Source organism: Rhodococcus opacus, assembly GCF_012396235.1.
Lineage (GTDB): Bacteria > Actinomycetota > Actinomycetes > Mycobacteriales > Mycobacteriaceae > Rhodococcus_F > Rhodococcus_F opacus.
The window spans coordinates 57,672-115,342 of record NZ_JAAXPA010000017.1 but is presented as its reverse complement, the minus strand read 5'-3'; the positions used below and the strand labels follow the sequence as shown (position 1 = coordinate 115,342).

52 protein-coding genes (2 of these 52 cut by a window edge) are annotated in these 57,671 nt (G+C 68.8%); 29 read left to right on the top strand and 23 right to left on the bottom strand.

What is annotated here, in order from left to right; translation table 11 throughout:
- The 4 genes from HGB39_RS22535 to HGB39_RS22520 form a co-directional block, all read right to left on the bottom strand.
- Positions 1-658, bottom strand: the 5' portion of a protein-coding gene (locus HGB39_RS22535) for a FecCD family ABC transporter permease (protein WP_005256362.1). 416 nt of this gene lie to the left of the window's left edge; 658 of the gene's 1,074 nt are visible here — the first part of the coding sequence; the start codon lies at positions 656-658; its stop codon lies beyond the left edge, outside the window.
- Entirely contained in the window at positions 655-1,695 is a 1,041-nt protein-coding gene (locus tag HGB39_RS22530) for a heme/hemin ABC transporter substrate-binding protein (RefSeq protein ID WP_005563228.1), read from the bottom strand. The genes HGB39_RS22535 and HGB39_RS22530 overlap by 4 nt, the downstream gene beginning before the upstream one ends.
- Positions 1,692-2,378 (bottom strand): biliverdin-producing heme oxygenase, encoded by a 687-nt coding sequence (locus tag HGB39_RS22525; protein ID WP_005563229.1) that lies wholly within the window; start codon positions 2,376-2,378, stop codon positions 1,692-1,694. The genes HGB39_RS22530 and HGB39_RS22525 overlap by 4 nt, the downstream gene beginning before the upstream one ends.
- Positions 2,379-2,476: 98 nt before the next feature.
- The gene (locus HGB39_RS22520) at positions 2,477-3,406 is read right to left on the bottom strand and encodes an aldo/keto reductase (RefSeq protein WP_064080987.1); all 930 of its coding nucleotides are present in this window, start codon (positions 3,404-3,406) and stop codon (positions 2,477-2,479) included.
- A 235-nt stretch (positions 3,407-3,641) separates the two neighbouring features.
- Here HGB39_RS22520 and HGB39_RS22515 point away from each other — a divergent pair, with 235 nt between their 5' ends.
- The 5 genes from HGB39_RS22515 to mshC all read left to right on the top strand — a co-directional run bounded on the left by HGB39_RS22515 (position 3,642) and on the right by mshC (position 8,099).
- On the top strand, positions 3,642-4,487 hold the full coding sequence (locus HGB39_RS22515; RefSeq protein ID WP_043788485.1) for an undecaprenyl-diphosphate phosphatase: 846 nt from the start codon (positions 3,642-3,644) through the stop codon (positions 4,485-4,487).
- A gap of 40 nt (positions 4,488-4,527) precedes the next feature.
- Positions 4,528-5,226, top strand: a complete 699-nt coding sequence (locus tag HGB39_RS22510; RefSeq protein WP_005564195.1) for a histidine phosphatase family protein — start codon at positions 4,528-4,530, stop codon at positions 5,224-5,226.
- Between the two features lie 152 nt (positions 5,227-5,378).
- Positions 5,379-5,972: an Rv2134c family protein gene (locus HGB39_RS22505; RefSeq protein WP_005256347.1), complete on the top strand. Its 594-nt coding sequence runs from the start codon at positions 5,379-5,381 to the stop codon at positions 5,970-5,972.
- Between the two features lie 3 nt (positions 5,973-5,975).
- Complete coding sequence (locus tag HGB39_RS22500) at positions 5,976-6,779, top strand: Rv2133c family protein (protein ID WP_005564197.1); 804 nt, start codon at positions 5,976-5,978, stop codon at positions 6,777-6,779.
- A 72-nt stretch (positions 6,780-6,851) separates the two neighbouring features.
- On the top strand, positions 6,852-8,099 hold the full coding sequence (mshC, locus tag HGB39_RS22495) for a cysteine--1-D-myo-inosityl 2-amino-2-deoxy-alpha-D-glucopyranoside ligase (RefSeq protein ID WP_005564198.1): 1,248 nt from the start codon (positions 6,852-6,854) through the stop codon (positions 8,097-8,099).
- A 39-nt stretch (positions 8,100-8,138) separates the two neighbouring features.
- Here the strand turns inward: mshC and HGB39_RS22490 are convergent, their stop codons facing one another.
- The 6 genes from HGB39_RS22490 to HGB39_RS22465 form a co-directional block, all read right to left on the bottom strand.
- Positions 8,139-12,296 (bottom strand): TIGR02680 family protein, encoded by a 4,158-nt coding sequence (locus HGB39_RS22490; RefSeq protein WP_064080988.1) that lies wholly within the window; start codon positions 12,294-12,296, stop codon positions 8,139-8,141.
- Positions 12,293-13,687 carry a TIGR02678 family protein gene (locus tag HGB39_RS22485; RefSeq protein ID WP_064080989.1) on the bottom strand — a complete coding sequence of 465 codons (1,395 nt, stop codon included), beginning with the start codon at positions 13,685-13,687 and terminating at the stop codon, positions 12,293-12,295. The genes HGB39_RS22490 and HGB39_RS22485 overlap by 4 nt, the downstream gene beginning before the upstream one ends.
- The gene (locus tag HGB39_RS22480) at positions 13,684-15,135 is read right to left on the bottom strand and encodes a TIGR02677 family protein (RefSeq protein WP_007299036.1); all 1,452 of its coding nucleotides are present in this window, start codon (positions 15,133-15,135) and stop codon (positions 13,684-13,686) included. The genes HGB39_RS22485 and HGB39_RS22480 overlap by 4 nt, the downstream gene beginning before the upstream one ends.
- Before the next feature lie 308 nt (positions 15,136-15,443).
- Entirely contained in the window at positions 15,444-16,607 is a 1,164-nt protein-coding gene (locus HGB39_RS22475; protein WP_037203530.1) for a hypothetical protein, read from the bottom strand.
- A gap of 183 nt (positions 16,608-16,790) precedes the next feature.
- Positions 16,791-17,912 carry a helix-turn-helix domain-containing protein gene (locus HGB39_RS22470; protein ID WP_168442943.1) on the bottom strand — a complete coding sequence of 374 codons (1,122 nt, stop codon included), beginning with the start codon at positions 17,910-17,912 and terminating at the stop codon, positions 16,791-16,793.
- Positions 17,913-18,084: 172 nt separating this feature from the next.
- Positions 18,085-18,936: a class I SAM-dependent methyltransferase gene (locus HGB39_RS22465; protein WP_064080439.1), complete on the bottom strand. Its 852-nt coding sequence runs from the start codon at positions 18,934-18,936 to the stop codon at positions 18,085-18,087.
- Between the two features lie 47 nt (positions 18,937-18,983).
- Here HGB39_RS22465 and HGB39_RS22460 point away from each other — a divergent pair, with 47 nt between their 5' ends.
- Positions 18,984-19,565 (top strand): helix-turn-helix domain-containing protein, encoded by a 582-nt coding sequence (locus HGB39_RS22460; protein ID WP_007299039.1) that lies wholly within the window; start codon positions 18,984-18,986, stop codon positions 19,563-19,565.
- A gap of 11 nt (positions 19,566-19,576) precedes the next feature.
- Positions 19,577-19,789, top strand: a complete 213-nt coding sequence (locus HGB39_RS22455; protein WP_054246584.1) for a helix-hairpin-helix domain-containing protein — start codon at positions 19,577-19,579, stop codon at positions 19,787-19,789.
- Positions 19,790-19,805: 16 nt separating this feature from the next.
- Here the strand turns inward: HGB39_RS22455 and HGB39_RS22450 are convergent, their stop codons facing one another.
- A complete protein-coding gene (locus HGB39_RS22450; protein WP_064080440.1) occupies positions 19,806-20,606 on the bottom strand; it encodes a helix-turn-helix domain-containing protein in 801 nt (266 codons plus the stop codon).
- Positions 20,607-20,671: 65 nt separating this feature from the next.
- Between HGB39_RS22450 and HGB39_RS22445 the strand changes: the two genes are divergently transcribed.
- On the top strand, positions 20,672-21,112 hold the full coding sequence (locus HGB39_RS22445; RefSeq protein WP_064080441.1) for a DUF3224 domain-containing protein: 441 nt from the start codon (positions 20,672-20,674) through the stop codon (positions 21,110-21,112).
- A 38-nt stretch (positions 21,113-21,150) separates the two neighbouring features.
- Here the strand turns inward: HGB39_RS22445 and HGB39_RS22440 are convergent, their stop codons facing one another.
- From HGB39_RS22440 to HGB39_RS22415, 6 genes are all read right to left on the bottom strand, one after another.
- Entirely contained in the window at positions 21,151-21,729 is a 579-nt protein-coding gene (locus tag HGB39_RS22440; RefSeq protein ID WP_005256327.1) for a carboxymuconolactone decarboxylase family protein, read from the bottom strand.
- A gap of 99 nt (positions 21,730-21,828) precedes the next feature.
- A complete protein-coding gene (locus HGB39_RS22435) occupies positions 21,829-24,015 on the bottom strand; it encodes an acyltransferase family protein (RefSeq protein WP_064080442.1) in 2,187 nt (728 codons plus the stop codon).
- A 124-nt stretch (positions 24,016-24,139) separates the two neighbouring features.
- Positions 24,140-24,466: a Rieske 2Fe-2S domain-containing protein gene (locus HGB39_RS22430; RefSeq protein ID WP_005562918.1), complete on the bottom strand. Its 327-nt coding sequence runs from the start codon at positions 24,464-24,466 to the stop codon at positions 24,140-24,142.
- Positions 24,463-26,958 carry a nitrite reductase large subunit NirB gene (gene nirB / locus HGB39_RS22425; RefSeq protein ID WP_064080443.1) on the bottom strand — a complete coding sequence of 832 codons (2,496 nt, stop codon included), beginning with the start codon at positions 26,956-26,958 and terminating at the stop codon, positions 24,463-24,465. Before nirB ends, HGB39_RS22430 begins: the two co-directional genes overlap by 4 nt.
- Positions 26,959-27,048: 90 nt before the next feature.
- On the bottom strand, positions 27,049-28,200 hold the full coding sequence (locus tag HGB39_RS22420) for an MFS transporter (protein ID WP_005562921.1): 1,152 nt from the start codon (positions 28,198-28,200) through the stop codon (positions 27,049-27,051).
- Entirely contained in the window at positions 28,197-29,138 is a 942-nt protein-coding gene (locus HGB39_RS22415; RefSeq protein WP_005256316.1) for a PAC2 family protein, read from the bottom strand. Before HGB39_RS22415 ends, HGB39_RS22420 begins: the two co-directional genes overlap by 4 nt.
- Before the next feature lie 51 nt (positions 29,139-29,189).
- Here HGB39_RS22415 and metH point away from each other — a divergent pair, with 51 nt between their 5' ends.
- Genes metH through hisG form a run of 6 tightly spaced genes read left to right on the top strand, consistent with a single transcriptional unit; the run spans position 29,190 to position 36,418 of the window.
- On the top strand, positions 29,190-32,759 hold the full coding sequence (metH, locus tag HGB39_RS22410; protein ID WP_005562922.1) for a methionine synthase: 3,570 nt from the start codon (positions 29,190-29,192) through the stop codon (positions 32,757-32,759).
- Complete coding sequence (locus tag HGB39_RS22405; RefSeq protein ID WP_005243022.1) at positions 32,752-33,444, top strand: HAD family hydrolase; 693 nt, start codon at positions 32,752-32,754, stop codon at positions 33,442-33,444. Before metH ends, HGB39_RS22405 begins: the two co-directional genes overlap by 8 nt.
- Positions 33,445-33,459: 15 nt before the next feature.
- On the top strand, positions 33,460-34,317 hold the full coding sequence (trhO, locus tag HGB39_RS22400; RefSeq protein ID WP_064080444.1) for an oxygen-dependent tRNA uridine(34) hydroxylase TrhO: 858 nt from the start codon (positions 33,460-33,462) through the stop codon (positions 34,315-34,317).
- A gap of 1 nt (position 34,318) precedes the next feature.
- Positions 34,319-35,212: a pseudouridine synthase gene (locus tag HGB39_RS22395; RefSeq protein ID WP_005562925.1), complete on the top strand. Its 894-nt coding sequence runs from the start codon at positions 34,319-34,321 to the stop codon at positions 35,210-35,212.
- 25 nt (positions 35,213-35,237) lie between these two features.
- Positions 35,238-35,519 carry a phosphoribosyl-ATP diphosphatase gene (locus HGB39_RS22390; protein WP_009473527.1) on the top strand — a complete coding sequence of 94 codons (282 nt, stop codon included), beginning with the start codon at positions 35,238-35,240 and terminating at the stop codon, positions 35,517-35,519.
- A 47-nt stretch (positions 35,520-35,566) separates the two neighbouring features.
- Entirely contained in the window at positions 35,567-36,418 is an 852-nt protein-coding gene (hisG, locus tag HGB39_RS22385; RefSeq protein ID WP_005562927.1) for an ATP phosphoribosyltransferase, read from the top strand.
- Between the two features lie 64 nt (positions 36,419-36,482).
- Here the strand turns inward: hisG and HGB39_RS22380 are convergent, their stop codons facing one another.
- Together HGB39_RS22380 and HGB39_RS22375 are read right to left on the bottom strand one after the other, a co-directional pair.
- Positions 36,483-37,319: a thioesterase family protein gene (locus HGB39_RS22380; RefSeq protein ID WP_054246576.1), complete on the bottom strand. Its 837-nt coding sequence runs from the start codon at positions 37,317-37,319 to the stop codon at positions 36,483-36,485.
- Complete coding sequence (locus HGB39_RS22375; protein WP_005573973.1) at positions 37,316-38,221, bottom strand: RecB family exonuclease; 906 nt, start codon at positions 38,219-38,221, stop codon at positions 37,316-37,318. The genes HGB39_RS22380 and HGB39_RS22375 overlap by 4 nt, the downstream gene beginning before the upstream one ends.
- 94 nt (positions 38,222-38,315) lie before the next feature.
- On the opposite strand from HGB39_RS22375, the gene HGB39_RS22370 reads away from it, so the two are divergent.
- Positions 38,316-39,170 (top strand): tRNA (adenine-N1)-methyltransferase, encoded by an 855-nt coding sequence (locus HGB39_RS22370; RefSeq protein WP_043793627.1) that lies wholly within the window; start codon positions 38,316-38,318, stop codon positions 39,168-39,170.
- A 49-nt stretch (positions 39,171-39,219) separates the two neighbouring features.
- Here the strand turns inward: HGB39_RS22370 and HGB39_RS22365 are convergent, their stop codons facing one another.
- A complete protein-coding gene (locus tag HGB39_RS22365) occupies positions 39,220-39,720 on the bottom strand; it encodes a WKL family lipoprotein (RefSeq protein WP_064080445.1) in 501 nt (166 codons plus the stop codon).
- A gap of 182 nt (positions 39,721-39,902) precedes the next feature.
- Between HGB39_RS22365 and arc the strand changes: the two genes are divergently transcribed.
- The gene (gene arc, locus HGB39_RS22360) at positions 39,903-41,678 is read left to right on the top strand and encodes a proteasome ATPase (protein ID WP_005256296.1); all 1,776 of its coding nucleotides are present in this window, start codon (positions 39,903-39,905) and stop codon (positions 41,676-41,678) included.
- 65 nt (positions 41,679-41,743) lie between these two features.
- On the opposite strand, the gene HGB39_RS22355 is transcribed toward arc, so the two are convergent.
- Entirely contained in the window at positions 41,744-42,292 is a 549-nt protein-coding gene (locus HGB39_RS22355; protein ID WP_005573976.1) for an NUDIX domain-containing protein, read from the bottom strand.
- A gap of 82 nt (positions 42,293-42,374) precedes the next feature.
- Between HGB39_RS22355 and HGB39_RS22350 the strand changes: the two genes are divergently transcribed.
- The 5 genes from HGB39_RS22350 (at position 42,375) to prcA (ending at position 46,347) form a co-directional block, all read left to right on the top strand.
- Positions 42,375-42,752 carry a nitroreductase family deazaflavin-dependent oxidoreductase gene (locus HGB39_RS22350; RefSeq protein WP_005573978.1) on the top strand — a complete coding sequence of 126 codons (378 nt, stop codon included), beginning with the start codon at positions 42,375-42,377 and terminating at the stop codon, positions 42,750-42,752.
- 74 nt (positions 42,753-42,826) lie between these two features.
- On the top strand, positions 42,827-44,326 hold the full coding sequence (gene dop / locus HGB39_RS22345; RefSeq protein ID WP_005242993.1) for a depupylase/deamidase Dop: 1,500 nt from the start codon (positions 42,827-42,829) through the stop codon (positions 44,324-44,326).
- Between the two features lie 169 nt (positions 44,327-44,495).
- The gene (locus HGB39_RS22340) at positions 44,496-44,690 is read left to right on the top strand and encodes a ubiquitin-like protein Pup (RefSeq protein WP_005242990.1); all 195 of its coding nucleotides are present in this window, start codon (positions 44,496-44,498) and stop codon (positions 44,688-44,690) included.
- Positions 44,687-45,571 (top strand): proteasome subunit beta, encoded by an 885-nt coding sequence (prcB, locus tag HGB39_RS22335; protein WP_005256288.1) that lies wholly within the window; start codon positions 44,687-44,689, stop codon positions 45,569-45,571. The genes HGB39_RS22340 and prcB overlap by 4 nt, the downstream gene beginning before the upstream one ends.
- On the top strand, positions 45,568-46,347 hold the full coding sequence (gene prcA, locus HGB39_RS22330; RefSeq protein ID WP_005256287.1) for a proteasome subunit alpha: 780 nt from the start codon (positions 45,568-45,570) through the stop codon (positions 46,345-46,347). Before prcB ends, prcA begins: the two co-directional genes overlap by 4 nt.
- Here the strand turns inward: prcA and HGB39_RS22325 are convergent.
- Positions 46,338-47,804 carry a phosphatase PAP2 family protein gene (locus HGB39_RS22325; protein ID WP_054246573.1) on the bottom strand — a complete coding sequence of 489 codons (1,467 nt, stop codon included), beginning with the start codon at positions 47,802-47,804 and terminating at the stop codon, positions 46,338-46,340. The two genes, prcA and HGB39_RS22325, sit on opposite strands and share 10 nt — an antisense overlap.
- A gap of 73 nt (positions 47,805-47,877) precedes the next feature.
- Between HGB39_RS22325 and pafA the strand changes: the two genes are divergently transcribed.
- From pafA to HGB39_RS22285, 8 genes are all read left to right on the top strand, one after another.
- Positions 47,878-49,236 (top strand): Pup--protein ligase, encoded by a 1,359-nt coding sequence (pafA, locus tag HGB39_RS22320; protein WP_005256282.1) that lies wholly within the window; start codon positions 47,878-47,880, stop codon positions 49,234-49,236.
- Positions 49,237-49,283: 47 nt separating this feature from the next.
- Entirely contained in the window at positions 49,284-50,276 is a 993-nt protein-coding gene (locus tag HGB39_RS22315; RefSeq protein ID WP_085990310.1) for a helix-turn-helix transcriptional regulator, read from the top strand.
- Positions 50,273-51,253, top strand: a complete 981-nt coding sequence (locus HGB39_RS22310; RefSeq protein ID WP_005563472.1) for a helix-turn-helix transcriptional regulator — start codon at positions 50,273-50,275, stop codon at positions 51,251-51,253. The genes HGB39_RS22315 and HGB39_RS22310 overlap by 4 nt, the downstream gene beginning before the upstream one ends.
- Entirely contained in the window at positions 51,250-52,314 is a 1,065-nt protein-coding gene (locus HGB39_RS22305; RefSeq protein WP_005563471.1) for a 2-dehydropantoate 2-reductase, read from the top strand. The genes HGB39_RS22310 and HGB39_RS22305 overlap by 4 nt, the downstream gene beginning before the upstream one ends.
- A 72-nt stretch (positions 52,315-52,386) precedes the next feature.
- Entirely contained in the window at positions 52,387-52,662 is a 276-nt protein-coding gene (gene tatA, locus HGB39_RS22300; RefSeq protein WP_005563470.1) for a Sec-independent protein translocase subunit TatA, read from the top strand.
- Between the two features lie 71 nt (positions 52,663-52,733).
- Positions 52,734-53,774, top strand: a complete 1,041-nt coding sequence (gene tatC, locus HGB39_RS22295) for a twin-arginine translocase subunit TatC (RefSeq protein WP_005256277.1) — start codon at positions 52,734-52,736, stop codon at positions 53,772-53,774.
- Positions 53,775-53,792: 18 nt separating this feature from the next.
- Positions 53,793-56,522, top strand: a complete 2,730-nt coding sequence (locus HGB39_RS22290) for a DEAD/DEAH box helicase (RefSeq protein ID WP_043788208.1) — start codon at positions 53,793-53,795, stop codon at positions 56,520-56,522.
- Between the two features lie 102 nt (positions 56,523-56,624).
- Positions 56,625-57,314, top strand: coding sequence for a DUF4333 domain-containing protein (locus HGB39_RS22285; protein WP_081276434.1), 690 nt, complete (start codon positions 56,625-56,627; stop codon positions 57,312-57,314).
- A 24-nt stretch (positions 57,315-57,338) separates the two neighbouring features.
- On the opposite strand, the gene HGB39_RS22280 is transcribed toward HGB39_RS22285, so the two are convergent.
- Positions 57,339-57,671, bottom strand: the end of a protein-coding gene (locus tag HGB39_RS22280; RefSeq protein WP_005564283.1) for a 5'-3' exonuclease. The gene runs 624 nt beyond the window's last position; only the last 333 of its 957 coding nucleotides appear in the window; its start codon lies beyond the right edge, outside the window — the gene reads right to left on this strand; the stop codon is at positions 57,339-57,341.

The window sequence follows — 57,671 nt, the reverse complement described above, 5'->3', positions numbered from 1 at the left end:
GCGCCACCACCGCGACCGCGTTCCAGGTGGCCCCGTTGAGGCTGCCGAGTTGCCAGAAGACGATCTGATCGCGCGCCGCAGGGGACGCGACGAACGTGAAGAAGGCGATGAGGCCGCCGGCGAACGCGTTGACCGCCACACCGGTGAGGACGAGGGTCACCACCTCGGTGCGGCCCTCGTGCCGGGCGAGGACGTAGACGGCGACGGTGGTGATCAGTCCGGCGACGAAGGCGGCCGCGGCCACCGTCCACCCGGCCGCGAACGCGCCGCCGACCACGATGGCGGCGCTGGCGCCGACCGCAGCGCCGGCCGACACCCCGATGACACCCGGTTCGGCGAGCGGGTTGGCGAACACACCCTGCAGCAGCGCACCCGCGCATCCGAGCGCCGCCCCGACCAGGATGGCGAGGACCACCCGCGGGAACCGAACCTCCCACAGCGTCACCTCACCGCTGGGGTGCGCGGGCATCGGTCCGAGATCCAGGCCGATGCGGTGCAGGATGCTGCCGAGAACCTCTCCGGGTCCGGTCGGAACCTGTCCGATGCAGGCCGAGAACACGGCGGCGACAACGAGGGCGATCAGCAGGCCGCCGAGGACGGCACCGGTTCGAGTACGTGAGGAAGGCTTACCCGGAGCGCGGAGGTCTTCGACGGTCATGGATTGGCGGTCGGGTAGACGGCGTCGGCCAACGCGCCGAGAACACGGCCCGTGTTGGGGCCGAAGCTGAGCAGCACCCCGTCCTGCATGTCCACGACGCGCTGGTTCTTGCCCGCCGGAGTCTGCGCCACGCCGGGGATCTTCTCGAGTCCCTCGATGCCGCCGATCGATTCGAGCCCGCCCGTCATCATCAGGAGGACGTCGGGGGCGGCGGCGATCAGGGCCTCGCTGGTGATCGGCGCGAACTGCTGCGTGATGCCCGAGGCGGTGCCCGCGTCGACGGCGCCGAGTGCGTCGATCAGCGAGTCGGCGCCCGAGCCCGGGCCGCCGATCATGGTGATCGCGGTGCCGCGCAGATAGAGGAACGCGATCTTCAGCGGCTCGTCGCCCTGCGGGGCGCGACTCCGGGCGGCCGTGATCTCACTCTCGGTGCGGGCCGCGAGTTCGCGGCCCTGCTCGGGCACACCGAGCGCATTCGCCACCGCCGTGATCTGGCCGGGCACACCCTCGAGGGTCCGCGTCGGATCGAAGAAGACGACCGGAACACCGGCGGCCCGCAGCTGATCCTGCACGGCCTGCGGTCCGATGCTGGTGTCGGTGAGGATCACCGTCGGAGCCAGGTCGAGGATGGCCTCGGCGTTGAGGGACTGCCCGCCGGGGGTCACCACCGGCACGTCCTGTGCGGCCGGGAACTCGGAGGCGATGTCCCGGCCCACCACGTTGTCGCCGAGTCCGAGCGCGAAGACCGTCTCGGTGAGCGTTCCGTAGCGGTCCGCGGTCACGATCCGGCTCGCGTCCGTGATCGTCACGTCCACCCCGTCGAAACTGCGGACCGTGACGGGCAGCACCGGCGTGGCGGGGGACGCGAGAGGTTCGGGATTCAGGTCGTCGAGGACCGCCGTGCGCGCACCGCCGGTGCCGCCGGCGCTGTCACCGGCGCCGGAAGCGCACGCCGACACCCCCACCGCGGACACGAGAAGCAGGACGAGAACGGCGAACAGCAACCTGTCCGTGCGGGTCCGGAACACCGATCTCATCGTGCGAGGTACCGGTCGATGTCCGCTTCGAGGGCGGCGAACAGGTCGCCGTTGAGACGGTAGGCGAAGTTGACCTCGTCGATCACCCGTTGCTGGTCCTCCGGAGTCAGGGGCGCGGCGTCGAGTTTCGCGCGGAAGGTGTCCTTGAACACCTTCGGTTTCGGGATGTCGTCGAAGATGTAGAACTGCAGGCCGTCGGTGGTGTACCCGTAGGCGCGTTCGAGCATGCGCCGGATGATCTGCCCACCGGACAGGTCTCCCATGTACCGGATGTAGTGGTGCGCAACGAAACCGGCGGGCCACTCGTACGCCACCTCGCGGAGCCGCTCCACGTAGCGGGTGGTGGCGGGCAGCGCGGACACGGTCTCGCGCCACGACGACCCGCGCAGGAACTCGAGATCCGCTTCCAACGACGGGACCCGCAGCAGTTCGTCGTGGAGAAACGGCGACGCGACGGGGTTGCCGGTGTGGGTGCGCCCGGCGTCCTCGAGTTCGCGGTAGACGAGGTACGTCTGTGCGAGCAGTTCGGCGTAGCCGTCCGAGGTGAGTTCACCGGCGAGGAGGGCTCCGACGAACCGGGACTGCTCGGTCTCCCGGTGAGCGGCGTCCGTCCCGGCCTTGATGCGCTCGGCGAAGCCGACGGTTCGGCGGTCGGCCGCGTCGGCCTCGTTCAGCGTGGTCATGGACTCTCCTGCAGATCTACGGGCGTCGGCCGGTGGGCACCAGGTTAGCCTGCCCTGCACGTGAACTGCAGGTGCACGTCTGCCGGCTCCTGCACACGCTAGGCGCTGACGTCGTCGAGCGCCGCCGAGATCGCGGCGGGCAACTCCAGTTCCTCGGCGACGAGCACACCGGTCAGCTGTGCGATGTCCCTGGCCCCGACGACCGCGCTCGCGACACCCGGACGGTCGCGCGCCCACGCGAGCGCGACGGCCAGCGGGGAGGTGCCGAGCCCGTCGGCCGCGGTCACGACCGCGTCGACCACCCGGACGGAGGAGTCGGTGAGGTAACTCTGGACGTCCTGCGCGTGCGCGTCGTCGGCACCGCGTGAATCGACGGGGATGCCGTTGCGGTATTTGCCGGTCAGGACCCCGCGGGCGAGCGGAACGGCCGCGAACACCCCGATGCCGTGATGCGCCGCGGCCGGAACGAGCTCCTCCTCGACGCCCCGGGCGAGCAGCGAGTACTCCACCTGGGTGGCGACGAGCGTGGTGCCGCGGGACGCGCCTGCCGCAGTGGCCAGTTGCCACCCGAGGTAACCCCGCGCCCCGACGTACCGGACCCGGCCGCTCGCCACCGCGAAATCGAGAGTGGCGGCGACCTCGTCGACCGGCGTGAACGGATCCCACGTGGCGACCTGCCACATGTCCAGGTAGTCGGTGCCGAGCTCGCGCAGGGTGGCGTCGAGCTGGGCGACGAGACCCCGTCGCGAGCAGTCGATCCGCGAGGGACCCGACGGGTTGATCCCGGAACTCGAGCTCAGGACGAGTTCCGTGCGCGGCACCACGTCGTCGAGCAGTTCCGCCAGGATCCGCTGCGCCACACCGTCGCCGTACGCGGGCGAGGTGTCGACGAGCGTTCCGCCCGCATCGACGAACGCCGCGATCTGCGCCGCCGCCTCGTCGCCGTCCGTGTCCCGACCCCACGTGAGCGTGCCCAGGCCGAGCCGTGACACTCGTAACCCGCTTGCTCCGACCGATCTCTGTTCCATAACCGCCTGCGTCTCGTACCGTAGCTGCAATCCCGGCGTCGCCCCCGAAGATGCTGGTGCCCCCCGGAACCGGCCACCACAGGTGCAGAGTAGTGGGGTATCGCGTGGCAGGGGTCCTGCCACGCCGGATTCTGCCGGAGGTCGCCCTCCCCGGTACCGTGGCGCCGGTGAATTACGAACGCGACATGGGAAATTGGCGTCAGAGCGGCACATTCGACCTCGGGACCGGTGAGTGATGGGCGAGGCGATGTCCTGGCTCCAGGCGATTGTCCTCGGTGCGGTCCAGGGATTGACCGAGTTCCTGCCGATCTCCTCGTCCGGCCATCTCCGGATCGTGTCGGAGATCTTCTTCGGTGACGACGCCGGTGCGTCCTTCACCGCAGTCACCCAGCTCGGCACGGAAGCCGCGGTGCTCATCTACTTCGCCCGCGACATCGGACGGATCATCGCCGGATGGTTCCGGGGACTGTTCCATCCCGAGCATCGCAGTGATCTCGATTACCGGATGGGCTGGTATGTGATCATCGGCACGATCCCGGTGGGTGTGCTCGGCTTCCTCTTCAAGGACCAGATCCGCACCGGTGCCCGCAACCTGTGGCTGATCGCCACCATGCTGATCGTGTTCGCGTTGGTCATCGCGGCGGCCGAGTACTACGGGCGGAAGGTGCGTCCCGTCGAGGACCTGCGTGCCAAGGACGGCATCATCATGGGTTCGGCCCAAGCGCTCGCCCTGATCCCGGGCGTCTCGCGCTCGGGCGGCACGATCAGCGCCGGCCTCTTCCTCGGACTCACCCGTGAAGCCGCGGCGCGCTACTCCTTCCTCCTCGCGATCCCCGCGGTTGTCGCGTCCGGGCTGTTCAGCCTGCCGGACGCGTTCGAACCGGCCGGTGAAGGTCTCAACGCGAGCGGCCCGCAGCTCCTCGTCGCGACCGCGATCGCGTTCGCCATCGGCTACGCGTCGATCGCGTGGCTGCTCCGTTTCGTCGTCGACCACTCGATGTACTGGTTCGTCGGCTACCGCATCATCCTCGGCGTGATCGTCCTGTCGCTTCTCGCGACCGGCGTCGTGTCGGCCACCTGAGATCGGGCGGCCAGGGAGTGCACGACACTAGGCTGGTCCAATGACAGTTGTGCTGCTGCGCCACGGGCGGTCGACCTCGAACACTGCACACACGCTTGCCGGCCGGTCGCCGGGAGTCGAACTCGACGACCGCGGCCGCGAGCAGGCTCAGGCCGTCGTGTCCCGGCTCGCCGACGTGGCGATCGAGGAGATCGTGCATTCGCCCCTCGTGCGGTGCGAGCAGACCGTGGAACCGCTCGCCCGGGCCCGGGGCCTGACCCCCGTGGTGGAACATCGGCTGGTCGAGGTCGACTACGGCGAGTGGACGGGTCGCGAGCTGAAGGTCCTGCTCGAGGAACCGCTGTGGAAGATCGTGCAGCAGCACGCGTCCGCCGCGGTGTTCCCGGGAGGAGAAGGTCTGGCGCAGGTCCAGGCCCGGGCCGTCGCCGCGGTCCGCGAGCACGACGCCCGGCTCGCGGAACTGCACGGCCGCGACGTCGTGTGGGTGGCGTGCTCGCACGGCGACGTCATCAAGTCGGTCCTCGCGGACGCCCTCGGCGCGCACCTCGACGGATTCCAGCGGATCGTCGCCGAGCCGGCCTCGATCAGCGTCGTCCGGTACACCTCCACCCGTCCGTACGTGCTGAAGATGAACGACACCGGGGCCGATCTGTCCGGAGTGAACACGCCACCGGTGTCCGGAGACGGCGCCCGCGCCGAAGTATCCGGATCGGTGCCCGGCGGGGAGGTCCGGCTGTGAGTATTAGGCGGACCTCGCCGGTGACGATTAGGCGGACCCCGCCGGTCACGATTGACGGATAATGAACGCAACATGCTGCGAGGAACAGTCCGAGACGGAACAACGAGTGGGCAGCGCCGCAGTAGGGCCCGGCTCCAGCCGAAGGAGGTGCAATGTCACGCGCAATTCACGTATTCCGCACTCCTGACCGATTCATTGCCGGGACGGTGGGTGAACCCGGTGACAGGTCGTTCTATCTCCAGGCAGTACACGAGGCGCGAGTGATCAGCGTCCTGCTGGAGAAACAGCAGGTCCAGGTACTGGCCGACCGGATGGGACTCCTCCTCGAGGAAGTGCACCGCCGGTTCGGGACGGAGGTTCCCCCGCAGGGGGCCGAACTCGACGACGCGAGCCCCCTCGTCACCCCGATCGACGCCGAGTTCCGGGTCGGCACGATGGGCCTGGGCTGGGACGCGGACGCCGGAGCCGTCGTGGTGGAACTGCTCGCCGTCAGCGAAACGGAGTTCGACGAGTCCGTCGTTCTCGACGACTCCGAGGACGGACCGGACGCCGTGCGTGTGTTCCTCACCCCGTTGCAGGCGCGGGACTTCTCGTTGCGGTCCGAGCGGGTCATCGCCGCCGGGCGCGCGCCGTGCCCGCTGTGCGGTGAGCCGCTGGCCCCGGAGGGGCACATCTGCATCCGGACCAACGGGTACCGCCGTGGCCAGAGCTTCGGTCTCACCCCGGAGATGGACGAGGAGGACTGACGGTTGCCTGCCGAGGAGTCTGATCCTCTGGAGTCCGGCGAGCTGACCCTCATCGGCCAGATCACCCACGCCAGTAACGCCACCCTGGTGTGCGACGCGGTCGAGGGCGAGACCACCGTCCGCTGCGTGTACAAGCCGGTCCGCGGGGAGCGTCCGTTGTGGGACTTCCCGGACGGCACGCTCGCCGGCCGTGAATACGCGTCGTACCTCGTGTCCGAGCAACTCGGATGGGGTGTGATTCCCCGCACTCTCCTGCGGGACGGTCCGTTCGGCCCGGGGATGGTGCAGCGGTGGGTCGACACCCCCGACCGGCACGCCGACGACCCCGGCGGTCTCGACCTCGTCGACATCTGCGCCCCCGACGCCGTCCCCGAGGGCTGGTTCGAGATCCTGCGCGCCACCGACATGGACGGCGAACCGGTCGCGCTCATCCACGCCGACGACCCGCGGCTGCAGCGGATGGCGGTCCTCGACGTGCTGATCAACAATGCCGACCGCAAGGGCGGCCACGCACTCGAGGGGCTCGACGGTTCCGTCTACGGCGTCGACCACGGCATCTGCCTGCACACGCAGAACAAACTGCGGACCGTGTTGTGGGGGTGGGCCGGGACGGAGGTGCCGGGCGCCCTCGTCGTCGACATCGCCGAATTGATCTCCGCGCTCGAGGGCGACTTCGGTGCGCGCCTGGGTGAGCACATCACGTCCAACGAGGTCGCCGCCCTGTACGAACGTGCCGTGGACCTCCTCGCGGCGCCGGTGATGCCCCGGCCGAACGGTCACCGGCCCATCCCGTGGCCCGCGTTCTGACGAACCCGATCAGCGGCCTGCGGGCGGCGGCTCCCTCCGAGGCGGAAACGCGGGTCCACTAGGCTCGCTGTCATGCAGTCTTGGTCCGAAACCGCTGTCCCGTCCGTTCCAGGCCAGGGGCCTCCGCTGCGGTTGTTCGACACCGCTGACCGGCAGGTTCGTCCCGTCACTCCCGGGCGCACGGCCACGATGTACGTGTGCGGTATCACCCCCTACGACGCCACCCACCTCGGTCACGCGGCCACATACCTGACGTTCGATCTGGTGAACCGGATCTGGCGTGACGCCGGGCACGACGTGCACTACGTCCAGAACGTCACCGACGTCGACGACCCGCTGTTCGAGCGCGCCAACCGCGACGGCGAGGACTGGGTCGTCCTCGGCATGCGCGAGACGGCGCTGTTCCGCGAAGACATGGAAGCCCTCCGGGTACTGCCCCCGCGCGACTACGTCGGCGCGGTGGAGTCGATCGGCGAAGTGATCGAGATGGTCGAGAAGTTCGTCGCGTCCGGCGCCGCCTACGTCGTCGACGACCCCGAGTTCCCCGACGTGTACTTCCGCGCCAAAGCGACGGAGCAGTTCGGGTACGAGTCCGGATACGACCGCGAGACGATGGACAAGTTCTTCGCCGAGCGCGGCGGCGACCCCGACCGCCCCGGCAAGGAAGATCCCCTCGACGCGCTGGTGTGGCGTGCGGTGCGCCCGGGCGAGCCGTCCTGGCCGTCGCCGTTCGGTCCCGGGCGTCCCGGCTGGCACATCGAGTGTTCGGCCATCGCCCTCAACCGCATCGGCTCGGGTTTCGACGTGCAGGGCGGCGGCAGCGACCTGATCTTCCCGCACCACGAGTACTCCGCGGCGCACGCCGAGTCGGCCACGGGCGACCGTCGCTTCGCCCGCCACTACGTGCACACCGGCATGATCGGTCTCGACGGCGAGAAGATGTCGAAGAGCCGCGGCAACCTCGTGTTCGTGTCGAAGCTGCGCGGCGAGGGGGTCGACCCGGCCGCCATCCGCCTCGGACTGCTGTCCGGGCACTACCGGCAGGACCGTCCGTGGACCGAGCAGGTTCTCGCCGACGCCCACACCCGGCTGAAGCTCTGGAAGGACGCCGCGGCACTCGAGTCCGCGCAGTCGGCCACCGACACGATCGCCCGGCTGCGCCAGCATCTCGCGGACGATCTCGACACCCCGAAGGCGCTCGACGCCCTCGACGGCTGGGCCCGTCGCGCCCTCGACAACGGTGGCTCGGACGCGAACGCGCCGGGCGAATTCGCTGCCGCCGTGGACGCTCTCCTCGGTGTGCGCCTCCGGCGCCCGTGAGTACTTCTTAACCGCCCGCGGTTAAGAAGTACTCACGGGTCAGGCGAACTCGAAGGCACCCTCCGCGGGCGTCGGGACGCGCCGGCGGAGGGGCGAACCGAGCGCCTGCGCCAGGTCGGTGCCGTCGTGTTCGGCGAGCAGTTCGCCATCCGACCACACGAGCAGCGTGGCGCTGACACTGTGCTCGGCCGTCGAGTGCGCCAGATCGTAGTGCGCGCACCCCGGGACGCCGCCGTACGTGATCCACAGGTCGAACCCGGTCATGAACAGGTCGAGGTCGAATTGCACGCTGAGGCCGAGCAGTTCGGCCCGGCCGTTGTCGTCGACGCCGGCGAACGCCTCGTCCAGCGCCAGCAGTCGCGGTGCATGGGGGTCGGCCGAATCGAGCATGACGTGTGCCGCGGCGAACAACGGCAGGTGCAGCGAGACGGACTGCTCGCCGCCGGAGAGTGCGCTGTGCCGGGCGACCGTCAGCCGGTCCTCGTTGCCGTTGCCGCTGATCAGGGTGAACGAGAACACCCGCCACCGCCGGTAGTCGAGGGCTGATGCCAGGATCTCCGGGTACGAACGCTCCGGGTGGGCGGCGCGGGCGGTTCTGATCTGGTGGGCGAAGTGGGCGCGCATCGTGGCGAGCTCGTCCGGCCCCAGCGCCGAGGTGTCGCGCTCGAGCAGTTTGGAGATCGCCTTCGCGCTGTCGTCGAGGTTGTCGGCGAGCACCCAGTGGACGCCGATGGTGTTGCCGGACGACATCCGCCGCTCCCGCATCTCGGTGCCCATCCGGGCGATGAGTTCGCGGGCGTCGACGGTCCGTTCGTGGATCTGCTGTGCGAGACCCGTGAGCAGCGCGTCCTCCAGGATGCGACGTTCGGATTCGGTGAGCAGCAATTCCTGATCGGAGCGAGCGGACGCGATGCGGGCGGCGAACTCGCCGATCGACGAGTATCCCTCGTCGTCCTGCACCTGCACCACGGTCACGCCGTCCGGGGCGTCCCACTGCAATCGGTAGTCCTGGCCGGCGGCCGCCAACTGTGCGTCGAAGTCCTGCAGGGCGGTGGTGAGCGCGGTGCGCGTCGATTTGCGCGCCGAGTCACTGACCCGCACCGATTCGGTGGCGCCGTCCAGTGCGTGGAACAGCGCATCCACTTCGGGCGGCAGGATCGGGGTGTCGCCTTCGGCGTTCTGGATGCGGTACACCAGCTGTTCGGCACTCATCCACGCCGCCGAGCTCGCCGGCCAGGTGTGGCCGCCGTCGACGCCGAGGAGTTCGAGCAGGTCGCGCCGGGCATACGGGGCGAGGCGGGCGGCGTCGGCGTGCGTTTCCGTGAGCGCCAGCCGGAGCGTCTGGACAGCGGTGTTGTACGCGCCCTCGGCTTTACCGATCGCCTCACCCGCGTCCTTGTCCGCCTTGCGGGCGTCGCGCTGCTCCTTCTTGCACGCCTCGATCCGCGCGTGCGCCTCCTCGAGCTGCCGGTCGAGCTGCTCGGCCCCCGCTCCCAGCGTGTCGCGAAGCGTCTCGAGACGTTGGATCTGTTGCGCGAGAACCTCTTCGGCGATGGCCGCCTCTTCCGCGAACTCCTCTGCGTTGCCGCGCGCCTCGTGCAGTCGGTCCTCGGACTCGCGAGTATGCTCCACCTCCTTGGCGTGTTCGCGCCTGCACCGCTGCACCATCTCGCCCTGCTTCTCGAAGTGCCGGACGGCCGCGGCGAGCGAGTCGATCTCGCGGGCGACGTGGGGAGTCCGATGTGTGGACGCGGTGGCCCGGAGCTGCTTCTCCTTCGCGGACAGGTCGGCGATGGCCTGGTCGAGTTCGCGTCCGACCGCGGTCGCCGTGTCCGAGCGGCTGCGAAGCGCGCCTGCGGATTCGGTGACCTTCTTCAGCGCGGTGAGGATCGACCCGGTGCGGGGCAGGGCCTGCGCCGCCGCGGTCGTCCGCGTCAGCAGTGCCGCCGTCGCATCCGCCGACGCCCGGGTTTCGTCGAGGGTCGCCCGGGTTTCCTCGAGGGTGCTGTCGAGTTCGGTGATACGGGCGGCGCGCCTGCGGGCCCGTGCGGTGGTGCCGATGTACTCCGCGTCCGATTTCGTGTGGCGTCCCCGCTGGATTCCCTGCCGGTACGCACCGTCTTCGGCGACACCTACAGGTCCTTCACACAGGTCGAGGGATTCGAGGGCGATGGACTCGAGGAGCCCGCGCACGCGATCGTCGGGAACACCCGTGTCCTGCTCGACCTCGAGAACGTCCGCGAGGGTCTTGCCGGTGGGCCGATCCGCGGCCGGAAGGGCCACGAGGAACTGTTCGGATTCGACGTCGGGGAGCGCGTCGTCGACGGTCACCCAGCCGTCGAGGAGGTTGGCGGCCTCCAGTGCGGCCTCGATTCCCGCCGCCGCTGCGGCGTCGACACCGTCGGTGAAGCGGACAAGGCGCCACAGTGGTGCGCCGGTCAGCCGGGAACGGGCGTCCTGCCGGGCGGCCGAGAGCGGTGGGGCGTCGTCGTGCTCGGATTCGATGGCCGCGCGGGCCGATTCGTGTTCGGCGATCGCTTCTGCGGCGGCGGCGACGTCGCGGTCGTACTGTTGACGACGCAGCCGGAGCGAGTCGACGGCGTCCGTGGTCTGTTCCGTCAGCGTTTCCGACAGGGTGGCGGCGTCGTCGTCGCCGATCCGGCCGAGGGCGGCGTCCATGGAGTCGAACAGTGAAGCGGGCGCGTCGATCTCGGCGTAGAGGGACGACTGTTCCGTCCACCAGGATCGGAGTTCGGTGGCGCACCGGCTGCGGGCCGACTCGACCGCGGTCTCGGCCTCGAGAACGGCCACCTTCGCGGTGTCGAGTTGCTCCTGGCCTCGGCGTGCCGCCTCGTCGGCGCGGGTCCGCTCGGTGGCGGCCCTCTCGACGGTGGCGAGCGCGGCCCGGACCGCGCGGATGTCGCCGTCCCGTTCCTCGACGTGCCCGCGCAGCGCAGCGGTCAACTGGTCGGTGCGCGCGTTCTCGGGGAGTGCGGTCCAGGTGATTCCCGCGTCCTCGGCGGCGAGGTGAAGCTCGTCCTCGGCATGGGTGAGCGCCTCGACGGCGCGGGCGACGGCGTCACCGGCCTTGTCGTGCTCCTCGGCTCGCTGTTCGAGGGTCGCCTTCGCCTTGCGTGCCTTCTCGGCCTGCAGTTCGGTCGATTTCTCGAGTGTCGAGACAGCCTGCGCGAGGTCGTCGAGCTGCGTCCGTCCCTCGTACGCCGTCGATCGCTTCAGTGCGTCGAGGGTGGCATTGGCCTGGTCGAGTGCGCGTTCGGCGGCGGTGAAGCGTTCCTCGGCGGCCGCTCGGCTCTCCTGGCTGCGGGCCCGGTCGGCCGCCGCGTCGTGGAGGGCGGCGATGCCGGACCGGACGGCCTCGAGACGGGTCGCGAGGTGATCGACGTCCGTACGCGCCTGCTGGCGAAGGTATTTCGCGTACACGCCGACGAAGCTCTGCGCTGCCTGGTCGGCCGCGGCCAGCCCCTCGAGCGCGCGGCCGACCTCCTCCATGTCGCTGAACGAGCGGGCGGCCTCGAGGACCAGTTGCTCGTCGAGCGGTCGCAGACCGTCGGTGAGTGCCTGCGACAGTCCCTTGGGGTCGAGGTTCTTCGCGAGCTGGGGCCGCCGGAGCGTGAGGATGAGGTTGATCAGCTGGTCGTAGCGTTGGACGCCGAGCCCGAACATCCGGGCGTCGATGGCGGCGCGGTAGTCGAGCGGCCGGTCGGTGATGGAGTCGGTGCCGATCTGTTCGCCCAGTTGCTTCTTCGTGAGCGGCCGGTCGTCGCTGCCGAGTAGGGAGAAGTCGACGCCGACGCGACCGTCGGCCACGAAGTACCAGCGTGTGACCTTGTCGTTGGTGCGGGTGGCGCGCATGCCGATGCCCACGGTGACGGCCTCGGGGTCGCCCTTCGCGCCGCGGCAGAATTCCATCCAGACGTACGAGTACGCGCTCTCCTGCCCGCGGTACAGGAGGTTCGACTTCATGGTGCGTTCCTCGCCGGCGAACGGATTGAGCCGCCGGGGTTCGATCCTGCCGTCGAAGACGAACGGGAACAACACTTCGAGGGCCTTCGTCTTGCCGGATCCGTTCGGACCGCGGAGAACGAGGCGACCGTCGGCGAAGGAGAACTCCTGATCGCGGTAGTCCCAGAGGTTGATGATCCCGGCGCGGGTGGGCCGGAAACGCGCACTCGTCATGCTGTGACTTCCTCGCTGTCGTTCGCTGAGCTCTGGAACAGGTCGATCTCGGGTGTGCGGTCGCGGATCGTGACCACCACACCCCGGTAGCGGGCGAGTGCCGGGAGTGCGAGCACACCACCCGGGACCGCCGCGGTGAGGCGCAGCCGCTCGAGCAGCGCCAGCGCCGCGCGTCCCAGACCGTCGGGGTCCGCCTGCCACCCGGCGGCGAACGTGCGCCCGAACCGTTCGGTCAGTGTGCGGACGGTGCTGGCGATCCATTCGTCCTCGACGACCGGGAACAGCCGGTCCGCGGGGGCGGGGTCGGCGGGTTCGAATCCGTCGTGGCCGGCGAGGCTGTCGAAGATCCCGGACTGCGGAATGGCGCTGTCGACCTGTTCGATCAGGTCGTCGCACCGGCCCCGCGGCAGCGGCATCCGGGCGGTCTCCGGGGCATCGGGATCCAGTACGTGATCGGCGATCTCCCCGGCGAGCAGGAGTGCGACCTGCGCGACCGTTCCAGTCCCGGGGAACCGGACGTCGGAGAGACGCCCGGAGGAGTCGATCATCGCGACGCCCTCCTCACGCCGTTCCGCGACCAGTCCGGTGAGCAACTCGACATCGGCTGCGGTGCGGGGGAGCGCGAGTTGCACCTGTTCGTCATCGTCCAGGTCGGCGGCGTAGACCACGGGCCGTTCGACGAGGGCACGCCGCACCCGCCGCGCCGTCTCCTTCACGTCCACCGGCCTGGCCGTCCCGAACTCCGAGGTGTCGTCCTCGGTCGCCGAGTCCGCACCGGCAAGCAGTCCGCGGATGGACCGGAGGTGCTGCAGTGCGCGCGGCGGCCGGAACAGGGCGATGACGACGGACCTGTCGATGTCGTACAGCGCCTCTCCCGCATCGGGATTGGCGGCCCAGCCTCCCGCGTCACCGTCGGCGAGGGCGATCGCGCCGCGGGCGGCGAGCCAGCCGACGGCGTCGACGAACGCGTCCCGGTCGGACGCGCGTTCCGTGGACAGATCCACACCGTCGACCTGTGCGGCGTCGGCGGCCACGTGATCGGCGAGTTCGGACAGGGTGATCTGGTTTCCGGCGCGGCCGAGCGCGGCCAGCGCCAACGCGAGGTAGGCGTAGCGGTACCGGTCGAACGTGCGGTCGGTGGACGTCTTGGCCGGCGTCCCGGCGTCGAGTCGGTCGCTCACCGTGAACAGCCGGGCGGTCGTCTCGGTGACTTCGAGTCGGTACCCGAAGAGCGTCATCAGATCGTCGCGTAGTTCGGTCGCCCACCGGCGGAGCAGGGGAAGAGCGATGCGATCCGGATAGGTCTGTGTCACCAGGTGATTCGACAGGATGACACGGGCGGCGCGCTGATACGAATCGAGGGCGAGCGGCGAGATCTCCCGCGCCTTCACCGAACGCTCACCTGAAGTCCGTCGAGGTGCAGACGTCCCCGGGCGGTGCGCACCACCGTCGATTCGCTGTGCGGGCTGAGGGTCAGCTTCACGCCGTTCTCCGATCCTGTGCTGCTTTTCACTCGGCCGCTGACCGGTACCCGCGCCGTCAGCGCGGCGTTGAGCAGACTCAGCAGCACGTCGGTTTCGGCCTCGTCGAGTTCCCGCTCGTAGACTCCGCCCCGGGCCAGCGACTGGGCGGCGGCGGCGCGAAGTCGTTGCGCGGTCAGCTGTTCCTCCCGCAGGCGGCGCACGCTGCCCTCGTTGCGCTGCACCCGCGCGGGCAGACCGGGCGACGGGGGACGTCCGGTCTCGGCCAGCGTGCGGGAGATCTCCACGGGCTGGGCCTCCCACCACGACCGTGTGTCGGGAATGATGTCGGCGTCCGGATGCACCATCGACAGATGGCGCGGACGCCCGAGGTCGAACACGGCTCGGAACAGCGCATGCGCGGCGTCCTCGGTCGGAGTGGCGGCGAACCAGCCTGCGAGGTGACGCAATTGGCTCTCCCTGCTGACACCACCCCTGCGGGTTTCGGTGACGCGGCGCAGCAGCGACAGGACGGCGGCGATGGCGCTCATCGTGCCCTCGCGCAGGCGTTCCGACTCGCTGAGACCGGCCTCGCTCCCGACGAACCAATGCGTCAGGCCCGCCCACCGCGCGCGCCAATCGGCTTCGCGCTCGTCGATGCCGAGGAACACCCGCTCGTCGCTGGCGGCGGCTCGGGCCACCATCGTCTCGACGCCGGTGTCTTCCACGAGCGCGATCGCCGCCGCGAGTTTCGGTGCATAGCGCGAGAGGTCGGAGCTGAACTCGCGCATGTGCGTGAGGAGAGCGTCCTTGTGGGACATGAACGTCTCCGGCGTGATCTCCGTGGTGCGGACGAGGTCGCCCAGGGTCAGGTAGAACTGGGCGGCGCGCCCGGCCATGTCCGACAGTGTCGCATCAAGGCGGTTGAGTTTCCGGTACACCAGGTCGTTGTCGGCCGCGCGGTTGGCGGCGGCCAGGTCGTTCATGTCGGCGAGGAGGTCGGGCAGCGCCAGCCGGGACAGCGACGCGTCGTCGAGCCGGGCTGCCAGAGCGTCCTCGACGGCTCGGAACACCTGGTAGCCGGCCTGGCTGAACTGATAGACGAAGTGCCGGTTCCGGTATTCGGCCAGCGTCGCGGCGCGTGTTCCGTCGTAGCTGCGTTCGAGCACTTCCCAGACGTGAAGTTGCTCGAGCAGTGGAGTGACGTCTCCGGCGCCGAGTTGTCCGGCCGGATCGTCGCCGGCGAGGCCGTCCAGAATCCGGGCGACGTCGGCGGCGTGGAGCAGGACGACGTAGTTGGCGCGGGCGTGGTCGAAGGCCCGCAGCACCCACAGGTACTCCGCGCGTTTCTCCGCTGTGGTGAAGGCGAACAGTTTCAACCGGTCGTCCCGGAGTGGGGAAGCAACCGCCGGGCGCGCTGCACGCAGCCCCGAGGGGGACCGACCTGGAACGCTGCCTGATTCACTCACCGTGACAGGTTATGCGGTCGCGCAGCCGTCGAGCGAACGCCGTGCCGACCTGTGTCATCAACCTCATGTTCTGAATCAGCCCCTGACGGAACACCGTTGATTCACGAATTAGCGGTACCCGGCTCAGCACGAACCACCCACTGTCACCAATGTTTCATCGTCACGATCGGTCCCGCCTCACCCCACCGCTGCACCGATGAGGGGAGGGAGGCAGGCATTCAGAGGACGAACAGCACGAAGACGATCGCCACCAGCACGAGAGCCAGCCCGACCACCGCGGCGACGAGCCAGGACGCCCGGGACGTCGAGTCGGCGGTGGATTCGTCCCCGGCCTGCGCGACGGCGCGAGGTTCCGGCGGTGTCGCCACGGCCGTTCCGCCCGACACCCGGGCGGGGGACGCGCCGACCGCTGCGGCCGACGCCGGGTTGTGCGTGCGCGTCGCCGGCCGGCTCGGGGTTGTCGAGGTCGAGGGCACCGGCTCGCCGACGACGGCGTCGATCACCTCGGTGACGTCGTACGACGGCGGCAGGCCGATCGGGGTGACCTTGTGGGTGGTCGGGTTGAACCCGGCGGCGCGGATGGCGGCACCGAGCGCTGCGGTCTGCTCGGGGCCGGGGCCGACGACACAACGCACACCGAACTTCTCACCGACCGTGGTCGCGAACCCGTGAATGGTCGCGGAGTCCCGCGCGATCAGCCCGTCGCCCGTCACGACCACGGCATCGAGGTTGCTGGGCAGCCAGCCGAACGCACCGAGCGCGGTGGCGATCTGGGCCGTGGGGGAGCCCCCCGAGGAGAAGCGGAACGCCTTGCCTGCCTCGACACCCGAGCGGATCAGCGCGACAGTCGCGCCGGTGTCGTCGACGTGATAGATGCCGACCAATTGCCCGGGACGCTCCGCGATCTCGGATTCGAACCAGGCCGCGGCCGCTTCGGCGTCCGAGACGAGGGACAGGTAGGACATGTCGGCGTAGTCCAGCGCGTCGCGCAGCGCCGCGACGGCGGCCGAGTCCCAGCGGGTGGGGTAGGTGGCCATGATGTCGGGGGCGCCGCCGGTCCGGCCGCCGTGGTCGGGGAGAGGTTCGCACTCCCGGAGCAGGCATCGCATCGCGCCGGCGACCAGGTCTTCGGCGCGGTACCGCGATCCGTCGCCTACCGCGACACCGGCCGGGTCGCCGACGCGGGGAAGGAACCCCGACACGGTGTGGGTTTCGCCGATCGTGTGCGGCGCCGATCCGCCGAGAATTGCGGTGCCGTCCGGGCACATGTGCAGGACGGTGTCCCGGACGATGACGACCGGATCCGGGGATCCTGGATCGTTCGACGCCACCACGGCGGTGGACACGACACTGCCGATCCTGAGCCCGACTCCCATGGACATGCAAGTACCTCTATTCGTTTCACGAACGGATTGCGACTTCCGTCAGGCCCGTTCCGATTCGCTCGGTGAGGCCACAAGATGTACATCCTGCTACCCGAGCGCGCTTGTGCGCGCCATCACGCGCGGCGTGGCGTGGTCGTGTTGCGCACACTCGGGTCGTTTTCGCTCCCGGCGTGCGATCCGTCAGGTAATCGTCGGTGCGCCGAGGGCCGTTCTCCATTCGGTCACGTTCTCGGTCATCCAGTCGAGGAGGTGCTCCGCCTCCTGCGGATGGCGACCGGTGCCGGCGAGAAGATCCGCGAAGGCCTGCGCGGGGGCGACCAGACGGACGTTGTCGCGGAAGAGGGTGCGCTCGAAGACCGCAGCCGATCGGGGAGTGGCGACGAGGACGTTGGCGCCCTGATCGACGGGGCGTAGCTCGAGTGCGCCGGCCAGCGCCTCGCCGTGGTCGGCGTAGATCTGGATCTGATGCGCCGGCGCGTATTCGACGAATGCCGCGGCGGCGAGTGACCCGGTCACCGCGTAGAGGTGGCCGGAGACCTTCGCGAGTTTCGCGACGAACGACTGCACCCCCTCGGGTGCGAAGTAGCCGACGGTGGGGCAGTCCTTGAAACTGGAGTCGCTGCTCCAGGCGCGCAGCATCGGCTGCCACCGGACGCTGGTGATGGGACCGCGGGGGAATCGTTCGAGCAGATCGCGTTCTTCGAGGGTTTCGACCACCCGATAGGTCGCGCCGGTGGACGCGCCGGACAGCCGGACGAGTTGGGGGACCGTCAGCTGACCCGAATGATCGGCGAGGGCACGCACGACCCGGGCGGCAGGATCGCCGGTCAGCTGTGCGGCCGGACGGCCCGGGCCGCGCCATGGGTCGGCGTCCGCGCCCCGGTCGCGTACCCAGATCGCGGGCCGGTCCGCGGCAAGGGAGGTGTTGCCCGTCGCATCGGCGTAGGAGAGACCCCTGGCGTCGAGTTGGCGACGAACCGGCTCGGAAAGGTAACGGGCACAGACGAATCCGCGATCGGATCCGGACAGTCCGTCGGCGAACCGGGCGGCGTCGCCCGCGAGCACTCCTCGGGCGGGGATGACGGAGAAGGACGCGACCTCGCCGTTGGGCGCGCCGACCAGCAGTCGTTCCGGCGCGTCGGCGAGGGAGCGGGACTTTCCGGACGTCAAGGTCCAGCCGTGGGGGAGTGCGGCCTGGAGGGTGGCGATCGCCCGGCGGTAGAGATCGATATCGCGTTCCGGCTTGGGAAACGGCACCTTCGGCTCGCTACCTGCGAATTCGGCGTTTTCCTGATTCGGCACATCGCCAGTCTACTGAATCGGTCCGAGACGGAACCGGAAAATAGACCGAACAATCGTGGTCCGCTCCCAGCGCCACCGAGTGGTCGGATGCCACCACAACTCGCCACCTCCACGTGAACGGTTCCCCGAGGCCGGGGCGGCGTGGGGGAGCTTCGCACTCCCTCCGGGGGGTTCAGGGGCGGCGGGCAATCCAGACGGTCCGGCTGCCCCGGACCGTCAGGTCCCCGCGGTGCAGGACGCTGTCGGGGTTGTCTTCCGAGAGAAGGCGATCGAGGGTGGTGCGGTCGTCGGCGGCAAGTTGCCTGTCGAGCGCGGAGCGGATGCGGCGCAGAAAATTCTGTGCGTAGCGTCCGGTGCTTCGCGGGGCCGGGGTTGCCTCGCTGGTGAAACTGCGCTCCTCGACGTCCACGAAACCGGCCCGCTCCACGTGGGCCCGCCAGTTCGGGTGTGAGTTCCAGTCCAACCGCGCCAAGGCTTCGTGGCAGCGCGACTCCAGGCCCGGGCGGCCCAGGCCGAGGTCGTCCGGCAGCAGGCGCGGCAGCGCGTCCATCTCGACGACCACCAGCACGCCGTCGGTGTTCAGCGCACCGTACATGGCACGGAGCACCCGGTCGGGATCGGCGACCTCGTGCAACGAGGACGCCGCCCACACGACGTCCGCCGCGTCGACTGCCGGCCAGGCGACATCCAGATCGGCGTGCACGACGCTCAATCGGCCGGCCAGTCCCCACCCGTTCGCGGCCGTGCGGAGGCGCTCGAGCATCACCTCCGACCTGTCGATCGCGATCACCTCGGCCGCGGGGAATTGTCGAGCAAGGGTCAGGCTGCCGACGCCCGTTCCGGCCCCCACGTCGACGACCCGGTGCGTGGTCTCTCCGGTGCGCTGTCCGACCCATTCGGCCACCGGGTCGAGGCAGGAGCCGAAAACCTCGGCGTCGAGGTCCAGTAGATCCGCCAGCGCCGCCTCGTGGTCCCGGGTGTGCCCGCCGTGGTGAGGGGAGTGGTGATGAGAATGCTGTGTCATTACTCCAGGCTAGCCACATTCTGCGCGATACGCATACACTCTTGCCTATGACGCAAGAAGTCGGGTTGGACAGCGTGATCCGTCAACGCATCCGAGGCCTTCGGCTGGCCCGCGGCTGGTCACTGGACGTGCTCGCTGCGCGCTGCTTTCTCAGTCCGTCCACCCTCAGCCGCATCGAAACCGGCCACCGCAGGATCGCCCTCGACCAACTGGTTCCCATCGCGCGGGCCCTCGGCACCACGCTCGATCAGCTCGTCGAGTCCGTCGAGGACGAGGATGTGGTGATCCGGCCGCAGCCCGAACACACGCGAGGTCTGACGATCTGGCTCCTGTCCCGCGAACGCGCGCTCCACGGAGCGACCGTGGCGAAGATGCGCATCACCTCCGATCGGCCCGCGGGCCCGGAGCATGTGAGTGTGCACCCGGGCCACGAGTGGTTCACGGTGCTGTCGGGGACAGCCCGCCTGCAGCTCGGTGAGCGAACCATACTGATCGAAGCGGGTGCCGCAGCGGAGTTCTCGACCATGGTGCCGCACTCCATCGGCGCCCACGACGGTCCCGTGGAGATCCTCACGATCTTCGACCACGACGGGGAGCGTGCCCACCTGCACGCCGATCACAACGAGTAGAGAGGACAGGCATGTCGACTTCCGACACCGCAGGCCATACGGAGTTTCCGGCGAGCATGGGGAAGGTCTCCCGTCGTGAGCTCGCGTCTCACGGCTATACGCGTTTCGACCAACTGACGACGGTCACCGCCAAGGAGCTGTCGAAGATCCACGGCGTCGGACCGAAGGCGATCCGAATCCTCGAGGAGGAACTCGCGGAGCGGGGGCTCGGCTTCGCGAACTGAGTCGAGCCCGGCCGGGCTACAGCAGGCCGTGCGTGCGCTGATAGGTGGCCGGTGGTGTCCCGACCACGTGAGTGAAGACACGGGTCAGGTGCGCCTGGTCGCTGAACCCCAGTTCGTAGGCCAGCGCAGACCAGTCGATCCTCTCGCCCGAGTGGGCGACGCCGGCCGCGTCGAGGATGCGGAATCGCTGGATCACCCACTTCGGGCCGATGCCCACGTACTCGGTGAACAGCCGTTGCAGGGTGCGCAGGCTGCAGCCGGCATGTGCGGCGAGCTGGTCTGCCCGGACGATGTCGCGGCGGCGCTGGGCGTCGCCCACCAGGGCTGTGATCTCCCGACCCGTGGGATCCGGAACGGGATCGGTGTGAAGAAGGTATCGCTCGAAGGCGTCGATCATCTCCGCGCTGTCCGTGCCGGTCAGAATTCGCTCCGCGACCGGGCGATCGTCACCGGCGAGCAGATCCCGGCCGGGCTGGACGGTTCCCGAGATCGCGCCGACGCTGCCCCTCAGCAGAGGCCGGAACCCGCCGGCGTGGAAGGCAGCTCCCAGGACGTGGCCGTTCCCGGTCAGCGTTCGGTAGAACGGCGACCGGGAAATCCCGTGCACCAGCAACTGTCCGTCCTCGGCAGCGACATGTACGCGGGGCTGGGGCACCACCTGCTGACGATGGGGCTGCGGCACCGACCACCTCACCAGCCAGTGGTAGTCGACGAACTCGGCCAAAGCCTCTCGGGGAGCGACCCGTTCGACCTCGAACCCCGGTGCGGCGGCCGTCGGGTGGACGATCGCCTCGGGATGTCCTGGCACGGTCGGCATTCGCTCATCCTAGTGTCGCGAATGTTCAAGAACGCCATACTGCCGCGTACCTAGAGTCACGTGTCATGAGCTACTCACACACTGCACGTGGCAAGTTCTCCATCGCGTCGTGGTCGGAATCGGTGATCGTCGACATCGACGGCGAAGGTACGACCGCCGGCGACACCTATTACCCCACTCGCGGTGCCAACCGAGCGACCGTCTCGTACTCGTACTCCGGGGACATCGACGGAACGAGCACGGTGGTCTACCTGATCGCATACAAGGCCGATGCCGCGCCGGTGCTCGGCCTCGAACGCTTCGAGGGCTCGATCGGCGGGCACGACGGAACGTGCGTGTTCCAGCACATCGGCAGCCAGGACCAGGGTTCGGTGTCGGCACGGATCGAGGTGGTGCCGGGTATGGGCACCGGCGGTCTGATCGACCTACGCGGCAGCGCGGACCTGTCCATCGCGGGCCCCGGCGACAGCGGCTACGAATTCGTTCTGTCGTACGACATCGGATGAGCCTTCGTCGTCGATCGTGTCTTCGCGCCCGGCGGCCGTCATGTCGTCGAGGGTGCGGCGAGGGGCTTCAGGCCACACGCCGTCGCGAAGCCCTGTGATTCGATGCCGAACGCGGTGTTGGTGCGGGTCGCGAAGTTCGCCAGCGCGATGAACGCGGTCAGTTCCACCAGCGCGGCCGGGCCGAGCGCGTCGAGCAGCCTGGCCGACATTTCGTCGGTGACCGTCGGCGGGGTCAGGGTCATCGCTTCGGCGTACTCGAGCACGTCCCGCTCCAGCCGCGTGAACACGTCCGACTGGCGCCAGCGGGGTACTTCGCGTGCCTTGGTCAGATCGAGCCCCTCGTTGTGGGCTTGGAAGTAGCCGAAGTCCAGGCAGAAGCTGCAGCCGACCAGGCCTGCCACCGCCATGTGGGCAAACGACTTCAGGTTCGCGTCACACCGATCCCACTTCTGCGCCTGGCGACCGACGCTGAAGCTGAAGTTCAGCACCTTCCGGTTGTGCCACGCGACCTCGACCGGCTCGGCCACCTCGCCGAGCATCTTGCGGTACATCCGCTTGACGATCGCGCCGTAGATGCCGGTCAGCTCGGCCTTCGGGATCCGGGTAGTGCCGGCCATGATTCCTCCTCCGGTTGTCGTGCTCTCGGCATGAGACACCGGCCACGAACCGAATGTGACACCCGAACCGGAATTGGCGGCAGGAACCTTCGCTACCGCTCAGCCCGGTGCGAGTGCGCGGTCGGCCAGCGCGGCGACGACGGGCGAGAGTGCCTGAGCGTGTTCGAGAGTCAGGTGATTGTCGTCGCGGTACACGAGGTCGTTGCCGACGATGACGGGGCAGCGCTCGGTGGTGCAGAACAGGGCGGTGAGGTCGGCGTACCGTCCGCCGCCTGCCGCGGTGGCCACCGCCTCGGCCACGACGCCGGCGTCGTTCACCGCGACCGGCCGTGGCGGCGAGCAGGCGGTCGCGTCGTCCAGGTGGGCGGACAGGCACGTCGGTACGGTCGACTGCGGATCCGGGATCGGTCCGAGGACGAGGACGGCCGCACCCGTGGCCCGCAGTTCCGTGACCAGGCGGGTCAGGCTGTCGAGCCAGGCCTGACCGTAGACGGTGAAACCGAAATCGGCGCCGTATCGCCGGGACATGCTCAGCACCACCAACCGGGGCCGTTCGGTCCGCAGCCGATCGACGATCTCGCCGCGCCACTGCTCGCACTCGGTGTATTCCCGCCCGAGGTAGGGGCTGGTGAGTGGGAGGTCGAGAAGCGGGCAGGTGACCTTGCCCATCGTCTCGAGCCGCCAATGATTCTGCTGGGCGGCCGATTCGAATGCCGGGGCCCACATCGCGGCATGCGAATCGCCGACCAGCGCCACCGTCGTCGGAGACGCCACGTCCCCCGACGCGCACTCGCCCTGACCCACTTCGAGCCACGACCGCACACAGCCGTTGACGAACACCTCCGGCTTGTCTGCCGGCGCGTCGGCGAGCGGTGGAGAAAGATTCGACGGGACCGCTTGCAGCTCTGCCGATTCCGCGACCGCTGCCTGCACCTGCGCGGTCATGTCGTGCACCGCCGCGTCGCGCGGATCGACTGTGGGAGGCGCCGATTCGGCCGGCGCAGAGACGGTGAGGGCTGTGGCCGCGGCTCCGTGTCCGACCGGAACCGGCCGCGCGATCAGCAGCACCAGTGCCGCACACACTGCGATGGCGGTGACGGCGCCGCCGAGTACGAGGCTGCGCGAGGCCGAACGACGCAGCGGAGCAGCGAAGCGGACGGGATTCTCGACCAGGACCAGTGTCAGTCCGGCCAGACCCGCGGACACCATGACCATCGCCAGACGATCGGTCAGGTCGAGCGAGCGGCCGAGCACGATCGGCGCGAGCAGCAGTACCGGCCAGTGCCACAGGTACCAGGAATAGGACACCCGACCGACCGCCCGCATCGGCGGCAGCGACAGGCTCCGACCGACCCCCAGCCGGGGTGTGGCACACCCCGCCCCGATCACTAGTACCGTGCCGACGACCGGAACCAGCGCGGCGGTTCCGGGGTAGGGCGTCGTCTCGCCGAGTCGGAAACAGGCGACCACGATCAGTGCGAAACCCGTCCATCCGGCTGCGGCGGCGACCACCGACGGCAGCCGCTGCCAGTGCCGAACCGACAGGGCGACCAACCCGCCTGCGGCCAGTTCCCAGCCGCGGGCGGGCAACGAGAAGAACGCCCACGGCGGCAGGGTCCGGGTCCAGTCGAGCGAGACCGCGAACGACACTGCGGCGACCACGGCGAGAACTACAAGGTACGGGGTCGTCGACGGTGTTTCGTCCGCGTCGAGGCGCCGTGTCCTGCGCCGGACGAGCCAGGCGACCCCGATGATCAGCGCCGGCCACAGCAGGTAGAACTGCTCTTCCACGCCGAGCGACCAGTAGTGCTGGAACGGTGACGGGGGTGCGTCGGCGGCCAGGTAGTCGGTGCCGTGCAGCGCGAACCGGTAGTTACCGACGTAGAGCGCACTGGCGATCCCGTCGCCGAGGACCGCGCGGGCCTGCAGAGGGGGCAGGAGCAGGGCCGAGCCGATCGCAGTGGCCACCAGCACGATGCACCCGGCGGGCAGCAACCGGCGGGCCCGGGCACCGTAGAACTCGGCCAACCGCACACGGCCGGTGCTGGCGACGTTCCGCCACAGCAGGCCGGTGATGAGAAACCCCGAGACGACGAAGAAGATGTCGACACCGACGAACCCTCCGTCGATTCCGGGCACGCCCGCGTGAAAGAGGACCACGGCCAGCACGGCGACGGCGCGTAGACCCTCGATGTCCGCGCGGAACCTCGGCTCGGCCGGCCGGACACCGGCCGGAGGGCGGTTACCGGATCGGCGTCGCCGTTCCGGACTCGCGACGGTATTCACTCGACCAGCGATCTGTCCATGCGACGCGCCCCTTCAGCTGCAGCATTGAGCTCATGATGACAGCGGTGCCGAGACTTTCCCGAAAGGCACGCCGTATCAGGGCAGAGCGCTCGTGAATGGCCAGTCACACGTGCACGACGACCGACCCCTCGCGAACCGAGGCGGCGTAGGTGCGGACCGAGCCCACACCCTCGGATGCGCAGGCGCCCGTGTCGAAGGCGAACGCGTACTGGTGGAGCGGGCACGTCACGCCGGCGGCGTCGATCTGTCCGTCGGCGAGGGGGCCGCCCTTGTGCGGGCACACCGCATCCATCGCCCGAACGGTGCCGTCCGACAACAGGAACACGGCCACCTGACGGTTCTGCACGACGTACGTCCGGCCTTCGCCCGGCGTCAGGTCGCTGACCGGCCCCACCGCGACCTCGGAAGGCCCCTCGACCAGGGCGGTCATCGGACCGGCACCTGGGGAAGCGGCAGCAGCGGGAGCGACGGAGCGAACTGTGCGGGCGATTTCGGCGCGCTGCGCTCCTTCCAGGGATCCCGGTAGCCGTCCACCGCCGTCTGGATCCGCTCGTCCAATCCCGTCACGATGTCCTCCTCGTCTCGGACCAGTAGCGCCTGAAGATGTTCGAGTCCCATCCGCGGCACGAAGTCGTACGTGCGCTCGAGCCATTTCGCGTTCTCGCGGTAGTACTGGATGAACCGTCCGCCGAGTTCCACTACGGCGTCCGGTGATTCGACCGTGGCCAGCAGATCGCCCTTGCGGATGTGCGCTCCGGCGGCGCCGCCGACGTAGATTTCCCACCGGCCGTCGCCGACCGCGACCACACCGAAGTCCTTGCACAGGGCCTCCGAGCAGTTGCGTGGGCACCCGGCGACCGCGAGTTTCAGTTTCGCGGGCGTCTCCAGGCCCTGGAACCGCTCCTCGAGCGCGATGCCGAGGCTGGTCGAATCGCCGAGACCGTAGCGGCAGAAATCGGTTCCGACGCACGTCTTCACCGTGCGCATGCTCTTGCCGTAGGCGAACCCGGACGGCATGTCGAGGTCACCCCACACCTTGGGTAGATCCTCCTTCTTGATGCCGAGCAGGTCGATGCGCTGCCCGCCAGTGACCTTCACGAGCGGCACGCCGTACTTGTCGGCAACGTCGGCGATCTTGCGGAGTTGCTCCGGCGTGGTGACGCCGCCCTTCATCTGCGGGACCACCGAGAACGTGCCGTCGCGCTGGATGTTGGCGTGCACGCGGTCGTTGATGAACAGCGCGCCGCGCTCGTCCACCCAGTCGGGTCCCCAGATGGTGCGGAGCAGCGAGGCCAGGGGCATCTTCGCGGACGCGTCCTCCTTCGCGTCCGTCGCGAGCTCGGCGAACACCTGGGACACGGCGCGGAGATCGCGTTCCCGGATGGTCGCGATGAGTTCGGGCTTCGTCATCGGGATGCAGGGCACATACCAGTCTGCGGAGGGGTCGGCCTCGAGTTCGCCGCCCGCGGCGCAGGCCACGATGTCGGCGACGAGACCCTTGCACGAGCCGCAGCCCTTGCCTGCCCGGGTCTGGGCGCAGACGTCGGTGAGTGTCTTGGCACCGGAATGGACGCACGCCACCAGATCGCCCTTGCTCACACCGTTGCAGTTGCACACCTGCAGGTCGTCGGGGAGATCGGCGACACTCGTCGCGGCGCTCGGGGCTCCGACGTCGAAGAGCATGCTGATCCGCTCCTCGGGCAGCGGCACTTTGCCGTCGAACGCCTGCGTGAGGAAACCGGCCTTGCTGATGTCGCCCATCAGGGTGGCGCCGATCAGCTTGCCGTCTCGGACTACGAGGCTCTTGTACGTGCCGCTGCGCGGTTCGTAGTACTGGACGAACTCGTCGTCCGCCGTCTCCGGTCCCTTGACGCCCATCGCGGCCACGTCGACGCCGGCGACCTTCAGTTTGGTGGTGGTGCGCGAACCGATGTACGTCGCTTCGGGATTGGAGCCGGTGAGGACTTCGGCGAGGATGACCGACTGCTCCCACACCGGGGCGACGAGGCCGTAGGTCTCCCCACGGTGCTGTGCGCACTCGCCGACGGCGTACACGGAACCCTCGTCCTCGCAGCGCATCTGGTCGTCCACCACGACGCCGCGTTCGACCACGAGCCCGGCGGCCCGCGCGAGTTCGGTGTTGGGCCGGATTCCGGCGGTGACGACGACCATGTCGGCGTCCAGGGTGGAGCCGTCGACGAACGACACCCCGGTCACGAGGCCCGCGTCGTCGCGCAGCACGGCGGTGGTCCGCATCGAGGTGTGGACGCCGACACCGAGTTTCTCGATCTCGGCGCGCAGGACACTGCCGCCGCGTTCGTCGAGCTGCTGGTTCATCAGGTGCCCGGGGGAGTGCACCACGTTGACGGTGAGACCCTGAGTGCGCAGCCCGTACGCGGCTTCCAGGCCGAGCAGACCGCCGCCGATCACCACCGCGGACACGTCGTCGCGGGCCTGCGCCATCTGCAGCATGCCGTTGGTGTCGGCGATGTTCCGGAAGCCGAACACCCCGCGGGCCAGGCGCCCGTCGTGCTCGCGCAGTCCGTCCATGTTGGGGAAGAACGTGTTGCTTCCCGTGGCGATGATGAGGACGTCGTAATCGACGACGCGGCCGCTCTCACACGTGACGGTCTTCGCGAACCGGTCGAGTGCGACCGCGCGGTCGCCGGCGTGGAGTTTGACGCCGTTGGCGGTGTACCAGCCCATGGGATTGAGGATCAGGTCCTCGTCGTCGACGGCCGCCTCCCCGGACAGCACGTGCGAGAGCATGATCCGGTTGTAGTTGCCGTAGGGCTCGTCGCCGATCATGGTGATCTCGAAACGCTCGCCGCCGCCACGGTTCAGGATCTCCTCGACGGTGCGTGCGCCGGCCATACCGTTGCCGACGACCAGCAGCTTGCTCGAACTCGGTGTGTTGGCCATGCGTCGAGGCTCCGCCCCGGGAGTGTCGTAACGGCTGCGAGCACGTTACGTGGGAATCAGGAACACCTCACAGCCCTCCCGGAAGTCGTGTCAGGCAGGTGCGCGGTCGCGGGGCATGAGCAGCGGGGCCAGCACGGCGAGGAGCAGGGCGGGCAGCAGGAAACCGGCCGCGGGCGACACCGAATACACCGGGGTGAGGGTGATCGGGGCGAGCGCGTTGCCCATGAATCGCAGCGCCTGCACGACGGATACCGCGCCGCCCCGGTTCGGGCCCGGCGAACCCAGCACGGCGGCGTTGACCCCCACCAGGATGAACTGACCGGCGATTCCGGCCGCGAACCACGCCACGGCCGCGACCGCGAGGAGGGACACGGTCCCGGTGGCCGCGACGAGAATCGCGCCGCCGAACGCGCCGATCAGGACGGCCGCCCGGGCCCCGATCTTGTCGATGACACCGCCGACGAAGCGTGCGGTGAGGATGCCGGCGACGCCGAACCCCGTGAGCAGCAGCCCACGCTGGGTCGGGCTCAGCCCGAAGGCGTCCTCGGCGCGGAACGCGACCAGGAAGCTCAGCCCACCGAGCGCACCCCAGCCGAGGAGTGCGACCGCCCCGATTCTCAGCACCGACGGGGTGAGGGCGTCGCGCAGTCGCGGGCGCGGTGCCCCCGGCTCGGCGGGAGCACTGTCGGGAACACCGATCAGACCCAGCACCGCGGCGACGAGGGCGATGACGAGGAATGCGAGACGCCAGTCGACCTCCGCCGCGAGCCCGCCGACGAGCGGCGCGCTCGACTGTCCCGCGGCTTGGAAGGCGCCGAAGATTCCCAGTGCCCGGCCGAGATGTTTCTTCGGAGTCGAGGCGGCGAGCGCCGCCAGCAGCAGCGGCGTCGTGAACGAGTTCGAACACCCCTGGAGCACACGGGCGCCGAGAAAGAGCGGCAGCGTCGGCGCCACGAAACACGCCAGCGACGACAGCAGGTAGACGCCGTACGCGATCCGCACGGTCCGCGTCTGCCCCCACCGGGCGCCCAGCGTGCCCGATACCAGCATCAGCAACGCGAACGGCAGCAGGTACGCGGTCAGCGAGCCGGCCGCGGCGGACGCACTCACGCCGAGGTCGTCACCGATCTCGGGAAGGATCGAGGCGACGACCCCGCCGCCGAACGGACCGAGGAAACCGCCGGCGTAGAGCGCCGTGCGCTGGAGCGAGGAACGAAGCGACTCGGATGAGTTCTTCGTCACAGCCCGAAGCTGCCGGGCCCACGCCTGCGGAGATACCGCTCGAACTCGGCCGCCAGCGCGTCACCGTCGATCTTCGAGATGGCGTCGGAGATGTCGGTCTCGGCGTCGCCGCGCTCCTCGAGTGAGCGGACGTACTCGCCGATCTCCTCGTCGTCCGCGGTCATCTCGGTGACCGCTTCCTGCCAGTCGTCGGCCTGGGCCGGGAGTTCCCCGAGGGGCACCTCGATGTCCAGGACATCCTCGACGCGTTGCAGCAGCGCCACCGTGGCCTTCGGATTCGGCGGCTGGGACACATAGTGGGGCACGGCCGCCCAGAACGACACGGCAGGCACACCGGCTCGGACGCACGCGTCCTGCAGCACCCCGGTGATCCCGGTCGGCCCCTCGTAGCGGGTCTGTTCGAGCTTGAACCGCTCGGCGGCCTCGCTGCTGTACGCGCTGCCCGTCACCGGGACCGGCCGCGTGTGCGGGGTGTCCGCGAGCAGTGCCCCGAGGATCACCACGGTGTTGATCTGCAGCTGATCGATCAGCTCGAGGAGGTCCTCGCAGAAGCTGCGCCAGCGCATGTTCGGTTCGATCCCGCGCAGCAGAACCACGTCGCGGTCGCTGCCGGGAGGCGAGCACACCGACAGGCGGGTGGCGGGCCACACGATCTCCCGGGTGACACCGTCGACCTGCCGCACCGTGGGTCGATTGACCTGGTAGTCGTAGTATTCCTCGGAGTCCAGCTCGGCGAGCGGCTGGGCGTCCCAGGTCAACTCGAGGTGCTCGACGGCTCCGCTCGCGGCGTCGCCGGCGTCGTTCCAGCCCTCGAAGGCGGCGACGAGGACAGGGTCACGAAGTACGGGCACGCCACTGTCCGCCGCACCGGCATCCGCGGTGTCGGGGGTGTCGTCGGCGCGGCCCGCAGGCGTGACGGGGAACTCACTGGAACTCACCCACCCAGCCTACGGCCAGCATTGGTTCGCGCGCCCACTAGTCTGGACGGCATGTCTGCGCCATTTCACTCTGCCCTGCTCGATGCGTTGAACCAGCGCGTTGTCATCGGCGACGGAGCCATGGGCACCATGTTGCAGGCCGCGGACCTCACGCTCGACGACTTCCTCGGGCTCGAAGGCTGCAACGAAATCCTCAACGACACCCGCCCTGACGTGCTGAAAGACATCCACCGCGCGTACTTCGAGGCCGGGGCGGACGCCGTCGAGACCAACACGTTCGGGTGCAACCTACCCAACCTCGCCGATTACGACATTTCGGACCGCATCCGGGAACTGGCCGAGAAGGGCACCCGGCTGGCGCGTGACGTGGCCGACGAGATGGGGCCCGGACGCGACGGCATGGGCCGCTTCGTCCTCGGCTCGATGGGACCCGGAACCAAGCTGCCGACGCTGGGCCACGCGCCGTTCGCGGTCCTCCGCGACGCCTACGCGGAGGCTGCGATGGGCATGATCGACGGGGGAGCGGACGCGATCCTCGTCGAGACCTGCCAGGACCTGTTGCAGGTGAAGGCCGCCATCCTCGGCAGTCAGCGGGCGATGGAGACGCTGGGGTCGCGGCTGCCGATCATCACCCACGTCACGGTCGAGACCACCGGCACGATGCTCCTCGGCAGCGAGATCGGTGCCGCGCTGACCGCGCTCGAGCCGCTCGGTATCGACATGATCGGCCTCAACTGTGCGACCGGACCCGCCGAGATGAGCGAACATCTCCGCCACCTGTCCAAGTACAGCTCTCTCCCGGTGTCGGTGATGCCCAACGCCGGACTGCCGCAGCTCGGCCCGAACGGCGCCGAGTACCCGCTCACCGCGGAGGAGCTCGCCGAGGCGCTCAGCGGTTTCGTCACCGAGTTCGGTCTCGGTCTGGTCGGCGGCTGCTGCGGCACCACCCCGGAGCACATCCGGCAGGTGGCCGAAGCGGTCCGCCTGGTCGAGAAGGCCGAGCGGAACCCGGTGCACGAGTCGGGGACGTCCTCGCTGTACACGGCGGTGCCGTTCCAGCAGGACGCCAGCATCCTGATGATCGGTGAACGCACGAACACCAACGGCTCCAAGGCATTTCGTGAGGCGATGATCGCCGAGGACTATCAGAAGTGCCTCGACATCGCGAAGGACCAGACCCGCGACGGCGCCCACATGCTCGACCTCAACGTCGACTACGTCGGACGCGACGGTGCCGTCGACATGGCCGCCCTCGCAAGCCGGTTCGCGACGTCGTCGACGCTGCCGATCATGCTCGACTCCACCGAGCCCGCGGTCCTGCAGGCCGGCCTCGAGCACCTCGGCGGCCGGTGCGCCGTGAACTCGGTCAACTACGAGGACGGCGACGGACCGGACTCGCGGTTCCAGAAGATCATGCGGCTCGTCACGGAGCACGGCGCCGCCGTCGTCGCGCTGACCATCGACGAGGAGGGCCAGGCGCGCACCGCGGAGCACAAGGTCCGCATCGCCGAGCGTCTGCTCGAAGACCTCACGGTGAACTGGGGCCTCGACGAGTCCGACATCATCATCGACGCGCTGACCTTCCCGATCTCTACCGGTCAGGAAGAGGTCCGCCGCGACGGCATCGAAACGATCGAGGCGATCCGCGAGCTGAAGAAGCGGCATCCGCGGGTGCACTTCACCCTCGGCGTGTCCAACATCTCGTTCGGTCTCAACCCGGCGGCCCGGCAGGTCCTGAACTCGGTGTTCCTGCACGAGTGCACCGAGGCCGGCCTGGACACGGCCATCGTGCACGCGTCGAAGATCCTGCCGATGGCGCGGATCCCCGACGAACAGCGGGAAACGGCCCTCGACCTGGTGTACGACCGCCGCCGCGAGGGCTACGACCCGCTGCAGAAGCTGATGGAACTGTTCGAGGGCGTCTCCGCGGCGTCGGCGCGCGAATCCCGCGCCCAGGAACTGGCGGCGCTGCCGCTGTTCGAGCGGCTGGAACGCCGCATCGTCGACGGTGAACGCAACGGCCTCGACGACGACCTCACCGCGGCGATGGAGGAGAAGCCGCCGCTCGCGATCATCAACGAGACGCTGCTGTCCGGCATGAAGACCGTCGGCGAACTCTTCGGGTCCGGGCAGATGCAGCTGCCGTTCGTGCTGCAGTCCGCCGAGGTGATGAAGGCGGCCGTGGCATACCTCGAACCGCACATGGAGGCCACCGACGAGGACGGCAAGGGCCGCATCGTCATCGCCACCGTGAAGGGCGACGTCCACGACATCGGCAAGAACCTCGTCGACATCATCCTGAGCAACAACGGGTACGACGTGGTGAACCTGGGCATCAAGCAGCCGATCGCGACGATCCTCGACGCGGCGATCGAGCAGAAGGCCGACGTCATCGGCATGTCCGGGCTGCTCGTGAAGTCGACCGTGGTGATGAAGGACAACCTGCAGGAACTCAACGCCAAGGGTGTCGCGGAGAAGTTTCCCGTCCTCCTCGGCGGTGCCGCGCTGACCCGTTCCTACGTGGAGAACGACCTGGCCGAGGTGTACGAGGGCGACGTCAGCTACGCGCGTGACGCGTTCGAGGGCCTGCACCGGATGGACGAGATCATGGCCGTCAAGCGTGGCGGCGGACCCGACCCGGACAGTCCGGAAGCGATCGCGGCCCGCGAGAAGGCGGCCGAACGGAAGGCACGGCACGAGCGGTCCAAGCGGATCGCGGAGAAGCGCAAGGCGGCCGAGACCCCGATCGAGGTGCCGGAGCGATCCGACGTGGCCACTGACATCGTCGTCCCGAGCCCGCCGTTCTGGGGCAACCGGATCGTCAAGGGCGTCTCGCTGTCGGACTACTCCGGGCTGCTGGACGAGCGCGCCCTGTTCCTCGGGCAGTGGGGTCTGCGCGGGCAGCGTTCCGGCGACGGTCCCACCTACGAGGAACTGGTGGAGACCGAGGGCCGACCCCGCCTGCGGTACTGGCTCGACCGGCTGAGCACCGAGGGAATCCTCGCGCACGCCGCCGTCGTGTACGGCTACTTCCCCGCCGTGTCCGAGGGCGACGACGTGGTCGTGCTCACCGACCCGACACCCGACGCGGAGGAACGCTTCCGGTTCACGTTCCCGCGCCAGCACCGCGACCGTTTCCTGTGCGTCGCCGACTTCGTCCGGTCCCGCACCGAGGCGAAGGAGACCGGTCAGGTCGACGTGTTCCCGATGCAGCTCGTCACCATGGGGCAGCCGATCGCGGACTTCGCGAACGAGCTGTTCGCCGCCAACGCGTACCGCGACTACCTCGAGGTGCACGGCATCGGCGTGCAGCTGACGGAATCGCTGGCCGAGTACTGGCATCAACGGGTCCGCGAGGAACTCGTGCTGCCCGGCGGTCACAACGTGGCCGAGCAGGACCCGTCCGAGGTGTCCGGATTCTTCGACCTCGCCTACCGCGGTGCCCGCTACTCCTTCGGATACGGTGCCTGCCCCAACCTGGAGGACCGCGCGAAGATGGTCGCTCTGCTCGAACCCGAACGGATCGGTGTGAAGTTGTCCGAGGAATTGCAGTTGCATCCCGAGCAGTCCACGGATGCGTTCGTGCTGCACCACCCGGAAGCGAAGTACTTCAATGTCTGATGCATTCGACGGTCTCGCAGGTGTTCTGTGGGACATGGACGGAACGCTGCTCGATTCCGAGAAGATGTGGGACGTCGCGGTCCGCGAGTTGTCGCTGCACCTCGGCGGTCCGATGACCGAGGAGACGCGGCTGAAGACGATCGGCGCGTCCAGCGCCAACGCCCTCGGCGTCATCTTCGACGCCCTCGGGCTCGACCGGGATCCGGCGGCGCTCGCCGAGGCCAAGGAATGGATGTTCACCCGCGTCGAGGAATTGTTCGGCGACGGGATCCCGTGGCGGCCGGGCGCCCACGACGCACTGCGGACCGTCCGGTCGCACGGCCTGAGGTCGGCGCTGGTGACCAACACCGAGCGCCGGCTCACCGAGCGGGCACTCGAGACGCTCGGCAGGCACCACTTCGACCACTCCGTGTGCGGCGACGAGGTGCCGGCAGGCAAACCGCATCCCGACCCGTACCTGCGGGGCGCGGAACTGCTGGGACTGGATCCGTCGCAGTGCCTCGCCATCGAGGACTCGCCCACCGGTGCGGCGTCCGCGCAGGCCGCGGGGTGCGTCGTCCTGATCGTTCCGTGCGAGATCGCGGTGGCCGACGGCCCGGGGCGGGTGTTCCGGGACAGTCTCGAGGGTCTCACCGGTTCCGACCTGGCCGAGGTGTGGGCGCAGCGGAGTGCCGTCCGTCTCTAGGTAGTCTGGTTTCCCGTGGCTGTCCCGAAAATCGTGCTGTTCTACGTGTTCACTCCGCTCGCCGACCCGGAGGCGATACGGCTGTGGCAGTACACACTCGCCGAGGCGAACAACCTGACCGGACGGATCCTCGTCTCCGAGCACGGCATCAACGCGACGGTCGGCGGTGACATCCACGACGTCAAGCGGTACGTGAAGGGGACCCGCAGCTACGCCCCGTTCAAGGACGCCGACATCAAGTGGTCGAACGGGCTCGGTGACGACTTCCCGCGGCTGAGCGTCAAGGTGCGATCGGAGATCGTGACGTTCGGTGCGCCGGGCGAGCTGAAGGTGGATGCGTACGGTGTCGTCGGCGGCGGCACCCACCTCGCGCCCCACGAGGTGCACCGCCTGGTCGAGGGTCGCGGTGACGACGTCGTCTTCTTCGACGGGCGCAACGGTTTCGAGGCGGAGATCGGCCGATTCCGGGACGCCGTCGTGCCCGACGTGTCCACCACGCGCGAGTTCGTGCACGAACTCGACAGCGGCAAATACGACCATCTGAAGGACAAGGCCGTCGTCACCTACTGCACCGGGGGAGTGCGGTGCGAGGTCCTGTCCTCGCTGATGCGCTCGCGCGGGTTCGGCGAGGTCTACCAGCTGGACGGCGGTATCGTCCGCTACGGCGAGGCGTTCGGTGACACGGGCCTGTGGGAGGGGTCGCTGTACGTCTTCGACAAACGGATGAACATCGAGTTCAGCGATCAGGCCAAGACTCTGGGGCGCTGCAGCAAGTGCGGGGGTCCGACGTCCCGGTACGAGAATCTGCCGGACGACCGGGGCCGCGAACTGGTGCTCGTCTGCGCCGGCTGCACCGAGAATCGGGCGGGCTGAGGTGGCGGGGGCGCCCCTGCCGGTCCGCAACGGCCTCGGTCCCGACCGCATCCGGATGCCGGCAGGCGTCGGCGCGAAGACGGTCGCCGAATTCCTGGTCGAGACGTACCCGGACGAGCGCGCGCACTGGCTGTCACTGATCGACGGCGGGGAAGTCGTCGACGAGCACGGCAGGGTGGTCGACCGCGGGACCCGTTATGCCCCGACCCGTTTCGTGTACTTCTACCGCGACCCCGCACCCGAGATCCCGGTTCCGTTCGAGATCGACGTCCTGCACCGCGACGACCACCTCGTGGTGATCGACAAACCCCATTTCCTCGCGACCATTCCGCGGGGCGCGCACATCACCGAGACGGCGGTGGTGCGGCTGCGGAGGGCGCTCGACCTGCCCGACCTCACACCGGCCCACCGGCTCGACCGGATGACGGCCGGCGTCCTGGTGTTCCTGATCAGGCCGGAAGACCGCAGACCGTATCAGGAACTGTTCGTCTCCCAGCAGGTCACCAAGGAATACGAGGCCGTCGCCGGACACGATCCGACGCTCGCGTTTCCGCGGACCATCCGCAGCCGCATCGTCAAGGAACACGGGATCATGACGGCCACGGAGGAACCGGGAGAACCGAACAGCGAGACCGTAGTCGAGCTGATCGAGACCCGAGACGGCCGCGCGCGGTACCGGCTGCTGCCGAAGACCGGCCGGACGCACCAACTGCGGTTGCACATGTCGTCGCTGGGGCTGCCGATCGAGGGCGACAACTACTACCCGGACTTCCGCCGGTCCGAGCCCGGCGACTTCTCGACGCCGCTGCGGTTGCTGGCGCGGGCCATCGAGTTCACCGACCCCCGTTCGGGCGAGGTCCGCCGGTTCGAGAGTCGCCGCACACTCGGGTGGTGACCGGTTCGGAGAGGTCCGCGGCGGCGTGAAACAATGGGTCCTCGTGAAGACCTTCGAATCCCTGTTCGCCGAGCTGACCGAGCGTGCCGCTACCCGCCCCGAGGGGTCCGGCACCGTTGCCGCCTTGGACGCCGGCGTCCATTCGCAGGGAAAGAAGATCCTCGAAGAGGCGGGTGAGGTGTGGATCGCCGCCGAGCACGAGAGCGACGAGGCACTCGCCGAGGAGATCTCTCAGCTGCTGTACTGGACGCAGGTGCTGATGGTGGGTAAGGGCCTGAAGCTCGAGGACGTCTACCGACATCTGTGATCGGTGATCGAGACTCCTCCACCCGCTCCCGAAAGGAACCCTCAGCCATGCTGCGCGTCGCAGTCCCCAACAAGGGCTCGCTGTCCGAGTCCGCCGCCGAAATCCTCAGCGAGGCCGGCTACCGCCGTCGCACCGACTCCCGTGACCTGACCGTCCTCGACCCGTCCAATCAGGTCGAGTTCTTCTTCCTGCGCCCCAAGGACATCGCGATCTACGTCGGATCCGGTGAACTCGATCTCGGCATCACCGGCCGCGACCTCGCCCGCGACTCGGGGGCCTCCGTCTCCGAACGGCTGTCGCTCGGCTTCGGCCGTTCCACGTTCCGGTACGCCGCCCCCGCGGGCAAGGACTGGTCGGTCGAGGACCTCGCCGGACTCCGGATCGCCACGTCCTACCCCAACCTGGTGCGCGACGACCTGTCCGCACGCGGCATCGACGCCTCGGTCATCCGCCTCGACGGCGCCGTGGAGATCTCGATCCAGCTCGGCGTCGCCGACGCCATCGCCGACGTCGTCGGCTCCGGCCGCACGCTGCGCCAGCACAACCTGGTCGCGTTCGGCGACACCCTGTGCGATTCCGAAGGCGTGCTCATCGAGCGCGCCGGTTCGCCCGACGACGATTCCGCGCGCAACCAGCTGGTCGAGCGGGTGCGCGGTATCGTCTTCGCGCAGCAGAACCTGATGCTCGACTACGACTGCCCCAAGACGATCCTCGACGACGCGTTGAAGATCACCCCGGGCCTGGAGTCGCCGACACTGTCGCCGCTCGCCGACGAGAACTGGGTCGCGGTCCGGGCGATGGTGCCGATCAAGGGCCACAACGGAGTCATGGACGAACTCGCGGACCTTGGCGCCAAGGCCATCCTCGCGTCCAACATCCGGTCCTGCCGCGCACTCTGATCTCGTTCTGCCGCAACACGATCCGCGCCCGCTCCGCCCGCAACACGATCCGCGCCCGCTCCGCTCAGGGGCGGGCGCGGACCTGTACGGTCTGGGCGATCCGGCCGACGGCGCCGGTCTCGTCGTAGAGCACGCCCGCGCACATGCCCACTCCGTCGGGTCCGATGGAGGTTTCGGAGCTGACCCCCACCCAGTCGCCCTCGGGGACCCGGAAGATGTGCACGGTGAGGTCGGTGTTGAGGAACGTCCAGTCCGCCGGGTCGAGTTTCGATCCCACACCGTTCGCGATGTCCGCGATGGAGAACAGCCGCTCGAGCGGCGTCATGGTCTCGCCGAGAACCAGTGCGGGCCGCGGCTTCGCCCACAGCTTGCCCGGGCCCTCGCATCCCATCTCGGCGATCCACCGCCAGTCGAGGGTCGTCAGGTAGCCCGAATTCCAGACCTCGCCGAACTTGCCGTCCCGGCCGGTGGACCGCGGTTCGAGTGGCGGGTCGACGACGTGGACGGCGTCGCTGGTGTCGACGGTCTCCATCCGCCACGCCGAGCCCCGCGCGACGGCACGGGGCCGGTCGCCGACGGTCCACAATTCGGCGACCACCAGCTCCACCCGGCGTCCCGGTCGCTGCACCCAGGACCGGACCTCGAGTTCGGCGATCGGGATGGGACCGAGGATCTCGACCACGACCCGCGTGAGACGCACGTCGTCGCGTGGGGCGCAGCGCTCGAGTGCCCGCACGAGCAGCGCGGACGGGGGAGCGCCGTGCTGCATCGTCTCGGCCCACACACTGATCGTCAGATCCGTGCTGTCGAACCGCTCGACGGTGATCTTCTGGTCCGAGCCCACTTCCGGCGCACTCAGTGCTTCCGAACCGAGTGGTACGTAATAGGACTCGGAACTCATTCGACAATCTCCTCGAAACCCGGTGCGTCTTCTGCGGGCCCCTCCGGCCATCCCGGGTAGGGAGGCGGCGTTCCGCCGAACGAGGGGCACAGGGACTTATGATCACACCAGTCGCAGAGCCGGCTCGGCTTGGGTCGGAAATCGCCGGTGACCCCGGCCGCCAGGATGGCCTTCCAGATCGCCGACAGCGTGCGCTCGAACCGCAGCAGTTCGTCCTCGTCGGGTGCGTAGGTGAGGACCGTGCCGGACGCGAGGTACAGCAGCCGCAACTGCGCGGGGACGATGCCGCGGGTGCGCAGCAGGACCAGCGCGTAGAACTTCATCTGGAACAGTGCCTTGGACTCGGACATCTCGCGTGGTGCACGGCCGGTCTTGTAGTCGACCACCCGCACCTCCCCGGTGGGGGCGACGTCGATGCGGTCGACGAATCCGCGGAGCAGCACCCCGTCGGCGAGTTCGGTCTCGACGCGCTGTTCGCACGATTCGGCCTCGAACCGGGTGGGGTCCTCGAGCTCGTAATACGCGGTGACGAGTGACCGCGCCTCGTCGAGGAACGTGTCGCGTTGGTCCTCGGGGACCAGGTCGATCAGGTCGGGGGCTTCGGCGAGAATGCGCTCCCACGACGGGAGGACCAGATCGACCGCCTTCTGCGGAACGCGTTCGGCCGCGGGCAGCCCGAACAGGGTCTCCAGTGCGGCGTGCACGACCGTGCCCTTCACCTGCGCGCGCGACGGCGCCTCGGGGAGCCGGTCGACCGCGCGGAAACGGTAGAGGAGCGGGCACTGCTTGAAGTCGCCGGCACGGGACGGTGACAGGGCGGGGCGCCTGCGGGTGGCCGAAGTGTCGCCGGGTTGTGACGGGGAACCCTGTGTGACGGGGGCTGGCGACTCTGAGATGCTCACACCTGGCAGGGTAGGCCCCCGGTCCGACAGTCGAGTCGGGGCGCGGTGTGGGCGTCGGACGGCGCCGGACGAACAGGCTGAGGAGTCGGTGAAGATGGTAGGACGCGAAACGCGACCGAGCGGACCGTTTCGGGTGGGCGATCGCGTCCAGTTGACGGACGCCAAGGGCCGGCACTACACGGTCAACCTGGAGGCCGGCAAGGAGTTCCACACCCACCGCGGCGGCATCCTGCACGACGACCTGATCGGCACCGACGAGGGCAGCGTGGTCAAGTCGACCAACGGCACCCCGTACCTCGCGCTGCGACCGCTGCTCGTCGACTACGTCCTGTCGATGCCCCGTGGGGCGCAGGTCATCTACCCGAAGGACGCCGCGCAGATCGTCCACGAGGGTGACGTCTTCCCCGGCGCCCGCGTGCTCGAGGCCGGCGCCGGCTCGGGCGCGCTGACGTGCTCACTGCTGCGGGCGGTCGGACCGGAAGGCCGGGTCATCTCGTACGAGGTGCGCGACGACCACGCCGAACACGCGGTCCGGAACGTCGAGACGTTCTTCGGGGAACGCCCCGAGAACTGGGACCTGACCATCGCCGACGTCGCCGAGTTCGACGCCGAGGCTGCGGGCGGTCAGGTCGACCGGGTGGTCCTCGACATGCTCGCCCCCTGGGACGCGCTGCCCGCGGTGTCCAAGGCGCTGGTTCCCGGCGGTGTGCTCATCGTCTACGTCGCCACTGTGACGCAGCTCTCGAAGGTGGTCGAGGCGATGCGCGAGCAGGAGTGCTGGACCGAGCCGCGGTCCTGGGAATCGATCGTCCGCGGGTGGCACGTCGTCGGGCTCGCCGTGCGCCCGGAACACCGGATGCAGGGCCACACCGCGTTCCTGGTGAGTGCCCGGCGTCTGGCCGAGGGAACCGTCACCCCCAAGCCGCAGCGCCGGTCGGGCAAGGGCTGAGACACGCCTTCGGCGGCGCCCGGACAGGACGCCGCCGAAGAAGGGAAAACTAGCAGCCGGAGCGTGCCATGCCCAGCAGGGTGCACGTGCTCTCGTCCGACACCTTCCAGGTGCCGTCGACGTTCTGCCACGTCCACGCGGTCGGAGCGGCCGTGCCGTGCGGGCTGACGATCGCGACGTTCGCCGTCGCGGTATCGCCCTCTACCTGCACATCCGTGACCGTGAAGGACACCGGGTAGTTGGCCATGGCCGCCGTCATGGCCTCGAGATTCGGGCGGCGTTCGTCGCCGTCGACGACCACGACGGTCTTCTCGTCGACCGGTCGGGCGGGGTCCACGAGGACCTGGAGCGTACCGAGCAGTTCGTCCGACGTGGGGGCGGCAATCGCCTCGCTCGCCGCGGACGACGTGGCCGCGGACGTCGTCGCCGCGGTGTCGGACGCGTCGTCGGACGAGCAGGCCGACATCCCGAGCGCGAGGACCACCGCGCCCACGGCAACTACGGACCTACCGATGAAAGATGTTCCGTTCAGGGGCTTGCGGACTATCACGACGAACCCTTTCGTTACACAGAACAGAGAGAAACTGCTCGACAGGTAGGTAAGGCTAACATGAGAGGTTCGGTGGCCCAGGGCGTCACGTATGCCGATTCGCAATCGGCAGAATCCGTGTCACGGCGCAGAATTCGGGCAGTGCCGGTAGCGTTGATAGATCTCATTGGGAGGAGACGCACATGAGCTCGACAGAGAACCCCGATTCGGTTGCGGCCGCACGAGAGCTCGAGGCGTTGCGCGCAGAGGCGTCGGCACTGCGCAGGCAGCTCGCGGAGTCGCCGGAACAGCTTCGTGAGATGGAATCGCGAGTGGACTCGCTGTCCATCCGGAACACCAAGCTGATGGACACCCTCAAGGAGGCCCGTCAGCAGCTCATCGCCCTTCGCGAAGAAGTCGATCGCCTCGGCCAGCCGCCGAGCGGGTACGGCGTGCTGCTCGGAGTGCACGACGATCAGACCGTGGACGTGTTCACCTCCGGACGCAAGATGCGGTTGACCTGCTCCCCGAACGTCGACGCCGAGACCCTCAAGCTCGGCCAGACCGTGCGCCTCAACGAGGCGCTCACGATCGTGGAAGCGGGCAACTTCGAGCGTGTGGGTGAGATCAGCACGTTGCGCGAGGTCCTCGACGACGGTCAGCGCGCCCTCGTGGTCGGCCACGCTGACGAGGAACGGATCGTGTGGCTGGCCGAACCCCTCGCGACCGTCTTCGAGGAGAGCGAGAGGGAGTCGATCGCGTACGACGCGGAATCGCCCACCCGCAAACTTCGGCCGGGCGACTCCCTCCTCGTCGACACCAAGGCCGGGTACGCGTTCGAGCGGATCCCCAAGGCCGAGGTCGAGGATCTGGTCCTCGAAGAGGTTCCCGACGTGCACTACGACGACATCGGCGGCCTCGGACGGCAGATCGAGCAGATCCGTGACGCCGTCGAGTTGCCGTTCCTCCACAAGGACCTGTTCCACGAATACGAGCTGCGGCCACCGAAGGGTGTGCTCCTCTACGGTCCGCCCGGGTGCGGTAAGACGCTCATCGCCAAGGCGGTCGCCAACTCGCTCGCGAAGAAGATCGCGGAGGCCCGGGGTCAGGACAGCAAGGAAGCCAAGTCCTACTTCCTCAACATCAAGGGCCCCGAGCTGCTGAACAAGTTCGTCGGCGAGACCGAGCGGCACATTCGGCTGATCTTCCAGCGGGCCCGGGAGAAGGCGTCCGAGGGCACCCCGGTGATCGTGTTCTTCGACGAGATGGATTCGATCTTCCGTACCCGTGGGTCGGGTGTCTCCTCCGACGTCGAGACCACCGTCGTGCCTCAGCTGCTCAGTGAGATCGACGGCGTCGAGGGACTCGAGAACGTCATCGTGATCGGCGCGTCGAACCGCGAGGACATGATCGACCCCGCGATCCTGCGTCCCGGCCGCCTCGACGTGAAGATCAAGATCGAACGCCCCGACGCGGAGTCGGCGCAGGACATCTTCTCGAAGTACCTCGTCGAGACGCTGCCGGTGCACAGCGACGACATCGCGGAGTTCGGCGGCGACCGCACGGCCTGCATCCGGGTGATGATCGAACGGGTCGTCGACCGCATGTACGCCGAGAGCGAGGAGAACCGCTTCCTCGAGGTCACGTACGCCAACGGCGACAAGGAGGTCCTGTACTTCAAGGACTTCAATTCCGGCGCGATGATCCAGAACATCGTCGACCGCGCCAAGAAGTACGCGATCAAGTCGGTGCTCGACACCGGTGCCCCGGGCCTGCGGGTCCAGCACCTGTTCGACTCCATCGTCGACGAGTTCTCGGAGAACGAGGACCTGCCGAACACCACCAACCCCGACGACTGGGCCCGGATCTCGGGCAAGAAGGGTGAGCGGATCGTCTACATCCGCACACTGGTCACCGGTAAGAACGCGAGCGCGAGCCGCGCCATCGACACCGAATCCAACACCGGCCAGTACCTGTAAGCCGTTCGGTACCACCTGCGCGGCGGGAACTCGAACACGGTTCCCGCCGCGCAGGCGGCTGTGTGTCAGCGGTCCGGTGTGACGAGGTAGTCCTCCAGGAGCGCCCGGGTGTCCGGCACGAACGGCCACTGCGGGTCGCGCAGATGCGTCACCAGTTCGTGGGGCGTCCACCACCAGCCCGCCGCGATCTCGCTGGCCTGGTGGACGATGGGTCCGTCCCAGTGGGTCTCGTAGGCGTACAGGTGGCACCGCAGCCGCATTCCCTGCCAGTGCCCGTCCCACGCCACCGCCGCGATGGGGGTGAGGCCCACTCCGGTGACGCCCAGTTCCTCCGCCAACTCCCGGGCTGCGGCCTCCTCCGGGGTTTCCCCGGGATCGACCACCCCACCCGCCAGGCAGTCGTGATGTCCGGCGAACACCGTCTTCGTGTCCGAGCGTCGGTGCACGTAGAGGCGCTTCCCGTCCCCGGATCGGACGAGGACGCCGGCGCTCGCGTGCCACAACCCCTCGGCGTAGACGCGGGAACGCGCGGCGGACCCCACCGGTCGTCCCGCACTGTCGAACACCGCCACCACTTCGTCCGTGCCGGGTGGGGTGTTCGGTGCGGAATCCATGTGTCGATCCTGCCAGCCCCCCGGTGGACCTCGGTACTGTCGAGGTCGGGTGCTCGTTCCCGTGCCGAAGGGGTGAGAGGTCATGGCGTTGCCGCGTTCGATCGCCCGGTTCAACCGGGTCGTCACCAATCAGGTGAGCCGGCACGTCGCGACGATCCTGCCCGGTTTCGCCATGGTCGAGCACCGGGGCCGCAGGTCGGGCAAGACGTATCGCACACCCGTCAACGTGTTCGTCGTGGACGGCCGCTACCGGTTCGCGCTGACTTACGGTGCGCAGAGCGACTGGGTGCGAAACGTGGTGGCGGCGGGCGGATGCACCATCGTGACGCGCCGCCGGACGGTGCACCTGACGGGCCCGAGGATCGTCACCGACAGCACCCACTCCTGGGCTCCCGCCGGGGTCCGCACGGTGCTCCGGGCGATCTCGGCGGACGAGTACCTGGAGTGCTCGCCGGACTAGCCGCCGGGAGCGGACGGCTCGCGTAGCAGGAGTGTGCCACCGGGTGGCGTGGGTGATCGCATAGGCTCGGCAGCATGCAGCGGATCATCGGTGTCGAAGTCGAGTACGGAATCTCCTCACCCAGCGAGCCTTCGGCCAATCCGATCTTGACGTCCACCCAGGCGGTGCTGGCCTATGCGGCGGCAGCGGGAGTGCCGCGCGCCAAGCGCACCCGATGGGACTACGAGGTGGAATCCCCGCTCCGGGATGCCCGCGGGTTCGACCTGGGCCGGCTGAGCGGCCCGGCGCCGGTGATCGACGCCGACGAGGTCGGCGCGGCCAACATGATCCTCACCAACGGCGCCCGGCTCTACGTCGATCACGCGCACCCCGAGTACTCGGCCCCGGAGGTCACCGACCCCCTGGACGCCGTCATCTGGGACAAGGCCGGCGAACGGGTGATGGAGGCGGCCGCCCGGCACGCGTCGAGCGTCCCCGGCGCCCCGCGACTGCAGCTGTACAAGAACAACGTGGACGGCAAGGGGGCGTCGTACGGCACCCACGAGAACTACCTGATGTCCCGGGCCACGCCGTTCTCCGCGGTGATCAACGGGTTGACGCCGTTCTTCGCGTCCCGTCAGGTGATCTGCGGGTCGGGCCGGGTGGGCATCGGCCAGTCCGGTGACGAGGCCGGTTTCCAGCTGTCGCAGCGGGCCGACTACATCGAGGTGGAGGTCGGGCTCGAGACGACACTCAAGCGCGGCATCATCAACACCCGCGACGAACCCCACGCGGACGCGGACAAGTACCGGCGTCTGCACGTCATCATCGGCGACGCGAACCTCGCCGAGATGTCGACGTACCTGAAGGTCGGGACGACGGCTCTGGTCCTCGATCTCATCGAGGCCGGCGTCGACCTCACCGACCTGCAGCTGGCCCGCCCGGTGACCGCCGTGCACCACATCAGCCACGACCCGACGCTGCGCGCCACGGTCGCGCTGGCCGACGGCCGGGAACTGACCGGGCTTGCCTTGCAGCGGATCTACCTGGACCGAGTCGACAAGTTCATGTCCGCCGAGGGCAACGACGACCCTCGCGTCGCCGATCTGATGGAGAAGTGGGCGATGGTGCTCGACCTCCTCGAGCGGGATCCGATGGAGTGCGCTCACCTGCTGGACTGGCCGGCCAAGCTGCGTCTGCTCGAGGGTTTCCGGAACCGGGAGGGCCTCAACTGGTCCGCACCGCGACTGCATCTCGTCGACCTGCAGTACTCGGACGTGCGCCTGGACAAGGGGCTCTACAACCGGCTCGTCGCCCGCGGGTCGATGGAACGCCTCGTCTCGGAGCAGGCCGTGCTCGACGCCGTCGACACCCCGCCCACCGATACCCGCGCCTACTTCCGGGGTGAGTGCCTGCGCAAGTTCGGCGCCGACATCGCGGCCGCGAGCTGGGATTCGGTGATCTTCGATCTCGGTGGCGACTCCCTGGTCCGTATCCCCACCCTCGAGCCGTTGCGGGGCAGCAAGGCGCACGTGGGGGAGTTGCTGGAGTCGGTGGAGACCGCGAAAGAACTCGTCGACGAGCTCACGAACTGACCCGTCGACCGGTCGCGGACGGATCTGCCCCGAACTCGCCGTCGCGTCGGCACACGTGCGGCGGCGCCGCTCGGTAGGGTGAAGGTCCGAGCGGATGATGTAGTCAGACTGCTTGGCAGGACAGGACGCTCGGAAGAAGAGCTCCCTTCACACAAGGAGGTCGGCTGCGATGGCACAAGAGCAGACCAAACGTACTGGTGGCGGCGACGAGGACGACACCCCCGGCGGTGACGGTGCCGCGGGTCAGGAACGTCGCGAAAAGCTGGCCGAGGACACCGACGACCTGCTCGACGAGATCGACGACGTGCTCGAGGAGAACGCCGAAGACTTCGTCCGGGCCTATGTCCAGAAGGGCGGCCAGTGACGGCGGATCGACCGGCATTGCGGACAGGCGACGGTGACACGAAGCTCAGTTTCGGTTCGAATCTGAGCTCGTTCACCGAGTATCTGCGTGGTCACGCACCAGAATTGCTGCCGGAGAATCGGATCGGCCATCGTTCGCACTCGACACGGGGTGGTGACGGGATGGACAGCGGTGATCTCGCGCCGCACGGAACGACGATCGTGGCGCTCACCTACAAGGGTGGCGTCCTGCTCGCCGGCGACCGGCGCGCGACCCAGGGCAACCTGATCGCCAGCCGGGACGTCGAGAAGGTGTACGTCACCGACGAATATTCGGCGGCCGGTATCGCCGGCACCGCGGGGATCGCCATCGAACTGGTCCGCCTGTTCGCCGTCGAACTCGAGCACTACGAGAAGATCGAGGGCGTTCAGCTGACCTTCGACGGCAAGGCCAACCGCCTGGCGTCGATGGTCCGGGGCAACCTCGGGGCGGCGATGCAGGGTCTCGCAGTGGTCCCGCTGCTCGTCGGCTACGACCTCGACGCGGACGACGAGGCCCGGGCGGGCCGCATCGTCTCGTACGACGTCGTCGGCGGCCGGTACGAGGAACGCGCCGGATACCACGCGGTCGGTTCGGGATCGTTGTTCGCGAAGTCGGCACTGAAGAAGATCTACTCGCCGGACAGCGACGAGGAGACCGCCCTGCGGGCGGCCATCGAATCGCTGTACGACGCGGCCGACGACGACTCGGCCACCGGCGGGCCCGACCTGACCCGCGGCATCTACCCGACCGCGGTCACGATCACCCAGGCCGGTGCCGTGCACGTGTCCGAGGAGACGACGTCCGAGTTGGCTCGGCGCATCGTCGCCGAGCGCACCGAAGAAGGGGGGTCTGGGCGATGACCATGCCGTATTACGCGTCCGCCGAGCAGATCATGCGGGACCGCTCGGAACTGGCGCGCAAGGGAATTGCCCGCGGACGCAGCGTCGTGGTGCTCACGTTCCGCGACGGCGTGCTGTTCGTCGCGGAGAATCCCTCCACCGCGCTGCACAAGGTCAGCGAACTGTACGACCGACTCGGCTTCGCAGCGGTCGGCAAGTACAACGAGTTCGAGAACCTGCGGCGCGCCGGGATCGTCCACGCCGACATGCGCGGCTACTCCTACGACCGCCGAGACGTGACGGGCAGGTCGCTGGCCAACGCGTACGCGCAGACCCTCGGCACGATTTTCACCGAGCAGCCCAAGCCGTACGAGGTGGAGATCTGCGTCGCGGAGGTCGGACGCGTGGGCAGCCCGAAGGCGCCCCAGCTGTACCGCATCACCTACGACGGATCCATCGTCGACGAACAGCATTTCGTCGTGATGGGTGGCACTACCGAGCCGATCGCGACCGCCATGCGCGAGTCGTACCGTGCCGACCTCGATCTCGAGGCGGCGGTCGGCATCGCGGTCAACGCCCTGCGTCAGGGCGGTGCCGGGGAAGGCGAGAAGCGGAACGTCGACATGGCCAGCCTCGAGGTGGCCGTGCTCGACCAGTCCCGGCCGCGCCGCGCGTTCCGGCGAATAACCGGATCCGCGCTCGAACAGCTGATCCCCGCAGCGCCTGCGGCCGCCTCGGAGCCCGCTCCGGAGTCGAAGCCGGACACCGAGACGAAGCCGGCCGACGCTCAGGACTGAGGCCGGTACACCGCGATCGCTTCGGGCACCGTCCGGAAGTCGAACCTCAGGGCGTCGGCGACCACTTCACCGTCGGTGGCCAGTGCAACCGGCGAGCCGTCCACGCGGACGGTGAGCCGGGGCACGAGGGATCGCACGTACACCCGGCTGCTTCCGAGCGTCCCGGTGGCGGCAGCGAACAGCAGCCGCGGCCGGGACGCTCGCCGGTCGGCCCGCACGTACCGGACGTCGAGCAGTCCGCCGGTGATGGCGGGACGCGACATCGGAACCTGATCGCCGGGGGAATACCGACCGTTCCCCACGAACAGCATCCAGACTTTCACGGGCCTGCCGTCGATGGTGACGGCGAGCGGTGTTGCGGCGGAGAGAATCCGGATCATCGCCACACATGCCGCAGGCCACTTTCCGTACCGCGGCTGCCACTTCTCCCGCAGTCGCACCGCGTCGGGATAGCCGCCGAGACTGGCGGTGTTGAGGAACGGCGCCGGCTCCTCGACATCGGTGTGGACGACGGCCTGATCGACGAGAACCGCATGCCCGGTCTCGACGGCGTTCACCGTATCCGAGATGTCGGCGGCGCCGGCATCCCGCGCGAAGTGATTGAGCGTGCCGCCCGGGAACACCGCCAGCGGCAACGCGTGACGCACTGCAGCGGACGCGACGGCCACCACGGTCCCGTCTCCACCGCACACTCCGAGGGCGCGCGGCTTCCTGTCGGTCACCCAGGCGTCGAGTTGTTCGGCGAAATCGCGGGCGGTGTCGAGTGCACGCACGTCGGCCTTGGGGAGAGCGGTTGTGATCTCCTCACTCGGATCGACACTGTCGGGCCCGGACTCCGGGTTGACCACCACGAGCAGATCTTCACCGCCCCGAAGTGCCGGTGCGTCGACGGCGGGGCCCAGCTCTGCCGGTTCCTCCGTGCGCACCGCCCACCAGCGGCGGGTGCCCGACGCGACGGCCCCGCCGAGTAGCAGTCCGGCGGCAACGTCGGTCGGCCAGTGCACGCCGTTGTGCACACGGGAGTAGGCGACCGCGGCGGCAAGGGGGGCCACGACGGCAGCGGTCGCGGGCGATTCCAGGGCGACACCCGTGGTGAACGCCGCCGCCGACGCGGCATGTCCCGACGGGAACGACGAGGACCGGGGGATCGCCACCCCGCGCATTACGTTCGTCCATACGCGGGCGGGCGGGCGCCGCCGGGGGAACAGCGGTTTGAGGATGCCGTTGGCCAGACCGCTCGCCATCATGAGGGACAGCAGTCCGCGCACACCACCGCGGCGGGCGCGCCCGCCGACCAGTCCCAGGACCGCCGCCACGAACCACCACAGGAGCCCCTTGTCGGCCGCGCGGCTGAGGAAGCGCATGGCCCGGTCGAGCTCGGAGGGGCTCAGATCGGCGCTGCGGTCGAAGACGATCTCGTCGGCCCGGTGGATTCGGCGTAGGTGTCGGTTCACCATCTCAGGGTATGCGCGGGGTGTCGCCGGAGGGTTTTTCCGCTCCGCCGGGTGATCGGCGTTGTACTGTCGAGGTGTGCAGCGACGAATCATGGGAATTGAGACAGAGTTCGGTGTGACCTGCACCTTCCATGGTCACAGGCGACTGAGCCCGGACGAGGTTGCGCGCTACCTGTTCCGGCGGGTGGTGTCGTGGGGCCGGAGCTCCAACGTGTTTCTCCGGAACGGTGCCCGCCTGTATCTGGACGTCGGCTCGCACCCCGAATACGCGACAGCCGAGTGCGACAACCTCATCCAGTTGGTCAACCACGACCGGGCGGGGGAGCGCGTTCTCGAGGAGCTGTTGATCGACGCCGAACAGCGGCTCGCCGAGGAAGGCATCGGCGGCGACATCTACCTGTTCAAGAACAACACGGACTCGGCAGGCAATTCGTACGGCTGTCACGAGAACTTCCTCGTTGCCCGGGCCGGCGAATTCTCCCGGATCTCGGACGTGCTGCTCCCGTTCCTGGTGACGCGGCAGCTGATCTGTGGCGCGGGCAAGGTCCTGCAGACGCCGAAAGCGGCCACGTTCTGCCTGTCGCAGCGCGCCGAGCACATCTGGGAGGGCGTGTCCTCGGCGACCACGCGGTCGCGGCCCATCATCAACACCCGTGACGAGCCGCACGCCGACGCGGAGAAGTACCGCCGCCTGCACGTGATCGTCGGCGACTCGAACATGTCCGAGTCCACCACCATGCTGAAGGTGGGCACGGCGGCGCTCGTGCTCGAGATGATCGAGGCCGGGGTGTCGTTCCGCGACTTCGCGCTCGACAACCCGATCCGCGCCATCCGCGAGGTCAGCCACGACGTCACCGGACGCCGCCCGGTGCGGCTCGCCGGCGGCCGGCAGGCCAGCGCCCTCGACATTCAGCGGGAGTACCACGCGCGTGCGGTGGAACACCTGCAGAACCGGGATCCCGATCCGCAGGTCACTCAGGTCGTCGACCTGTGGGGTCGCATGCTCGACGCCGTCGAGACACAGGACTTCGCGAAGGTCGACATGGAGATCGACTGGGTGATCAAGCGCAAGCTGTTCCAGCGCTATCAGGACCGGCACGGCTTCGAGCTGGCCGACCCGAAGATCGCGCAGCTCGATCTGGCGTACCACGACATCAAACGCGGTCGCGGCGTGTTCGACGTGCTGCAGCGCAAGGGTCTGGTGAAGCGGATCACCGAGGACGAGACGATCGAGGCGGCGGTGGACACTCCGCCGCAGACCACTCGGGCGAAGCTGCGCGGCGAGTTCATCACGGCGGCGCAGGAGGCCGGACGCGACTTCACGGTCGACTGGGTGCACCTCAAGCTCAACGACCAGGCCCAGCGGACCGTGCTGTGCAAGGACCCGTTCCGGTCGGTCGACGAGCGGGTGGAGCGGCTGATTGCCTCGATGTAGCGGCGCTGTGAGAGTCCGTAACGGGCTCACCCACTAGGCTTCCGGGCGTGCCGACTTCCAAGATCGAGCGGTTGATGAACCTGGTGATCTGTTTGTTGTCCACCAGACAGTTCCTCACCGCCGAGAAGATTCGCGAGAGCGTTGCCGGGTACGCCGACTCCGCGAGCGACGAGGCGTTCAGCCGCATGTTCGAACGCGACAAGAACGAGCTCCGGGATCTCGGTGTTCCGCTCGAGACCGGGCAGGCGTCGCGCTTCTCGACGGTCGAGGGCTACCGCATCAACCGCAACGCGTACGAGCTTCCCGACATCGACCTCAGTCAGGAGGAGTCCGCGGCGGTCGCGGTGGCGGTCCAGCTGTGGGAGTCCCCGGAGTTGACGTCCGCGGCTCAGGGGGCACTGCTCAAGCTGCGTGCGGCGGGTGTGCAGGTGGATCCGGATTCGGCGGCCACCCCGATCACCGCGGTGCCCGCCCGCACCCGAGGGTCCGAACCGGCGCTCGGCAAGTTGCTGGCGGCGGTCGATGCCGGCCGCGCCGTGCATTTCCCGCACCGCGGCGCCCTGAACGAGCCGTACACCCAGCGCACCGTCGAGCCCTGGGGAGTCGTCACCGCGCACGGCCGGTGGTACCTCGTCGGTCACGACGTCGACCGGGGGGCCGTCCGGACGTTCCGGCTGTCGCGGATCGGCGACGACGTGACGGAGTTCGGACCGTCCGGGGTCGTCCACAAACCGGCGGGCGTCGACCTCCGGGAGATCGTCGACCGGGTCACCGGTTCGGGTGAGGTCACGGGGACCGCCACCGTGTGGGTGGCGGAGGGCCGTGCCCAGGAACTGCGCCGACTGGCGACCACGGCGGAGGAGAAGCGGGTGAACGAGCGCAGCGGCACCGTGCTCGGGATTCCGGTCCGCTCCCGGGACTGGATCGCGCGGCTGGTCGCGGGCCACGGGGCGGACGCCCTGGTCCTCGATCCACCCGAACTGCGTCACGATGTGCTGACCAAGCTGAAGGACGCCGCACGGGGAGGGGGGACGTCGTGAGCAACAGGCTGTCGTCGAGACTGTCCCGGCTCCTCAACCTGGTGCCGTACTTCATCGCGAACCCCGGGATGAGTGCGGCCGAGGCCGCCGCCGAACTGGGCGTCACCACCACACAGCTGATGTCGGACCTCAACCAGTTGTGGGTGTGCGGCCTACCCGGCTACGGTCCCGGCGACCTCATCGACCTCTCGTTCTCCGAGGAGAGCATCGAGGTGACCTTCTCGGCGGGCATCGACCGCCCGCTGCGGTTGACGTCCACCGAGGCGACAGCCCTGCTGATTGCCCTGCGTTCGCTGGTGGAGATGCCGGGCATGGTCGATCCGTCCGCGGCGCACAGTGCGATCGCGAAGATCGAGGACGCCGCGGGCACCGCGGCGGCCCGCGCGGCGGTGACGCCGACGTCGGAGCGGGAGGCGGTGGAGGACGTGGCGGAAGATCCCATCGCCGCCACGGTGCGGTCCGCGCTTCATCATCGGCGTGCCCTCCACCTGACGTACTACTCGGCGTCCCGGGACCGCGTCACCGAGCGCACCGTGGATCCGGTGCGGGTCGTGCTGGTCGACAATCAGAGTTACCTGCAGGCGTGGTGCCGGCAGGCCGAGGGGGTCCGGCTGTTCCGGCTCGACCGGATCGACGCCGCCACCGAGTTGGACGAGCCGTCCACACCGCCGGCGCAGGCTCTCGTGCGGGATTCCAACCTGGAATTGTTCAGCGGCGACGCGTCCCTTCCCCAGGCCCGGTTGCACGTCGGTGCCGACTGCGTCTGGGTGCTCGACTACTACCCGATGGATGTCCGGACGGTCGCTCCCGACGGCTCGGTCGAGGCGAGCATGAGTTACGGGGCGCTCGAGTGGATGGCCCGGCTCGTGCTCGGGTTCGGTTCCGGAATCACCGTGCTCGAACCTGCGGAACTGGTCGACGAGGTGCGCCGCCGGGCCGTGGAGGCGCTGTCCGCCTATGACGCCGTCGAGGCATGAGCTGCGACGGGCGTCCGCTGCGGATCAGCGTCTTCGGCGCGGGCAGCATCGGTTGCTATGTCGGGGGCCGGCTCGCGGCGGCCGGCGCCGAGGTGACCCTGATCGGCCGGGAGCGTGTCGGGGCAGAGATCCGTGAACACGGGTTGCGGCTGACGGACCTGCACGGAGCGGACATCCGGGTCGGTGCCGCCGACATCGCCTTCGCGACCGGTCCCGAGTCGGCGGCCACGGCCGATCTCGTCGTGGTCTCGGTGAAGTCGGCGGGGACACCGGAGGCAGGTGCCGCACTGGCGTCGGCGATCGGTTCCGACACGGTGGTGGTCAGTGCGCAGAACGGGTTGGGCAATGCGGACACCCTGCGCGCGGCACTGCCGGAGCAGGTCGTTCTCGCGGCGATGGTGCCGTTCAACGTGGTGCACCGCGGCGACGGGCATTTCCACCAGGGCTCCGAGGGTGATCTCGAGATCGAGCAGCATCCGGCGGTGCGCGCATTCGCGCCGGTCTTCGACGACGCCGGGCTGCCGCTGCACGCACGTGCGGACTTCCGCTCGGTGCAGTGGGCGAAGCTGCTGCTCAACCTGAACAACGCGGTGAACGCCCTCTCGGGCCTGCCGCTCCGCGAGGAGTTGTCGCAGCGGTCGTTTCGGCGCGCGGTCGCCCTGGCACAGCGGGAGGCGCTGACTCTCCTGACCGCCCGCGGCATCGCTGTCGCCAAGCTCACACCGCTGCCGCCGCAGTGGATTCCCCGGTTGCTGACCGTCCCGGACGGGGTGTTCCGGGTGGCGGGCAGCCGGATGCTGGCCATCGACCCGCACGCACGATCCTCGATGTGGGACGACCTCGAAGCGGGCCGGCGCACCGAAGTGGACTGGATCAGCGGGGAGATCGTGCGCCTGGCCGCGGCGTCGGGCACGGCCGCGCCGGTGAACGCGAGGCTGGTCGAATTGATCCGCGAGGCCGAGGCGGGCGGGAACCGGCACTGGTCCGGGGACGCCCTGCTCGACGATCTGCGCTCACGGCGGGGACCCAGGAAACCGACAGGTAAACGGCAGCGCAACTAGCCGGTTTCGACCGGACCGGTGCCGTGTATGTCCGGTAGCATCGTGGTCACCTGATCTTTTGGAGGTTTCATCATGGGAGCCATGAGCCCCTGGCACTGGGCCATCGTCGCGCTGGTCGTCATCATCCTGTTCGGTTCCAAGAAGCTGCCCGACGCGGCTCGTGGACTCGGCCGTTCGCTCCGCATTTTCAAGAGCGAGGTCAAGGAGATGCAGAACGACAACAGCACGCCGGCGCCCACCGCGCAGCAGAGCGCGCCCGCCGAGCTGCCCGTGGCGGACACCACCACCGCACCGGTCACCCCTCCGGCGCCGGTGCAGCCGCAGCACACCGAGCCCAAGTCGGCATAGCCCGAGCCGCCTGACAACCGGGGTGACTCGTCACCCCGGTTGCCTGCTGACCAAGACTAGGGCGAACAACAGTGCGAATTCCGTTCGATCCGCGCCACAGCAAGCGGAGGACCAATCCCGACGGCACCATGTCGTTGGTCGATCACCTCTACGAGCTGCGCACGCGGTTGCTCCTGTCGGTGCTGGCCATCGTGGTCACCACCGCGGTGGGCTTCTTCTGGTACTCCCACCAGATTCTCGGGATCGAGAGTCTCGGTGAGCTCCTGCGCGGACCGTACTGTTCGCTGCCGGCGTCGAGTCGCGCCGACCTGAGCAACGACGGGTCGTGCCGGCTCCTCGCGACCGGACCGTTCGAGCAGTTCATGCTCCGCTTCAAGGTCGCGCTGACGGCAGGCATCGTCCTCGCCTGTCCCATCTGGCTGTACCAGCTGTGGGCGTTCATCACGCCCGGCCTCTACTCGAAGGAGCGCCGCTACGCGATCGGCTTCGTGGTGTCCGGCGCCGCGCTGTTCCTCGCCGGCGCCGTCCTCGCCTATGTGGTCGTCGCGAAGGCCTTGCACTTCCTGCTGACGATCGGCGACAACGTCCAGATCACCGCACTCGGCGGCGCGGAATACTTCGGGTTCATCATCAACCTGCTGATCATCTTCGGTGTCAGTTTCGAGATCCCGCTGCTCATCGTCGCGCTGAACTTCGTCGGCATCCTGCCCTACGCGAAGCTCAAGGCGTGGCGCCGCGGCCTGATCTTCGCTCTGTTCGTGTTCGCCGCGATCGCCACCCCCGGGCAGGACCCGTTCTCGATGCTCGCGCTCGCGTTCGCGTTGACCCTGCTGTTCGAGGTCGCCGTGCAGATCGCCCGCATCAACGACCGCCGCAAGGCTCGTCGGACGGAGCAGGAGTGGGGTGCCCTCGACGACGACGAGGCGTCGACGATCGCCGCGCCGTCGGACCTGAACGAGGCGTTCGACGTCGCCGCCACACCGGTCCCCGAGCCGGCGGGCCGGTTCCGGCGGTCACGCAAGTCCGGGAGGTCCGGCGCCGCGAGCAAGAACGACGAGGCGAGCACGACCGGCAGTAACACACCGGGTCAGGACTTCTCCGACACCCTGTGACAATCTGACGGGGTGGCAGTGACAACAGGTGACACGACCGGCGGCACCGAACTCGATGTGTTCTCGGCGCAGCTCGGCTTCGTGCTCGACCCCTTCCAGATCAACGCCTGCCGTGCTCTCGAGGGCGGCCACGGCGTCCTCGTCTGCGCCCCGACCGGCGCGGGAAAGACCGTGGTCGGCGAATTCGCCGTGCACCTGGCGCTCGCCTCCGGTCGCAAGTGCTTCTACACCACACCCATCAAGGCGCTGAGCAATCAGAAGTACGCGGAGCTGGTGCGGCGGTACGGCAAGGACACGGTCGGGCTGTTGACCGGCGATTCGAGCATCAACTCGGACGCCCCCGTGGTCGTCATGACCACCGAGGTGCTGCGGAACATGCTGTACGCCGACTCCCCGGCGCTGCGCGGGTTGTCCCACGTCGTCATGGACGAGGTGCACTTCCTGGCGGACCGGTTCCGTGGGGCCGTGTGGGAAGAGGTGATCCTGCACCTTTCCGAGGACGTCCGCCTCGTGAGCCTGTCGGCGACCGTCAGCAACGCCGAGGAGTTCGGCGCGTGGATGGAAACGGTGCGCGGCGACACCACCGTGGTGGTCGACGAGAACCGCCCGATCCCGCTGTGGCAGCACATCATGGTCGGGAAGCGGCTGTTCGACCTCTTCGACACGAGGGCGCGCAGCGGGGACGCGCTCAAAGATCTGGTGGTCGACCAGGATCTGGTCCGGCACGTCAAACAGCGACAGGCGCTCGAGCGGGCCGACTCGTGGGAGAACCGGGGTAGGGGACGCCGCGGCGGCGGGTTCTCCAGCGACTTCCGGCCGCTGCCCCGACCGGAAGTGATCTCCCGCCTCGACGACGAGGGACTCCTCCCGGCGATCACGTTCATCTTCAGCCGCGCCGGGTGCGATGCCGCGCTGGCGCAGTGCCTGCGGTCCCGCCTCGATCTGACGACGCCGGAGCAGGTCGCCGAGATCCGGACCATCATCGACGCCCACACCGCCGAACTGCCGAAGGCCGATCTGGAGGTCCTCGGGTACTGGGAATGGCGCAAGGCGCTCGAGCGGGGGCTCGCCGCGCACCACGCGGGGATGCTGCCCGCGTTCCGGCAGACGGTCGAGGAGTTGTTCGTCAAGGGGCTGGTCCGGGCCGTGTTCGCCACCGAGACGCTGGCGCTGGGCATCAACATGCCCGCCCGCACGGTCGTCCTCGAACGCCTCGTCAAGTACAACGGCGAGGCCCACGCCGAACTCACCCCGGGGGAGTACACGCAGCTCACCGGCCGGGCGGGACGTCGCGGCATCGACATCGAGGGTCACGCGGTGGTCCTGTGGCAGCCCGGGGTGGAACCTGTGGACGTCGCCGGGCTGGCCTCCACGCGCACCTTTCCGCTCCGCAGCTCGTTCCGTCCCGGCTACAACATGACCATCAACCTGGTCGATCGCATGGGCGCGGCGGAATCACGGGCCCTGCTCGAGCGGTCGTTCGCCCAGTTCCAGGCCGACCGGTCCGTGGTCGGCCTGACGCGCGGCATCGAACGCAACGAGGCCGCGCTCACCACGCTCCGCGAACGGCTGGGCGGCGAGGACGGCGAGTACTTCGAGTACGCGCGCCTGCGGGAGGAACTGAGCAGCCGGGAACGGTCACTCGAACGGGCAGGCCGAACCGAACGCCGGGACGCCGCCGTCGCCTCGCTCGTCGCACTGCGGCGCGGCGACGTGATCGCGATCCCCGTGGGACGGCACTCCGGTCTGGCCGTGGTGCTGGAACCGGACCGGGACCCGACGGATCCGAAGCCGTTGATCCTCACCGAGGCGAAATGGGCGGGCCGGGTGTCGGCCGGCGACTTCCCCGAGCCTGCACGGTCTTTGGGATCGATGCGGTTGCCGCGGCGCTTCGATCACCACACCGCCCGGGTGCGACGTGATCTGGCATCGGCATTGCGCAGCACCGGAATCGTTGCGCCGGGTCGCCGGAAGCGTAAGAAGTCGGGTGCCGGCGCCGACGACGCCGAGATCGCGCGGCTGCGACGCGCCATCCGGCAGCACCCGTGCCACAGTTGGCCCGACCGCGAGCAGCTGAGCCGGATCGGTGAACGCTACAACCGGCTGGCCCGCGAGACCGAGACGATGCGGCAGAAGGTGGCTGCCACGACGAACTCGTTGGCGCGCACGTTCGATCGCATCCTGTCGCTGCTCGCCGAGCGCGACTACATCTCGCCGGGCGAACACCCCGACGCCACCGAGCACGGCACGCGGTTGAGCCGAATCTATTGCGAGAGCGACCTCTTGGTGGCCGAGTGTCTCCGGCAGGGTGTGTGGAAGGGGCTCGGGCCCGCGGAGCTCGCCGCCGTCGTGTCCGCCGTGATCTTCGAATCGCGCCGTGAAGGGGACACCGTCGAAGGCGGCGGTCCGGGAGCATTGCGGCACGCCCTCGACGAGACGGTGCGGGTGTGGCGGGAGCTGCGGGCGGACGAGATCCGGCACAAACTGCCGCCCACGCGTGAGCCGGACCTCGGCTTCGCTGCCGCGATCTTCCACTGGGCGAGCGACAATTCGCTCGTCGAGGCGCTGATCGCGGCAGGAGATCAGGGGCGTGCACTGTCTGCCGGCGACTTCGTTCGGTGGTGCAGGCAGGTGATCGACCTGCTCGAACAGGTCCGGTCGACGTCCCCCGATCCGGATGTCGGCAAAGCCGCAGGTCGTGCGGTCGCGGCGATCCGCCGCGGTGTCGTCGCCGTGGATGCTGCGTGACCCGACGCCGTGTGGTTGGATTCGCACGCCGTCCGAGGGCCCGAATCCGATGGTGGGGCGTTACGGTAGGTACAAAACTTGACACGTGAGCGGGAGGCGACGATGAGCGGCCCTTACGGACCGAACGACCCGAACGGGCAATGGGCCCAGGGACAGCAACCGGGCCAGGGTAACCCTGACCAGACCGGCGGCCAGTACGGGGCGCCGCAGTACGGTCAGCAGCCGCCCGCCCAGCCGTGGGGACAGCCGGGACCGGGTCAGCCTCAGCAGCCCGGGCAGCCGCAGTGGGGCCAGCACCCGCAGCAGCCCGGACAACCGCAGTGGGGTCAGCCGCCGCAACCCGGTCAGCTCGGACAGCCGGGTCCGGGACAGTGGGGTCAGCAGCCCGGGCAGCCGCAGTGGGGGCAGCAACCGGGTCAGCCGCAGCAGTGGGGCCCGACCCCCGGCCAGCAGCAGTGGGGGCAGCCGCCGTCGTCGGGGAAGTCGAAGCTGCCGTTGATCATCGGTGGTGTGGTGGCTCTGCTGGTGATCGTGGGTATCGCCCTGGTGCTCGCGTTCACGGTCTTCGGCACGGACACGCTCGATCAGAAGGCGGCCGAGGACGGTGTCGAGCGCATCGTCACCGATTCGTACGGCGCCGAGAACGTGTCCGGTGTCACGTGCCCCGCGGATCAGGAAGTGAAGAAGGGCAACAGCTTCACGTGCAGTCTCACCGTCGACGGTGAGAAGAAGCAGGTCACTCTCACCTTCACCGACGACAAGGGTACGTACGAGGTGAGCCGCCCCAGTTAGACACGTCCTCGGCCCACCCGTCCGTCACGGAACCCGTGCGGCGGCCACCTTTTTCATCGCCGCAGTGAGGCGGCCGACGGAATTCTCGATTCCGAGTTCCTCCGCCAGCCTGCCGAGCCGGTCCGCATCGACCGGTTCGGCGGGCAGCGTGTCTTCACGGGACAGTTCGACATCCGCGTTCCGCACCACCCGCACCACCGGCAGTGCCGCGTCGAGATAATCGGCTGCGGCGGCGAATTTCGCGCGCGCACCCTTCGCCATGTCGGATTCGGGATCGGCTGCGGCGGCCCGCAGGGCGGCGAGCGATCCGTATTGCATGATCAGGCTCGACGCGGTCTTCTCGCCGATTCCCTTCAC

Excerpts from the sequence above, each read along its gene's own strand:
- HGB39_RS22530 (WP_005563228.1), bottom strand. The coding sequence starts at position 1,695 with ATGAGATCGGTGTTCCGGACCCGCACGGACAGGTTGCTGTTCGCCGTT.
- HGB39_RS22525 (WP_005563229.1), bottom strand. The coding sequence starts at position 2,378 with ATGACCACGCTGAACGAGGCCGACGCGGCCGACCGCCGAACCGTCGGC.
- HGB39_RS22520 (WP_064080987.1), bottom strand. The coding sequence starts at position 3,406 with ATGGAACAGAGATCGGTCGGAGCAAGCGGGTTACGAGTGTCACGGCTC.
- HGB39_RS22515 (WP_043788485.1), top strand. The coding sequence starts at position 3,642 with ATGGGCGAGGCGATGTCCTGGCTCCAGGCGATTGTCCTCGGTGCGGTC.
- HGB39_RS22510 (WP_005564195.1), top strand. The coding sequence starts at position 4,528 with ATGACAGTTGTGCTGCTGCGCCACGGGCGGTCGACCTCGAACACTGCA.
- HGB39_RS22505 (WP_005256347.1), top strand. The coding sequence starts at position 5,379 with ATGTCACGCGCAATTCACGTATTCCGCACTCCTGACCGATTCATTGCC.
- mshC (WP_005564198.1), top strand. The coding sequence starts at position 6,852 with ATGCAGTCTTGGTCCGAAACCGCTGTCCCGTCCGTTCCAGGCCAGGGG.
- HGB39_RS22490 (WP_064080988.1), bottom strand. The coding sequence starts at position 12,296 with ATGACGAGTGCGCGTTTCCGGCCCACCCGCGCCGGGATCATCAACCTC.
- HGB39_RS22475 (WP_037203530.1), bottom strand. The coding sequence starts at position 16,607 with ATGTCCATGGGAGTCGGGCTCAGGATCGGCAGTGTCGTGTCCACCGCC.
- HGB39_RS22465 (WP_064080439.1), bottom strand. The coding sequence starts at position 18,936 with ATGACACAGCATTCTCATCACCACTCCCCTCACCACGGCGGGCACACC.
- HGB39_RS22460 (WP_007299039.1), top strand. The coding sequence starts at position 18,984 with ATGACGCAAGAAGTCGGGTTGGACAGCGTGATCCGTCAACGCATCCGA.
- HGB39_RS22455 (WP_054246584.1), top strand. The coding sequence starts at position 19,577 with ATGTCGACTTCCGACACCGCAGGCCATACGGAGTTTCCGGCGAGCATG.
- HGB39_RS22450 (WP_064080440.1), bottom strand. The coding sequence starts at position 20,606 with ATGCCGACCGTGCCAGGACATCCCGAGGCGATCGTCCACCCGACGGCC.
- HGB39_RS22445 (WP_064080441.1), top strand. The coding sequence starts at position 20,672 with ATGAGCTACTCACACACTGCACGTGGCAAGTTCTCCATCGCGTCGTGG.
- HGB39_RS22440 (WP_005256327.1), bottom strand. The coding sequence starts at position 21,729 with ATGGCCGGCACTACCCGGATCCCGAAGGCCGAGCTGACCGGCATCTAC.
- HGB39_RS22430 (WP_005562918.1), bottom strand. The coding sequence starts at position 24,466 with ATGACCGCCCTGGTCGAGGGGCCTTCCGAGGTCGCGGTGGGGCCGGTC.
- nirB (WP_064080443.1), bottom strand. The coding sequence starts at position 26,958 with ATGGCCAACACACCGAGTTCGAGCAAGCTGCTGGTCGTCGGCAACGGT.
- metH (WP_005562922.1), top strand. The coding sequence starts at position 29,190 with ATGTCTGCGCCATTTCACTCTGCCCTGCTCGATGCGTTGAACCAGCGC.
- HGB39_RS22405 (WP_005243022.1), top strand. The coding sequence starts at position 32,752 with ATGTCTGATGCATTCGACGGTCTCGCAGGTGTTCTGTGGGACATGGAC.
- hisG (WP_005562927.1), top strand. The coding sequence starts at position 35,567 with ATGCTGCGCGTCGCAGTCCCCAACAAGGGCTCGCTGTCCGAGTCCGCC.
- HGB39_RS22380 (WP_054246576.1), bottom strand. The coding sequence starts at position 37,319 with ATGAGTTCCGAGTCCTATTACGTACCACTCGGTTCGGAAGCACTGAGT.
- HGB39_RS22370 (WP_043793627.1), top strand. The coding sequence starts at position 38,316 with ATGGTAGGACGCGAAACGCGACCGAGCGGACCGTTTCGGGTGGGCGAT.
- arc (WP_005256296.1), top strand. The coding sequence starts at position 39,903 with ATGAGCTCGACAGAGAACCCCGATTCGGTTGCGGCCGCACGAGAGCTC.
- HGB39_RS22355 (WP_005573976.1), bottom strand. The coding sequence starts at position 42,292 with ATGGATTCCGCACCGAACACCCCACCCGGCACGGACGAAGTGGTGGCG.
- HGB39_RS22350 (WP_005573978.1), top strand. The coding sequence starts at position 42,375 with ATGGCGTTGCCGCGTTCGATCGCCCGGTTCAACCGGGTCGTCACCAAT.
- dop (WP_005242993.1), top strand. The coding sequence starts at position 42,827 with ATGCAGCGGATCATCGGTGTCGAAGTCGAGTACGGAATCTCCTCACCC.
- HGB39_RS22340 (WP_005242990.1), top strand. The coding sequence starts at position 44,496 with ATGGCACAAGAGCAGACCAAACGTACTGGTGGCGGCGACGAGGACGAC.
- prcA (WP_005256287.1), top strand. The coding sequence starts at position 45,568 with ATGACCATGCCGTATTACGCGTCCGCCGAGCAGATCATGCGGGACCGC.
- HGB39_RS22325 (WP_054246573.1), bottom strand. The coding sequence starts at position 47,804 with ATGGTGAACCGACACCTACGCCGAATCCACCGGGCCGACGAGATCGTC.
- HGB39_RS22305 (WP_005563471.1), top strand. The coding sequence starts at position 51,250 with ATGAGCTGCGACGGGCGTCCGCTGCGGATCAGCGTCTTCGGCGCGGGC.
- tatA (WP_005563470.1), top strand. The coding sequence starts at position 52,387 with ATGGGAGCCATGAGCCCCTGGCACTGGGCCATCGTCGCGCTGGTCGTC.
- HGB39_RS22285 (WP_081276434.1), top strand. The coding sequence starts at position 56,625 with ATGAGCGGCCCTTACGGACCGAACGACCCGAACGGGCAATGGGCCCAG.